33 protein-coding genes and 2 tRNA genes are annotated in these 50,193 nt (G+C 60.9%); 14 read left to right on the top strand and 21 right to left on the bottom strand.

The annotated features are described in order from the left end of the window. Positions 1-154 precede the first annotated feature (154 nt). The gene (locus AACT07_RS18200; protein WP_139735088.1) at positions 155-1,078 is read left to right on the top strand and encodes an autotransporter outer membrane beta-barrel domain-containing protein; all 924 of its coding nucleotides are present in this window, start codon (positions 155-157) and stop codon (positions 1,076-1,078) included. A gap of 151 nt (positions 1,079-1,229) precedes the next feature. Here the strand turns inward: AACT07_RS18200 and AACT07_RS18195 are convergent, their stop codons facing one another. From AACT07_RS18195 to phnR, 5 genes are all read right to left on the bottom strand, one after another. Beyond that, a complete protein-coding gene (locus AACT07_RS18195; RefSeq protein ID WP_069529345.1) occupies positions 1,230-2,636 on the bottom strand; it encodes an FAD-dependent oxidoreductase in 1,407 nt (468 codons plus the stop codon). Between the two features lie 18 nt (positions 2,637-2,654). Continuing rightward, on the bottom strand, positions 2,655-4,391 hold the full coding sequence (locus AACT07_RS18190; RefSeq protein ID WP_069529344.1) for a putative 2-aminoethylphosphonate ABC transporter permease subunit: 1,737 nt from the start codon (positions 4,389-4,391) through the stop codon (positions 2,655-2,657). Then, on the bottom strand, positions 4,388-5,482 hold the full coding sequence (locus AACT07_RS18185; RefSeq protein WP_069529342.1) for a putative 2-aminoethylphosphonate ABC transporter ATP-binding protein: 1,095 nt from the start codon (positions 5,480-5,482) through the stop codon (positions 4,388-4,390). Before AACT07_RS18185 ends, AACT07_RS18190 begins: the two co-directional genes overlap by 4 nt. A gap of 272 nt (positions 5,483-5,754) precedes the next feature. After that, positions 5,755-6,774 carry a putative 2-aminoethylphosphonate ABC transporter substrate-binding protein gene (locus AACT07_RS18180; RefSeq protein ID WP_043824248.1) on the bottom strand — a complete coding sequence of 340 codons (1,020 nt, stop codon included), beginning with the start codon at positions 6,772-6,774 and terminating at the stop codon, positions 5,755-5,757. A gap of 120 nt (positions 6,775-6,894) precedes the next feature. Continuing rightward, complete coding sequence (phnR, locus tag AACT07_RS18175; protein ID WP_005300236.1) at positions 6,895-7,602, bottom strand: phosphonate utilization transcriptional regulator PhnR; 708 nt, start codon at positions 7,600-7,602, stop codon at positions 6,895-6,897. Between the two features lie 265 nt (positions 7,603-7,867). Between phnR and phnW the strand changes: the two genes are divergently transcribed. The 3 genes from phnW to phnX are packed head-to-tail and all read left to right on the top strand — an operon-like array spanning position 7,868 to position 11,278. Then, positions 7,868-9,010, top strand: coding sequence for a 2-aminoethylphosphonate--pyruvate transaminase (gene phnW, locus AACT07_RS18170; protein WP_069529340.1), 1,143 nt, complete (start codon positions 7,868-7,870; stop codon positions 9,008-9,010). Next, positions 9,007-10,446: an aspartate aminotransferase family protein gene (locus tag AACT07_RS18165; protein WP_069529338.1), complete on the top strand. Its 1,440-nt coding sequence runs from the start codon at positions 9,007-9,009 to the stop codon at positions 10,444-10,446. Before phnW ends, AACT07_RS18165 begins: the two co-directional genes overlap by 4 nt. Further along, complete coding sequence (gene phnX / locus AACT07_RS18160; protein WP_069529336.1) at positions 10,439-11,278, top strand: phosphonoacetaldehyde hydrolase; 840 nt, start codon at positions 10,439-10,441, stop codon at positions 11,276-11,278. The genes AACT07_RS18165 and phnX overlap by 8 nt, the downstream gene beginning before the upstream one ends. A 98-nt stretch (positions 11,279-11,376) precedes the next feature. On the opposite strand, the gene AACT07_RS18155 is transcribed toward phnX, so the two are convergent. From AACT07_RS18155 to nrfA, 9 genes are all read right to left on the bottom strand, one after another. After that, on the bottom strand, positions 11,377-11,829 hold the full coding sequence (locus tag AACT07_RS18155) for an NUDIX hydrolase (RefSeq protein ID WP_069529334.1): 453 nt from the start codon (positions 11,827-11,829) through the stop codon (positions 11,377-11,379). A gap of 54 nt (positions 11,830-11,883) precedes the next feature. Then, a complete protein-coding gene (locus AACT07_RS18150; RefSeq protein WP_069529333.1) occupies positions 11,884-12,513 on the bottom strand; it encodes a DUF2268 domain-containing putative Zn-dependent protease in 630 nt (209 codons plus the stop codon). Between the two features lie 91 nt (positions 12,514-12,604). Beyond that, the gene (gene nrfF, locus AACT07_RS18145; RefSeq protein WP_069529331.1) at positions 12,605-13,807 is read right to left on the bottom strand and encodes a heme lyase NrfEFG subunit NrfF; all 1,203 of its coding nucleotides are present in this window, start codon (positions 13,805-13,807) and stop codon (positions 12,605-12,607) included. Then, complete coding sequence (locus AACT07_RS18140) at positions 13,804-14,391, bottom strand: DsbE family thiol:disulfide interchange protein (RefSeq protein ID WP_069529329.1); 588 nt, start codon at positions 14,389-14,391, stop codon at positions 13,804-13,806. Before AACT07_RS18140 ends, nrfF begins: the two co-directional genes overlap by 4 nt. Next, the gene (nrfE, locus tag AACT07_RS18135) at positions 14,388-16,355 is read right to left on the bottom strand and encodes a heme lyase NrfEFG subunit NrfE (RefSeq protein WP_069529327.1); all 1,968 of its coding nucleotides are present in this window, start codon (positions 16,353-16,355) and stop codon (positions 14,388-14,390) included. The genes AACT07_RS18140 and nrfE overlap by 4 nt, the downstream gene beginning before the upstream one ends. A gap of 149 nt (positions 16,356-16,504) precedes the next feature. Then, a complete protein-coding gene (gene nrfD, locus AACT07_RS18130) occupies positions 16,505-17,458 on the bottom strand; it encodes a cytochrome c nitrite reductase subunit NrfD (RefSeq protein WP_069529325.1) in 954 nt (317 codons plus the stop codon). 87 nt (positions 17,459-17,545) lie between these two features. Continuing rightward, positions 17,546-18,226: a cytochrome c nitrite reductase Fe-S protein gene (nrfC, locus tag AACT07_RS18125; RefSeq protein ID WP_069529323.1), complete on the bottom strand. Its 681-nt coding sequence runs from the start codon at positions 18,224-18,226 to the stop codon at positions 17,546-17,548. Continuing rightward, positions 18,223-18,822, bottom strand: a complete 600-nt coding sequence (gene nrfB, locus AACT07_RS18120) for a cytochrome c nitrite reductase pentaheme subunit (RefSeq protein ID WP_069529321.1) — start codon at positions 18,820-18,822, stop codon at positions 18,223-18,225. The genes nrfC and nrfB overlap by 4 nt, the downstream gene beginning before the upstream one ends. Positions 18,823-18,873: 51 nt before the next feature. Beyond that, positions 18,874-20,313 (bottom strand): ammonia-forming nitrite reductase cytochrome c552 subunit, encoded by a 1,440-nt coding sequence (gene nrfA, locus AACT07_RS18115; protein WP_445206775.1) that lies wholly within the window; start codon positions 20,311-20,313, stop codon positions 18,874-18,876. Positions 20,314-21,040: 727 nt separating this feature from the next. Here nrfA and AACT07_RS18110 point away from each other — a divergent pair. Next, positions 21,041-31,729 (top strand): retention module-containing protein, encoded by a 10,689-nt coding sequence (locus AACT07_RS18110; RefSeq protein ID WP_069529319.1) that lies wholly within the window; start codon positions 21,041-21,043, stop codon positions 31,727-31,729. Between the two features lie 97 nt (positions 31,730-31,826). Here the strand turns inward: AACT07_RS18110 and glpC are convergent, their stop codons facing one another. The 4 genes from glpC to AACT07_RS18090 form a co-directional block, all read right to left on the bottom strand. Further along, positions 31,827-33,029: an anaerobic glycerol-3-phosphate dehydrogenase subunit GlpC gene (gene glpC / locus AACT07_RS18105; RefSeq protein ID WP_069529317.1), complete on the bottom strand. Its 1,203-nt coding sequence runs from the start codon at positions 33,027-33,029 to the stop codon at positions 31,827-31,829. 51 nt (positions 33,030-33,080) lie between these two features. Next, on the bottom strand, positions 33,081-34,346 hold the full coding sequence (gene glpB, locus AACT07_RS18100; RefSeq protein ID WP_069529316.1) for a glycerol-3-phosphate dehydrogenase subunit GlpB: 1,266 nt from the start codon (positions 34,344-34,346) through the stop codon (positions 33,081-33,083). Continuing rightward, entirely contained in the window at positions 34,336-36,009 is a 1,674-nt protein-coding gene (gene glpA, locus AACT07_RS18095) for an anaerobic glycerol-3-phosphate dehydrogenase subunit A (RefSeq protein WP_069529314.1), read from the bottom strand. The genes glpB and glpA overlap by 11 nt, the downstream gene beginning before the upstream one ends. A 242-nt stretch (positions 36,010-36,251) precedes the next feature. Then, complete coding sequence (locus tag AACT07_RS18090) at positions 36,252-36,707, bottom strand: YchJ family protein (RefSeq protein ID WP_083250005.1); 456 nt, start codon at positions 36,705-36,707, stop codon at positions 36,252-36,254. Between the two features lie 123 nt (positions 36,708-36,830). On the opposite strand from AACT07_RS18090, the gene AACT07_RS18085 reads away from it, so the two are divergent. The 4 genes from AACT07_RS18085 (at position 36,831) to AACT07_RS18070 (ending at position 41,751) form a co-directional block, all read left to right on the top strand. Then, a complete protein-coding gene (locus AACT07_RS18085; RefSeq protein ID WP_069529311.1) occupies positions 36,831-38,498 on the top strand; it encodes a methyl-accepting chemotaxis protein in 1,668 nt (555 codons plus the stop codon). A gap of 132 nt (positions 38,499-38,630) precedes the next feature. After that, positions 38,631-39,842, top strand: a complete 1,212-nt coding sequence (locus AACT07_RS18080) for an ROK family protein (protein ID WP_069529348.1) — start codon at positions 38,631-38,633, stop codon at positions 39,840-39,842. A 177-nt stretch (positions 39,843-40,019) separates the two neighbouring features. After that, on the top strand, positions 40,020-40,775 hold the full coding sequence (locus tag AACT07_RS18075) for a tRNA-uridine aminocarboxypropyltransferase (RefSeq protein WP_069529309.1): 756 nt from the start codon (positions 40,020-40,022) through the stop codon (positions 40,773-40,775). Positions 40,776-40,974: 199 nt separating this feature from the next. Further along, positions 40,975-41,751 carry a TSUP family transporter gene (locus tag AACT07_RS18070; RefSeq protein ID WP_005333472.1) on the top strand — a complete coding sequence of 259 codons (777 nt, stop codon included), beginning with the start codon at positions 40,975-40,977 and terminating at the stop codon, positions 41,749-41,751. 76 nt (positions 41,752-41,827) lie between these two features. On the opposite strand, the gene AACT07_RS18065 is transcribed toward AACT07_RS18070, so the two are convergent. Both AACT07_RS18065 and AACT07_RS18060 read right to left on the bottom strand, forming a co-directional pair. Next, complete coding sequence (locus tag AACT07_RS18065) at positions 41,828-42,694, bottom strand: LysR family transcriptional regulator (RefSeq protein ID WP_069529308.1); 867 nt, start codon at positions 42,692-42,694, stop codon at positions 41,828-41,830. A 60-nt stretch (positions 42,695-42,754) separates the two neighbouring features. After that, complete coding sequence (locus AACT07_RS18060; RefSeq protein WP_069529306.1) at positions 42,755-43,672, bottom strand: DMT family transporter; 918 nt, start codon at positions 43,670-43,672, stop codon at positions 42,755-42,757. A gap of 175 nt (positions 43,673-43,847) precedes the next feature. Here AACT07_RS18060 and AACT07_RS18055 point away from each other — a divergent pair, with 175 nt between their 5' ends. From AACT07_RS18055 to AACT07_RS18045, 3 genes are all read left to right on the top strand, one after another. Further along, positions 43,848-44,735, top strand: coding sequence for a helix-turn-helix domain-containing protein (locus tag AACT07_RS18055; protein ID WP_069529304.1), 888 nt, complete (start codon positions 43,848-43,850; stop codon positions 44,733-44,735). Between the two features lie 262 nt (positions 44,736-44,997). After that, positions 44,998-46,635 carry an ATP-dependent endonuclease gene (locus AACT07_RS18050; protein WP_005333463.1) on the top strand — a complete coding sequence of 546 codons (1,638 nt, stop codon included), beginning with the start codon at positions 44,998-45,000 and terminating at the stop codon, positions 46,633-46,635. A 184-nt stretch (positions 46,636-46,819) separates the two neighbouring features. Continuing rightward, positions 46,820-47,539 (top strand): hypothetical protein, encoded by a 720-nt coding sequence (locus tag AACT07_RS18045; protein WP_069529302.1) that lies wholly within the window; start codon positions 46,820-46,822, stop codon positions 47,537-47,539. 108 nt (positions 47,540-47,647) lie between these two features. On the opposite strand, the gene glgX is transcribed toward AACT07_RS18045, so the two are convergent. Further along, positions 47,648-49,711, bottom strand: coding sequence for a glycogen debranching protein GlgX (gene glgX, locus AACT07_RS18040; protein WP_069529300.1), 2,064 nt, complete (start codon positions 49,709-49,711; stop codon positions 47,648-47,650). A 196-nt stretch (positions 49,712-49,907) separates the two neighbouring features. On the opposite strand from glgX, the gene AACT07_RS18035 reads away from it, so the two are divergent. Continuing rightward, positions 49,908-49,984: transfer RNA gene (locus AACT07_RS18035), tRNA-Met, on the top strand. 94 nt (positions 49,985-50,078) lie between these two features. Beyond that, positions 50,079-50,155: transfer RNA gene (locus tag AACT07_RS18030), tRNA-Met, on the top strand. Positions 50,156-50,193 lie beyond the last annotated feature (38 nt).

The raw sequence follows: 50,193 nt of genomic DNA, 5'->3' as shown, positions 1-50,193 counted from the left end.
CGGTGGGGATGGCGGCAATGGTGGAACTGGTGGCGGAACTGGCGGTGGGGATGGCGGCAATGGTGGAACTGGTGGCGGAACCGGCGGTGGGGATGGCAGCAATGGTGGTAGTGGTGGTGGCACCGGTGGTGGGAGTGACCCGATCCGCAATATTGTGACCAGTATCAGTGCAGATGCCTTGATGGGCTATTTGAGCGGCTCTCTCAGTATTTCAGATCGTGTCGTTGTCGGGCTTGACCAATTTGAAGATATTGCCAGTCAAAAGGGGTTGTGGCAGGTATGGACTGATGTACGCCATACCGGAGTCTCCGATGATCGTAACGAGATAGACACATCCGGACATGCCAACAGCTTTTTGATCGGTATACACAGATCCCTTGGTAAAGACGGGTTGGGCGGTATTGCATTTGCCAATAGCAAAACCTCTCTTGGCACGTTTGGCAGTTCGGTACGAAATGAGGGGGACAGCTTCTTTGTTGGGCCATATGGCGGCTATAGGCTAGATACGCACTGGCTGCTGGATGGCTGGGCTGCATGGGGACGAACTGATAACGATACCGAACTCGATGTCCTTAAAGGGAGTTTCAAGACAACGACCGGGTTGATCTCAGCCAACCTGACCGGTGGCTACGACGTTGGTGAATATCTGCTGCGGCCCAAGCTTGCCCTCTTTTACAGTCACAATAAATCCGATGCGTTTGATTACACAGGCTCATTGCCTTATGCAAACCAGATTTATAACGTGACATTGCGGGTTAATGAAAACTCTTTTGAATATGCCACCAGTGAAGCATCAGGGGATATCAGTCGTATTTTCACCACAACCGATGGGGTTCAAATTATACCGGCCCTGCGTCTTGGGGTTCGTTATGATATTGAGCGTCCCAATGATGGTCAGATCCTGAATGAAAATCTGACAATGGAAAGTACGACTCCGTGGAGTGGATCTGCACGGATTGCACTGGCGGTAGCCCCTCAGCGTCATCAGCGTTTTGAAGTTATCACCGGTTATTACAGTATCGGGCGTCAGGACCTTGACCTCTGGGATATTAGATTTAACGCCGCAGTGAATTTTTAATTAGTGTTGTAACTATATATGTGCTGACCTGCGGGTCAGCACATTGTTATGGATGATTGCCGATGAAGATGTGGATAGCTCATCCACGATGAGGTCGTCTGAGAGGCCAAGCGTTAGAGCCTGGCGCAATATCAAGGCTAAGAGAAATAATTTATTTATCCGCCTTGCCCGCTGCATCGGCAAGTTTGGCAAGCTGTTTGTCATACCAGGCCACCGGGCGGTTCTCATCTTCCGCCCGCTCTTTGCGCCGGATGGCGTTGCGCACCGTCATGGCCCCCAGCCAGCGGAATGGCTCGGGCGGAAAATAGCCGCGCGGGCCGCTGACTAGGGCGCATTCGCGCCACGGTTTGTCCTCCTCCCGCACTTCATCGCGCACCAAAGCCGCTAGGATCTGGCCGCCGATCCAGCTCTGGGCCACTCCGTTGCCAGAGTAGCCGAGGCCATAGACGATATTGGGCTGCCCTCGCCAGTGGCCGAAGAAGGGAAGGCCATCTACCGAGCGGTCGGAGGCGCCGCACCAGCTGGCGGCGATGGGCACCTCTTTGAGCGCCGGAAAGAAGCGGCGCAGGGTGCGGGTAAGGGGGGCAAGATAACGGCTAGGGGCATCGAACTCGGCCAGATGGCGGTTGGCAAAGGCGAAGGTGTTGCCCCCCTTGCCCAGCATCAGTCGTCCTTGCGGGGTCGAGCGGTAGTAGTGGACAAAGGTGCGGCCATCCACCACGCTGCGGCCGTGCGCAAGCTGCTGGGCGGCCAGTGCATCCGGCGCGGGGTCGGTTATCACCATATCGGAGGAGACCAGCACGATACTGCGGCGAAACTCGCGAAAGTGCTGCACCATGGCGCTGTTGAGGGACAGCACCACCTTGCGGGCACGCACCTCGCCCTGTGGCGTTTGCACCCGCGCAGGCTGGCCCGCCTCAAGGCGCCGCATGGGGGAGTGTTCATAGACCTCGACCCCCAGTTCCCGCGCCACCCGCAGCAGGCCGCGCACCAGCAGTGCCGGTTGCACCGAACCCGCGTGGGGGCTGTAGAGCCCCTCCAGATGAACGTGGGAGCCGCTCTGGCTCGCCAGTTTATCCTCTTCAATCGCCTGCCACTGGTTAAGGTCTGCGCGTTTGAGTTCCTGCAATACCGGCTCCATCAGGCCGCGCTGGGCCTCGCTGGTGGCGGTGTAGCAAGTGCCCTCGACTCTCAGCTGTGCCTCAATATTGTGCTGTTCGCAGAAGCGGGCGATCTCGTGCACCGCCTGCTCGGATCTTTGTACCAGCCAAGCGGCCTGCTGCTCGCCAAACAGGCGCTTTAACGTCAGGTATTTGGCCGACCAGGTGAGCAAACAGCCGCCGTTGCGCCCGGAGGCGCCGCTGCCGCAGCGATCTTTTTCCAGCACTATGACGTGCAGGTGGGGCTCGGCCTGTTTAAGGGCGATGGCGCTCCACAGCCCGGTAAAGCCGCCACCGACGATGCAGACATCGGTCTCGTGGTGGCCGACTAGGGGCGTGGGCGGTGTGGGCTGTTCGGCGGCGAGCGCCTCGGCCAGCCAGAAGGGGAGAGTGGACATGATGACTCCTCGAAAAGGTTATGGGTGGCGCCAGCGCTGGGTGCGATCCAGCAGGGCGCGGCTCAAAAAGAGCTGGAGCAGCTTGACGGTGGCGGCGGCCAGCAGGATCAGGGTGGCCATGGCGGCGGCCGCGGCGGTATCGCCGGAATCCTCCATGTTGAGCACGGCGATGGAGGCGAGCACGCTGTCGCTCGAATAGAGGAAGATCACTGCCGAGGTGGTGGTCATGGCGTTGACGAACAGATAGATGAAGATCTCCAGCAGCGCGGGCAGGGAGGCGGGCAGGGTGACTCGCCAGAACGCCTTCCAGAGCGGAATGCGCAATGAGATGGCCACCAGCTCCAGCTCCTTGGGCAGTTGTTTCAGGCTGGTCAGCGCTGTCATATGACCCACGGTGTAGTAGTGGATGACACAGGAGAGCACCATCAGCGGCAGGGTGCCGTATAGGCCGCCAAAGAGCGGATTGCCGTTGAAAAAGAAGATATAACCTAGCCCCAGCACCATGCCGGGCACCGCCAGCGACAGCATGGCAAGCAGATGTAGCAATTGGCGCAGCGGCGCAAAGTGGCGCCCCTTCTCCTGCGCCCAGGCCAGCACCATCACCAGCACGGTGCCGATAAGCGCGGTATAGAGGCCCAGCTGCAAGGTGTTGGTAAAGGGCTGCCAGCCGTAGACACTGTTGCTGTCAAAGGCGTAGTGATCCAGCGTCAGCCCGAGATTGTAGGGCCAGAACTGTACCAGGGAGCCGTAAACGGCCATCCCCACCAGCGCCAGAAACAGCAGGGCCCAGAGCGTGCACCAACCGAGTGCCAGCAGATCCCGCAGCCGATGGGGCTTGGGCTGATAGGGCACCGCCTTGGTGCTGCTCTGCTCCTGCATTTTGCTGCGCACTCTGTGCTCCAGCGCAAAGCTCAACAGTGCCGGCAGCAGCAGGGTGACGCTGGCAACGGCGCCCAGCGAGAAGTTCTGCATCCCGATCACCTGCCGGTAGATATCGGTAGCCAGCACGCTGTACTGGCCGCCAATCACCTTGGCAACCCCGAAGTCGCAGATGGTGAGGGTGAAGACCGCGATGGCGGCGCTGAGCAGGCCATAACGGGCGGTGGGCAGGGTGACGGTGACAAAGGTGCGCCAGCCGCTGCTGCCCAGCACCCGGGAGGCTTCATAGAGGCGGGCATCGCTCTGACCGAGCGCCGTGATAAGGATCATCAGGGCGTGGGGGAAGCACCAGAAGCCAAGGCCAATGACGATGCCGATGGGGCCGTAGATGCTCTCGCCGCCAAGTAGCCCCTTGGCGATCCCCTGATTGCCAAACCAGTAGACCAGACTGATGGCGGGCAACAGGGAGGGCATCAACAGCGGGATCAAACCGATGAGGCGAAACAGGCTCTTGCCCGGCATGCAGGTGCGGGTGAGGGCATAGGCGTAGCCAAAGGCGATGGTCACCACCAGCGCGGTGATCAGCACCCCGAGCCAGAGGGTGTTGCCTATGGTGCGCCCCAGATGAGGGGAGTCAAAGTAGGCGCTGAAGTTGGCAAGGCCCACCCAGATGCCGTTCTCATCTTGCAGGCTCTTTTGCAGCATGGTGAGCAACGGCAGCAGCAGACCGCCGGTGAGCAGGGCAATGCCGAGCACCAGCAGGATCAGTTGCAGCAGCTGATCCCGGCTCCAACCGCGACAAAGCCGCTGCCAGCGGGCGTCTTGGCGGGCTGTCGCTGGTGGCAGCAGGGAAGAGGTCGCAAAGGGGGCAGTCATGGGCGCTCTCCTTCAAACAGCTGCATCGCCCCGGCAGGCCAGTGCAGCGAGCAGCGCATGCCGCTGCGCCAGCCACCCTGTTCGTGGCGGGGCAGCTCGTGGGTCGGGCGCTCCACCAGGATCTGCTGCGGGCCCAGATAGGTGTCGGCGGTGCAGATAAGACGCTGGGCAGCGCCGAGAAACTCCACCTGATCGATGGTTGCTTCAACGCCATGTTGGCCAAGATACGGCTCGCTCGGCGCACTCAGGGTGATTGCCTCGGGGCGGATCGCCACCTGCAATTTGCTACCGGCCGCGGCCTGATTGGCGAGTTGCAGCGGTTGTTCGTTGAGGCGCACCTGATTGGGGCTCAGCACCAGGGTCTCGAGGAAGTTCATGGTACCGACAAAGCTTGCCACGAAACGGCTGGCAGGCTGGTGGTAGATCTCCTGCGGGGTGCCCACCTGTACGATGCGGCCGCCCTCCATCACCACGATGCGGTCGGCCATGGTCAGCGCCTCTTCCTGATCGTGGGTCACCATGATGGTGGTGATGCCAAGGCGCTGCTGCAGGGCGCGGATCTCGCTACGAAGATGGGTGCGTACCAGTGCATCCAGCGCGCTGAGCGGCTCGTCCAGCAGCAGCAGGCCGGGGGAGAGGGCCAAGGCCCGGGCCAGCGCCACCCGCTGCTGCTGGCCGCCGGAGATCTGGCTCGGGTATTTGTGGGACTGGGCAGTGAGATCCACCAGCCCCAGCCAGTGATCGACCCGCTCCTTGATGAGATCCCGCGCCAGCCCCTGATTCTCAAGGCCGAAGGCGATGTTCTGGGCCACCGTCAGGTTGGGGAAGAGAGCATAGGACTGAAACACGATGCCAAAATCGCGCTCCTGGGGCGGCAGGCGGGAGATATTGCGCCCTCCTTGCCAGATCTCGCCGCTGTCTGGCAGATCCAGCCCGGCGATGGCTCTGAGCAGGGTAGTTTTGCCGCAGCCGGAGGGGCCGAGAAAGCAGATAAACTCCCCCGGCTCAATGGTCAGAGAGATCCCCTTGAGGGCCTGAAAAGCACCGAACTGCTTGTTGAGATGTTGAATGTCCAGATAGGGCTGGGTCATGGTTCGACTCGCTACTGATTTGGTATATACCAGTTTGTGGGTGAAGTGTGACGGTCAGGTGATCGGGGGATGACAGCTTGATGACAGTCAAATGACATCGGGTCGCCAGCAAGTGGCTGGGCACTGTGCGAATGGACTAAGCATCGCTACTTGAAGGCAATGTAAACTCGGGAAGTTAAAACCAAAAAGCGAAGGCCAACAGCTGTTGGCCTTCGACTGGCAGTTTATTGGTGGCTGTGTGTCTGGCGTGAACAAACCGCCGACCCTCACGCTTACTGCTTGGCTTCGGTCTTGCCGTCGAAGCTGGCGCTCCACTGGGCCAGGATGGCGTTGCGCTCGCGGGCTGCCCAGCTAAAGTCGTTGTCGATCATCTGGCCTTTGATATCCGCCGGATAGCCCGCTCTCGGTTGGGCTACATCGGGGATGGCGACCACGGCAAACGACTTGTTGTAGAGGGCGTTGGCCTGTTCGGTGGCGGCAAAGTCGAGCAGCTGTTTGGCGGCTTCCAGCTTGGGGGTGCCCTTGATGATGGCGGCTGCTTCCATATCCCAGCCCGACCCCTCTTTCGGGAACACCACCTCGATGGGGGCACCCTTGGCCTTGAGGCTGGTAGCCGGGAAGTCGAAGGAGATACCGATCACCGTTTCACCGCTGGCGGCCAGCTTGCAGGGGGCGGAGCCCGAGTGGGTGTAACGGTCGATGTTCTGGTGAAGGCCGTTCATGAATTGCCAGCCCTGCTGCTCGCCCATGGTCTGCAGCCAGCCCGCAACGCTCAGGTAACCGGTGCCGGAGGAGCTGGGGTTGGGCATGATCACCTTGCCCTTGTAGATGGGCTTGGTGAGGTCGGCCCAGCTGGTGGGGGCCGGGATCCCCTGTTTTTCCGCCTCTACCTTGTTGAAGCAGATGGCGCTGAAGAAGGCGTCCAGACCGATCCAGTGCGGCTCGGCCTTGCTGTCGCGAAAGCGGCTGTCGAGCTTCTCCAGTCCTTTCGGTGCATAGGCATTGAGCATCTGCTGCTGATCGAGCTGCATCAGGCTGGTGGCGGCCAGTCCCCATACCACATCCGCTTTGGGCTGCGCTTTTTCTGCCAGCAAGCGGGCGGTGACCACGCCGGTGGAGTCACGCACCCACTTGATGTTGATGTCCGGATGCTGGCGTTCGAACGCGGTTTTCAGCTCATTGAGCTGCTCCGGTTCGAAGGCGGTGTAGACGGTGAGATCGGTCGCGGCCAGTGCCGGGGCGGTCATGGCAGCCAGCACGGCGGCGGCCAGCAGATGGGTTCCCTGTTTCATCCTCTTCTCCAGTTAAATTGGTTTGGTATAAACCAGATTGGTCGAGAGAGAGGCTAGGGGATCTTTATGACGTGACCGTGACAGCCCCGTGACGTTTTGCCGTTCCTGATTTATCCGTGACTAATCCTGGGTATCTACCTCGATCTCCAGACTGTCGTGGCGCCAGTACTCCAGATCGAAGTCGAGCACCCGGCCGTGCTGATCGAAGTTGAGCCGCTCGAGGCGCAGGGCGGGTAGGCCAGCGGTGGCCCCCAGCGCCTTGGCTACCTCGTCCGGCAGGGCGGTGGGGAAGAAACGCACCTGCATGCGGGCGTAGTGAAGATCGTAATGGGCCTGATAGATCTCGGTCAGGCTGCCGTTGAGATCCAGCTCGAGCAGGCCCGGGACCCGCTCTGGCAGGCAGTGGTTCTCGCAGTAGCAGATGGCGCGCCCGTTGGCGTAGCGCAGTCGCTTGAGCAAAAAGAGGCTGTCGAACGGCTTGAGCTGCAGTTGCGCCATCAACGCGGGCGGTACCGCCTGACGGCTTTTCTCCAGTAGTTCGGTGCGCGGCTCACCCCCTTGCTCCCGCACTATCTGGTGAAAGTTGGAGGTGCGTCTGGGGTTCAAGCGAAAGCGTGGCGGGGTGACGAACCAGCCGCGGCGATCCTCCCGATAGATAAGGCCGTTCGCCTCCAGCTGAACCAGTGCCTCGCGAATGGTAACCCGGGTGGTGCCATAGAGTTCCCCCAGCAGCCGCTCGGAGGGAAGCTTGTCGTTGGGAGCCAGACCTCCCGCCAGGATCTGGTTGGCGAGGGCATCCTTGATCTGCAGATATTGCGGTTTGCTCATGAAAATCCCTGGTTTTGCAATAAGTTGTGCAATGAGTTGGGCAATGGGCTGGGCACAGGGCAGGACATCTGCCCGGTCGTTAAACGGCAACATCAACATGCGTTGGTAGATACCAGCATCGCCCCTGCTGTTCAGGCCTCCTAGATTATCGCGATCCCGGCGCTGAAAATGAATTTTTTGTTGCACGTAGCGCCACCCCTTTGACCTTGGCGGGGCAGTTACCCACAATGCGCTCATTCTGGTATATACCAAAAGGAGCGAAGTCATGACCCATATTCCTGCGGCCCCCGCCGCCGTCGATTACCTGCTGCTGACCCCGGGCCCCCTCTCGACCACCGCCACGGTGCGCGCCGCCATGCTGCAAGACAGTTGTACCTGGGATGCGGACTACAACCAGGGGGTGGTGGAGCCCATCCGCCGCGAGCTGGTGCGGCTTGCAACTGGCCCTGAATATCAAAGTGACTACAGCGTCGTCTTGCTGCAAGGGAGCGGCAGCTATGTAGTGGAGAGCGTGCTGGGCTCGGCGATAGGCGTCGATGAGTGTCTGCTGATCATCAACAACGGCGCCTACGGTGCCCGCATGGGGGAGATGGCCCGCTGCCTTGGCCTGCGCCACTATGAGCTCGACTGCGGCGAGACCACCCGCCCGGAGCCCGCCGCCATCGAGGCGATGCTGGCGCGCCACCCCGAGATCACCCATCTGGCCATGGTGCACTGCGAGACCACCACCGGCATGCTCAATCCGCTCGATGAGGTGGCTGAGCTCTGCCAGCGCCGCGGCATTCGCCTGATCGTCGATGCCATGAGCAGCTTTGGCGGTATCCCCATCGACATGGGTCGCCTTGGCATCGAGTTTCTTATCAGCTCGGCCAACAAGTGCATTCAGGGGGTGCCGGGTTTTGGCTTCGTTATCGCCCGCCGCGTGGCGCTCACGGCCTGCGCTGGGCGCGCCCGCTCGGTCTCCCTCGACCTGCATGCCCAGTGGCAGACCATGGAGCTGCAGGGGGGCAAGTGGCGCTTTACCTCGCCCACCCATACCGTGCTTGCCTTTGCCCAGGCCCTGCGCGAGCTGGACGAGGAGGGGGGCATTGAAGCCCGTCATCAGCGCTACAGCGAGAATCAGCGCACGCTGGTGGCGGGGATGGCTGCCCTCGGCTTTGCGCCGCTGCTGCCAGAACAGTGGCAATCACCCATCATCACCGCCTTCTACTCTCCGGCCCACCCTGACTACCGCTTCGCCGATTTCTACCAGCGGCTCAAGGCGCAGGGCTTTGTCATCTATCCGGGCAAGGTCTCCCAGGCCGACTGCTTCCGTATCGGCAATATCGGTGACGTGACCCCGGAGCGGGTGCGCGATCTGCTCGCCGCCATGGCCAGCGCCTGCTACTGGCAAGGGGACGCGCGATGACCAGCATGCTGGCTCAGGGTCGTGATCTGCGTGGCCGCGATTTGCATGACCATAAGCTGCACGGCAGCGGCCGCGCCGACAGCGAAGGGGATATCAACCTTGGCGAGGGGCGGGCGCGCTGGTGGGCGGGCCAGAGCGAAGATGTACAGGCCGGATTGGCGGAGGATAGCCGCTATTTCCTCCATCAGGCCCTCTCCACCCCCTGTCTGGATCTGCTTGAGCGCGCGCAGGGGAGCTGGTTGACCAGTGTATCGGGCAAGCGTTACCTCGATTTTCACGGCAACAGCGTTCATCAGCTGGGTCACGGTCACCCCAGGGTGGTGGCCGCGGTGCAGCAGCAACTCGCCGATCTGCCGTTTGCACCCCGCCGCTACACCCATCAGGTTACCATCGACTGCGCCCGCACCCTGGCTGAACTGGCTCCCGGCGATCTCAACCGGGTGCTGTTCGCCCCCGGCGGCAGCGAGGTGGTGGGGATTGCCCTGAAGCTCGCCCGTTTCATCACCGGCAACAGCAAGGTGGTATCCCTGTGGGATGCCTTTCACGGCGCCTCCCTCGATGCCATCTCGGTTGGCGGCGAGGCCTGTTTTCGCGCCGGTATGGGCCCGCTGATGGCCGGAGTGGATCGCATCCCGCCACCCACCCGTTATCGCGGTGTCTGGTATCGCGGGGAGGGGGATGACCTGCACTACGCCGATTATCTGGAGTACGTCATCGAGAAGGAGGGAGGGATCGGCGCCTTTATCGCCGAGCCCATCCGCAACACCGATGTGCAGGTGCCCTCGAAGGCCTACTGGCAGCGGGTGCGGGAGATCTGTGATCGCCACAAGGTGCTGCTGATCGTCGACGAGATCCCCAATGCCCTGGGTCGCACCGGCCACTGGTTCAGCTTCGAGGAGTTCGGCATCGAGCCCGACATCATCTGTCTGGGCAAGGGGTTGGGGGGCGGGGTGGTGCCGTTTGCCGCGCTCATCACCCGCGACCGGTTCAATCAGGCGGCAGCTATTTCACTCGGTCACTACACCCACGAGAAGAGCCCTATCGGCTGCGCGGCGGCCCTCGCGAGCATCGCTACCATCCGTGAAGAGGGATTGCTGGCAAAAGCGCAGGAGGATGGCCGCTTTATGGCGGCCGAGCTCGGCAAGTTGGCCGAGCGTCACCCGCTGATAGGACAAGTACGCGGTATCGGCCTCCTGTGGGCGCTCGATCTGGTGGTCGATCATCAGAGTCGCACCCGCAATAGCCTGGCCGCCGAGCGGCTGCTCTACCGCTGTCTGGAACTGGGGCTCAGCTTCAAGGTCTCTCAGGGCAATGTCATCCAGCTCTCGCCGCCGCTCAATATCGCCCGCGCCGATCTGGTGCGCGCCATCACCATTCTCGATCGCGCCCTTGGCGAGATCGCACTTTCACCGAAACAGGAACACCACCATGACTGACTTGCAGATTGCTGTAGACCCGACCACCGACGTGGAGGCGCTGATCCTCGATTGGGCTGGTACCGTCGTCGATTTTGGCTCCTTCGCCCCTACCTCCATCTTCGTCGAGGCCTTCGCCCGCGCCTATGACTTTCCCGTGACCCTGGATGAGGCGCGCCAGCCCATGGGCCTTGGCAAGTGGGATCATATCGCCGCGCTGGGCCGTCTGCCCTCGGTGGATGCGCGCTGGCAGGCCCGCTTCGGCCATCCTATGAGCCACGCCGAGGTGGACCACATTTATCACACCTTTATGCCGCTGCAGATTGCCGCCGTGACCCGCTTTGCCGCCCCCATCCCCGGTGTGCTGCCTGTGTTGGACGCTCTGCGGGTGCAGGGGATGAAAATCGGCTCCTGCTCCGGTTATCCCCGTCCGGTGATGGAGGCGCTGGTGCCAGCGGCGGCCGATCACGGCTATCGCCCGGATCACTGGGTCGCTACCGATGACCTCAAAGCCGGTGGTCGCCCCGGCCCCTGGATGGCGCTGGCCAACGTAATTGAGCTGGGAGTGAGCGCGGTGCATCGCTGCATCAAGGTGGATGACGCCGTACCCGGCATCAGCGAAGGGCTGAAAGCGGGCATGTGGACGGTGGGATTGTCGGTTTCCGGCAACGAATTTGGTGCCACCTGGGAAGAGTTTGCCGCCATGAGCGAGGCGGAGATCGCTGCCCGGCGCGCACCGGCCGAGGCCAAACTGCGGGCGGCGGGGGCGCACTATGTGATTGATACCCTTGCCGACATCGCCCCGGTTATCGCCGATATCAACCGCCGTCTGGCCGCTGGCGAGCGGCCGTAGGCCATCTGCTTGGTCTAACAAAAGCGCTTGGCTGGCTTGAGATACAACACGCCCCCATCCGGGGGCGTGTTGCATTTACAGGGGGAAGCCGTGCGCGGTCAGCGGATATCGATCCGCATCAGGGGAGAGGGGGCGTTGTCGACAAAATGGTGCCAGATATGGTCGTAGAGTGCCTTCTGGCCGGGGAAACTCACCAGCGCCTTGGCCTCGGCCAGGGAACACCAGCGATAGTCTGTGTGCTCGTCGTTGAGGGTCACCGCCTGATTGGGCGGGCAATAGACCACAAAGACCGGCACCACCTCCACCGTATTCAAGCTCGCCTCGTAGAACTGCTCCAGATACTGGCCGTTGTAGAGTTCGGTGACCCTGATCCCCGTCTCTTCGCCAAACTCCCGAATAATGGTCTGCCAGCCGGTTTCACCCGCCTCCACCGTGCCCGCCACATGACACCAGAAGCCCCCCTTGACCCGTTTCATCACCAGCAATTTGGTTTCGCCATCGACAGTGGTAAGGGCAACACCAGAGACGGCCTTGCAGCGAATGGGGATCATGATCTTCTCTCCGGGTTTGGGCTCTGTGATAGCCATGAACAGTGTGAAGGCGTGTTAATTGAAATATGCCTCGGCGGGCAGGCCCATGACCTCTATTTCATTCAGGCCATTTTGGGCCAGATAGTTGGCCACCAGATTGAACCCCACCCAGTAACCGGCATATTTGGGAAATGGCCGGTTATCACGGCAGTAGAAAAAGTCTAAATAGTTGAACTGCTTGCTGGATAGATGGGGCGTCATCTCTGCCAGGAGCGATTGCCAGTCATGGTGATGAGACTCCTTGAACAGCGAGGGGAGTGTGCCACCATTGAACCTCTGCTCAAAGTAGCAGGCCAGCCCTTCAAAAATCAGGTTTTCGGCCAGTGTTTCTGCTTCCACCTTGTTCTTCTTTTGCACGATATGGTGGACTTCGTGGGCCAGCACGGCAGGCAATTCGGTGATGATCACCTCTTTGATATCAGGCCGTTCCAGATCAAGCTGGAGTTCTATTCGATACATGTTGATGGCCCAGCCACCGATACCCGAATCGGGAGCATCCCCCTCGGCAAAAGGGCTGAAGGTGACATCCAGTTGGGAGAGATCGAACAAGGCATTCAATTTGTGCGCCGTCTCGGCAAAAACGTGCCTAATGGTGTCATCGAGCCCATCGAATTTGCCCGAGTCGTTTAACAGGGTGAGTTGCATCCAGACATCCTTGTCTATTGAAAGAGAGTGCTGAGCCACTTGCGTGGTCGCGGCGCCATATCACCACGATTACCCTCATTCAATCAAGGGGTTACCCGCCCATTATGCTTGCCGTCTGGATCGCCTCGATCAGCGCGGCCCGATTGATGCGAGGGCGTTCGCCATCGAGCAGTTGTTGCCACAGGGCAATGGCCTGGCTGTAGCGGCCATGCAGGAAGTGATCGGAGGCGAGCAGCATCAGGGCGCTCACTTCCCCCGCATCCTGCTTGAGGGCGCTCTCCAGCAGGCGGGTTGCCTCGGGAGTCAGCTGCTGGCCCGCCTGATAGTAGAGTACGGTGGCTTGGGCGGCCTGGGTCGCCGCGCTGGCGCCCCCCTCCAGCAGAGCGAGACGTTGGTAGGCGAGCAGGGCGTTGTCATATTTACCCCGATAGAGATAGAGCTGGCCGAGCGCCGCCCAGCTGTCGAGATCGGCGGGGCTGCGCTGAAGCTTCTGATGCAGACTCCCCAGCTCCTTGTCCTGCAGATCCCGCGGGCTCAACCCCGCCAGCGGATTGGGACGGGATGCATAATCCTGCCATGCCTGATAGCGGCCGGTGCTGAGATACACAGCGGCAACGGCCGCGATGGCCAGGAGGCTAAGCAGCAACAAGGCCCGCCCGTGCCGGTTATTGCGACCGCGATTGTCATGCTGGTTGGCCAGTTGCGCGCGCAGGGCCAGCTCAGCAGCCGGGATGGCGTTGGCCAGGCGGGCGGCGCTCAGCTCCCTGTAGAGTGGTTGGTCGGGGGAGAGACCTGTCTGCTCCCCATGCATGATCAGCCAATTCAATTCGCTGCGGGGATCGGCCGCAGGTTGATGAATGGGTTCAATCATTGCTCTAACGACAGGGATGGCTTGTACCTTTGTGCGCGTGAGGCGGCGAAACAGGGTCAACAGCGCCAGCCCCAACAGCAGCAGGGGACCGCCCCACAGCAGCGCCGTGCTGGCCTTGAAGGGGGGATCGTAGCGGACGAAATCGCCGAAGCGCTCCGTCATCCGGGCGATCACCTGCTCGTCGCTCTGTCCCTCGTCCACCCAGCGGTAGACCTCTAGCCGCAGATCCCGTGCGATGGGGGAGTTGGACTCCACCAGGTTCTGGTTCTGGCACTGGGGGCAGCGCAGGGCGCGGGCCAGCTCCTGAGCGCGGGTCTGTCTCTCTGGGTGGCGAAACTCATAGGTGTCGACTCCACTGGCAAGGGCCCCGAGGCTCAATGCCAGCAAGAGTGGCGCGATCAGGGCGTGGCCGAGACGGCTCATTGCTTGCTCTCCTGCACTTGTCTCTCCACTTTTCTTTCCACTTCGGGCTGGCTGGCGGTGTTGCTGCGGGCCTTTGCAAGCAGGGGGGCAAACTGGCGTTGCCAGATCTCCCGGGTGAGCAGGCCGGTATGACGGGTCAGCAGGGTGCCGTCGCCGGCGAAGAGATAGGTTTCCGGCGTACCGTAGACGCCGAGCTCAAGGGCCAGTTTGCCGTCAGGGTCGGCCAGCACAGCGCGATAGGGGTTGCCCGCCTGGATAAGCCAGGCGCGGGCCGCATCCCCCTTGTCCCGGTAGTTGAGACCGTAGAGGGGCACTGTGCCCGCGAGCTCGCTGAGCAGCGGATGCTCGGCGCGGCAGTTGGTGCACCAGCTGGCCCAGACGTTAAGTACAAAGGGCTCACCTTTGAGGCTGGCGGTCTGGATCCGACTCCCATCCAGCAGATTGTCGCTTTGCCACGCAGGCAGGGTACGGCCGAGCGTCGCCTCATCCTGGCTGTAGGGATTGTTGCCAAGGCCGAGCCAGAGCAGGATGCCGAGGCTCAGGGTCAGAAGCAGTGGAAGAAAGAGGCGCAGGCGGGATCTCATAACGCCTCCTGTTCGAGCTGGTGATGGGAGGTGCCAACCGCAACGGGGTGGGAGGCAAGCAAGGGGCGACGGGCGAGCAGGCGCAGGGTGCCGCCTGCCATCATCAACAGGCCGCCGAGCCAGATCCAGCGCACCAGCGGCTTGTAGTGCAGCCGCATGGCATAGGCATCTGGTCCCATCTTCTCACCCAGCACCACGTAAAGATCGCCGAGCATTCCCCACGCGATGCCGGGTTCGTTCATGTTCATGGTGCGCACGCTGTAGTGGCGCCGCTCCGGCGTCAGCCGCGCCACCTCTTTACCGTTTTTATGCACGCTAAGCGTGATGCGCTCGGCGGTGTAGTTGGGGCCAATTACCGGCTCGCGCCCCTCATAACGAAACTCGAAGGCGCCGAGCTGGTAGGGCTTGTTGGCACTTAGCACAGTGCCTCCCTCCTGACTGTGGTGACTCACCTGCGCGATGCCGAGGGCACACACCGCCACCCCGAGGTGGGCCAGCAGACTGCCGAGCCGATTGAGGGTGAACTCGCGCAGCGACGTCGGTTGCAAGAGCGGGAGCAGCAGGCTGGCCATCAGCCAGAGGCTCACCATATTGGCGAGGATGCCGTTCCAGTTACCGGAAAACGATCCCTGTTCCAGATAGGCAAGGCTAATGAGCCCGCCGCCAAGCAGGCCAAACAGCGGCGGCAACAGAGCGTTTAGTCTGGAATATGCCGCAAGCTGCTGCCAGCGCAGGCGTGGCAGCTGGGTCATCAGCGCCATCAGGCAGAGGGCAAGCGGTACGAAGATGGCATTGAAATAGGGGGCGCCCACCGAGAGCGAGCCCAGATGAAGTGACTGGAACACCATGGGGTAGAAGGTGCCGAGCAGCACGCTGGCGCAGGCCACGCAGAGCAGCAGGATGGCGGCGCCGAGCAGCCCCTCTTTTGACAGCAAGCCAAAGCGGGCATAGGGGGCGCGAATGTCTGCGCGCAGGGCAAACAGGGTGAGGGCGCAGGTTAACAGCAGCCCGAGCAGCAGCAAGAGGGTGAGCCCCCGGTTGGGATCCACTGCAAAGGCGTGCACCGAGGTGAGCACCCCGGAGCGCACCACAAAGGTGCCGAGCAGGCTCAAGGCGAAGGTGAAGATGGAGAGCAACAGCACGGCGTGGCCGTAAGCGCCGCGCTTCTCGCAGACAATCAGAGCGTGCAGCAGGGCAGTGCCCAGCAGCCAGGGCAAGAGGGACGCATTTTCTACCGGATCCCAGAACCACCAGCCGCCCCAGCCGAGCTCGTAGTAGGCCCACCAGGAGCCCAGCACGATGCCGGCGGTGAGAAACACCCAGGAGCCGAGCGCCCAGGGGCGGCTCCAGTGGGCCACGGCGCCATCGAGCCGACTCGAGTGCAGCGCCGCCATGGCGAAGGCAAAGTTGACCGCAAAGCCGACATAACCGAGATAGAGCAGGGGCGGATGGATGATAAGGCCGATATCCTGCAGCATGGGGTTGAGGTCGCGCCCCTCCAGCGGCCCCGGGAACTGGCGGTCAAACGGGCTGGAGAAGATCAAGGTATAGAGGCCGAAGAGCCCGACGATCAGCCCCATGATGGCCAATACCCGGGTTGTAATAAGCGGATCGACCCGCTTGGAGCAAAGGGCCACCAGAGCGCCCCACAGCCCCAACGCAAAGACGAAAAAGAGCATGGAGCCTTCATGGCCGCCCCACACCGCCGCCAGCTTGAAGCCAAGCGGCAGGGCGCTGTTGGCGTGTTGGGACACATAGCTGACGGTGAAATCATCCTGGGCAAAACAGCTGGCGAGCAGCAGCAGGGAGGTCAACAGCAGGATGGCATTGATCAGCGCCAGCGGCTTGGCGCAGCGCAGCAGGGTCGGGGAGGCGAGCCGTAATCCCAGCCAGGGCAGTGTGCCCTGCAGCAAGGAGAGTGCCGCCGCCAGCAACAGTGAGAGATAGCCGAGCTCCGCCAGCACACAACCTCCAGTCAAGCATTCGTCTATGTTATGCCGCAGCGTCTGCACCGTACCGGCGCTGGGGGATAACATCCACATTTCTGGCAACAATTCATCGCAACAAATAAGCGCCAGTCACCCGAGGGCGGCTGGCGCTGGTGATCATATCTTTAAACGACCGTCATCTGGCCGGCATAGAGCACGAAGTAGCGCAGCAGCAGGATCCCCACAAGTGTCAGGCTGCAGACCAGCACCAGATGGCCGTTTCGCTCCCGCAGGGGCGCCGGGGTCAGCAGGGCCAGCAGCTGGGGCACCAGCATGCCGACCCCCACCACGCCGAGCCAGAACACCTGAGCCCAGAAGCCGCTGCCGATGGCCGCCCACATCGCCACCTCTTTCTGGCCGCCACCGAAGTAGAGGCCGGTAAAGAAGCAGACCAGCAGCAACACCTCTACCACCAGCACCGGCCGCTCGAAGCGATGCACGAAGCTCACCCCCTGGCTGTGATGGTTCTCCTTGAAGAGCGTCACCGCCAGCAAGATGGTGGAGGCGATGCCGGAGCTGATACCGGATACCAGAAACAGCACCGGCAACACCGGGTTGTTCAAGAGCGGATAGGTCTTGAGCGCCGAGAGCAGAAAGCCTGTGTAGGCCCCCAGCAGTACGGCGAGCAGCAACAACAGCGGCGCCAGCAGCCGCTCGATGCGGGCGAGCCAGCCAATCAGCCCATCCACAAAAGCGAACTTCTCTTTCAGCAACCGGTGGCGCATGGTCTCGATCTCGGTGCGAAACACCACCGCCAGCCAGGCGAACAGCACCGCCATATAGAGCTGAAACAGCATGACCCCCATCGACATCACTGAGTCGAACTGGTAGTGGAACATCAGCTTCCAGAAGGTCCAGGGGCGGGCCAGATGGAAGATAAGGATCAGCAGTCCCAATATCACGCTTGCCGGCGCCAGAATGGCAGTCGCCTTGATGATGCCGCTCTCGCTGCCTGCTCCCTTGCGGCGCAGCAGCACCGAGAGGGTGGTGGCCCCGGCGGAGATGCCGAGCAGAAAGAGATAGATAGCGATCGGCCAGTCCCAGACAAGTGAAGGGAAGTGAAATGCGTCATGCAACATGATCCATTCCTCCTTCTGTTGCTTCGGTAGATGGCGATCGGACAAATCCCCAGACAAGAGAGGGGAAGTGAAATGCCGCTTGCATGGTCATGACGTTATCTCCCCTTTGGGCACGCGGTACATCTTGGGGGAGGTGCCGAGCGCCTGCTTGTAGCGATAGGTGGTCTCCTTCACCAGCCGTTGGGAGATGGGGCTGTCCGGATCATCCAGATTACCGAACACCAGCGCCTTGGTGGGGCAGGACTCCACGCACGCTGGCTCCTTACCCGCCGCCAGGTTGGTCTTGCGGCAAAAGTCGCACTTGTCGGCAACCCGGGTCACCGGGTTGATAAAGCGCACCTGATAGGGGCAGGCGGCGAGGCAATACATGCAACCGACGCAGAGATCCGCGTTGACATCGACGATGCCATCCTCCTTGCGGATATGGGAGGCGCCGGTCGGGCAGACATGCACGCAGGGGGCGTTGTCGCAGTGCTGGCAGGACTTGCGAAAGAAGCGGTACTTGGCGTCGGGAAATTCACCGACCGGGCCTGAGCGGATGATCTCGAGGCGCGAGACCCCTTCCGGCACCTTGTTGACCTCCCGGCAGGCGTCCATGCAAGCGGTGCAGCCGATGCAGGCCGTCTCGTCGTGGATCATGCCATAGCGTATCCCGTCGATGGTCTGGCTGTGGGCGAGGGGGGTGGCAAGGGAGCGAGTCGGCCCCGTCATCATGATGAGGGCCCCCGCGCCCATGCCCGCCATAAAGTCACGGCGAGAGCAGCTCATGATGCCTCCTTGCCGGTAGCCGATTTGGACTGCTCCTGCCGGGCCTTGCTGGCCTCATGTTGCTTGCTGTGGCAGTCGATGCAGAGCTTGATGCGGGATTTTTCCGGGATCCCCACCATGGGCTCCTTGGCCGGATGCAACTGGTGGCAGCTGGTGCAGGTGAGCTTGGTGGCGTGCACGTCGTGGGCCCAGAGCGCCTCGCGCAGTGGTTTGGGCTCGTGGCAGCTCATGCAGACTCCATTCTGCTCGCTGATGGGATAGCTCTCGGTGCTTTGCTTGTTATTGAAGCTGTCGCTAAAGCGCATCACATCCTTGACCCCTTCCCTGTGCTGTGGGGAGGGCTGGCCGTGGCAGTTGGTGCAGGTCACCGGTTTAAGGTTGTTGGGATTGGTCGCCTGACCATGCTTGCCGTGCATTCCCTCGCTCTGCTCCTTGTGACAGTCGGTGCAGGCCTTGTCGGGATTGCGTAAAAATTCCACCTCATGTGTAGCTGGAACAGGGGCTGCAACCGGCTCGGCCGCCTGACCCTGCAGGCTGGTGAGCAGCATGGCTGCCATCAGCATCAGTCGTAAAAAATCCATCGTTAAATCACCCATAGGAAGCCTCCATCCGCTGCGGGCCTGGTCTGGCCGGACCCGCAGGCGCCGTTACTGTGCCAGCCGTCCGGCCGCTTTAGCCTCGGCATCCCAAGCGGGGACCGTGGTCTTGAGGAACTGGGCCTTGTCGCTGTTGAACTGCTTCATATCCATGCCAAGGGCCGCTTGCGCTTTCTCCTTGGTGGAGATGTCGGGGATGGCGATTTCGTGGCTGATCCCCTTGCTGGCCAACAGGCGCGCCAGCTTGGTGCGGGCGTCAGCGGCTTTATCCAGCGCGCTGCCAAGTACCTTGAGGGCCACTTCGGGGGCGTGCATCTGCACCCCGTGGGAGGCGATGGCGTAGTCCCAGCGCCACTGGGCGTGACGGATGTCCTGCAGAATATCCTTCATCTCTGCCTCGGTGGCGCCGGCATCCCAGGCCGCCTTGGCTTCATAGTGGGCGTGTACCAGCTGCTTCTCGACCTTCAGCTTGGTCTCGATCACCGCCTCTTTGCGCTGTTTGACAATCCCTTGCAGCATCTCCTTGCTCTGGGTGTGGCAGTTGCGGCAGGTCTGCTCGAAGCGATCGAAGGGGTTACCCACCTTGTGATCGGTGTAGACCTTGCCCTGCTCGTTCTGCACCTTAGGCATGTGGCAGTCGACACAGGCGACGTTGTTCTGGCCGTGAATGCCAGCGCGCCAGGTTTCGTACTCGGGGTGCTGGGCTTTCAGCATGGGGGTTTTGGAGAGGGCATGAGTCCAGTCGGCAAAGCCGATTTCATCGTAATAGGCCTCCATCTGCTCCACAGTGGTGCCCTTGTCCCAGGGGAATTTGACCGCCTTGGTGGGGCCGCTGAAGTAGTACTCCACGTGGCACTGGCCGCACACCTGGGACTGCTGATCAAAGCGCCCCTGATCCTTGAACGGCTTGCCGATGGCGGTCATGGCCCGATCGGCATAGGGACGGGAGAGGTGCAGGGCCGGTTTGCCCTCCTTGAACTCCTTCGAGGCGGTGTCGTGGCAGTCGGCGCAGCCGATGGTGTTGACTACTTCCGGCCCGCCTTTGGCCCACATCCCCTTGAAGTAGCCATCCTCACCCTTCTCGTTGATAACGCGGGCCACATCCGGGCCTTTGCAGCTCCAGCAAGCCATGGGCAGGGGGCCATCTTCGGCTGTTTTCGGGGCGCCGGTACGCAGGGTTTCCCGTACATCGGTCAGCGCATAGAAGTGACCGCGCGGCTTGTTGTAATCCTTGGCGAAGGGGTAACCGCCCCACAGCACCACCATATTGGGATCTTCCGCCAGCGCATCGGTGCGCTCCTTGCTCTCGCTGGTGGCTTGCCAGCTGGTGAACTGATCGGCGTGCTCCTTGGCGAACAGCTCGCTGCGCGCCTCGATCTTGCCTTTGGGTTGCGTGTCATCGGCTGCCTGCGCCCAGCCGCTGGTGCCGAGGCTGGTAGTCAGCAGCAGGGCGGTGAGGCCCAGTTTGATATGCCTGTGTTGTGAACCCACGTTTATCACTCCCAGATAAATGTTTTGGTCTCGTCTGACCCGTTCCATCTTGGTGTGGATCTTCCCCCCGTCGGGCGGGGTGGGCAGACATTCGCTTGCGGGTGAATAAAACCGCGCAATATATGATTGCTCGAGGGTTACCCTAACAAATAGGTAAATTTAATGATGATTTATCGGAGGGAGAGTTGTGCCAGATCAATTGGTGCACAGGATTGATCGCTGAAATGAGATCTGGATTAAATTTTATGGAAACTCAACTTCTTGTTAACTGCCGAGCATTCGATGGCAGGAGTTTGAACGGTACAGTTGCGTACTGGCACTTTTTGCTGCTGATCCTGATTGCTGCCGTATTGTTCACAGATTTTGGCAATGACTTATGCTAATAACTGACTCAATATGCAAATTTTTCGGTGTTGTTGTATGAACTGTTGACCTTCGGATTATGATCCATTTATTGAAGCTGCAGTGGATTTATCGTCAAACGACAGAAATAGTCACATGGAGTCTGATAGACCTGTTAATAAAGGTGATGGGATTAGGGTCATCCAAATCTCATTTCATTTAAAAAGGCCTGTTAGATGCATAATCTTGTAAGTTATGGCCATTTTATGGCAATCATTGTCGAAAATAGCGAAAAGACCCACTTAGTCTGGTGCGGTATGATTATTGAACAGACAAGTACCCTCTAGGTACTGATGTTGGTGGTTAAGGTTTTGCTGGAGGTTGTATGGCTGAGTTGCAAATTGAAAAGTACACGGTGATCTCCCAACTCGAGGGCTCCGTGTTTGTCATCAGTGCAGATGGATCTGTCATACGAGCAAAGGTGGGGATGGCATTGCAGCCGGGGGACCGCCTGCAAACTGCCCAAGGGGGCCACTTTCAACTAGCCGAGCCGGGCAGTGATCCTGCTGGTGAGCAAGATATGGCCGCCAAACCTGAGCCCGTGACGCCTGCTGCTGATGGACAACCGACCGATCCGGAACTGGCCTCGTTGCAAGAGGCGATCCGTCAGGGTATTGACCCGACCGAATTGTTCCAGGAGACCGCCGCCGGTAACGCAGCCGCTGCGGGTAATATCGGTGGTGTAGCCGGTTCCAGCTCGGGTGGATTTGTGGTGGTCGATCGTACCAACGATGCCACCCTGGCCGAGGCCGGTTTTGATACCGACCATGCGGTGCAACCTGTCGGCGATGAGCTGCTGTTTTCAGAAGAGCGCGATTTCTTTGCCGCCATCACCATCACCGAACCCCAAACCAGCGACAACATTATCAACGCCGATGAAGCGGCTGGCGTCATCATTCGTGGTGTGGTGGATGATGTGGAGGTAGGCCAGCCAGTCACCGTCACCCTTATCGATCAGGAGGGCAATTCACTGACGGTGACGACTGTGGTACTGCCCGGCTTGGTGTGGGAAGCCAATTTTGGCGATGTGACCGGCAAGCTGGTGGATGGCCCGTTGCAGATTGTGGCCAATACCCAGGATCAGGCGGGCAACAACGCCAGCGATACCGGACAGACTCTGCTCGATACCATCACCACCATTACCCTCGATCTCGCCGATGAGAGCGACACCGGCGCCAGCCAGATCGATGATCTGACCCGCGACAATACCCCGCTGCTGCAAGGGAAGGGGGAGCCCGGCGCCACCGTAACCCTGAGCCTTGGCGGCAGCGTGCTCACCGTCCTGACGGTGGATGCCGCCGGTAACTGGCAATATCAGCTGCCGCAAACCCTGGCCGATGGCCAGTACCAGTTTCAGGTCAATTCCGTGGATATTGCCGGCAACCGCGCCAGCGATACCCTTGTTATCAATGTCGATACCCGGGCCTTCATCGATATCGATGATCTCGATACCACTGCCCTGTTTGGCAACAGCAGCGCCACCCTGAGCGGTTCCACCAGTAATGTGGAAGCGGGTCAGAGTGTCATCATCACTCTGGTCGACAGCAATGGCCAGCCGCTGCTGACCACCTCGGCACAGGTGGGGGCCGATGGTCGCTGGCAGGTATCAGGTCTTGATCTCTCCGGTATCAATCAATCCTTTGAAGTGCGTGCCAGTGTCACCGATCTGGCGGGCAACAGCGCCAGCGATGGGGCGCCGCTGATCGGTCAGAGCGAAACCCTGACGCTCTCCGAAGCCGGATTGGCCGATGGCCCGATCACCGCGACCGGCAGTCTAAATACCGGTGCTGGCCAGGATGGCAATCTGCAAGTCCAGTTTGCCGCTGATCAGAGTGCCTTGGAAGGGCTGGGGCTCGTCAGCCATGGTGCGCCTCTTGGCTACACCATCAACGGTCAGACCCTGACCGCCAGTGCTGGTGGGGCGACTGTCTTCACCCTGACCCTCAACAATGACGGCAGTTACCGCATCGTCTGGAGTCAAAGCCTGGATCACGGTCAGGACGCGTTGCGCCTGCCATTCAACCTCGAATATCGAGACAGCGACGGCGATCTGGTGAAGGCGCCGCTGGTGATCAATCTGGTGGACAGCAATCCGCCCAGTTTCGAGATCCCGGCCATTCCCCTGACCGAAGATGCCTTTACCAACGGCGCCGCCGTGGTGGGCGAGAGCAGCTTTGTGGTCAAACACACCGCCGATCCTCTGCTGGTGGATTCGTTGGTGTTCAGCAATCAGAGCAACACCCTGACTACCCTCAACGGATCGGGTCTTGCCAGCGATGGTCATCCGCTGACCTTTGAATTTGCCGATGATCGCACCTTGGTGGGTTACTACCTGGATGGCAGTGGCCAACGGGTGGAGGTGCTGCGTGCCGAATTGAATGCGCAGCAGCAGGGCAGCGATCTGGTTGGTCGGGTGGAGGTCACCCTCACCGGCCCGCTGGATCACAAGGGCAGTGACAGCCTCTCCCTCGGCTTGCAGGTGAGCGCCAACGAGATCGATGGCGACAGCACCAGCGCCAACCTGACCCTGAGCGTCAATGATGGCAGTGATCCCGTATTGGGCGTCGACAAGGGGGTCGCCCTGCAAGAGGGGGGCAACCAGAGCATCGATGGTCAGCTGCCGGTGACGGTGGGCAGCGATCGTCTGGTCTCCCTCAACTTTGAGGCGAGCCAGCCGGCTTTGGCGGGGCTCACCAGCCAGGGCAAGGCGACGACTTACGAGGTTCAGGACAACCAGCTGATCGTCAAGGATTGGCAGGGCAAGGCAATCCTCACCGTTACCATCGGACTGGATGGCAAATACAACGTCTCCCTGACCGGCGTGTTTGACGAGCCGGAAGCGACCAACAGCCTCAATCTTGGCCTGAAGGTACAGGGTTCAGATTTTGACGGCGACAAGAGCAATCTCGGCACCCTCAATATCACCATTACCGATGGCGCCTTGCCGCAGGTAGACCCTGTCTCTCTCACGCTCACCGAAGATAGCAACTGGCAGCAAGGCCAGACCCTTGACGGTGATCTGACTATCACAGCGGGCAGCGATCCGCTGGCCAGCATCACCTTCGATGCCAATCAGCCGGGGCTGCAAGGGTTCACCTCGGGCAAGCAGGCCGTGATCATCACGGTGGCCGACCATCGTATCGAGGGGCGTACCCCAGATGGCAAGCTGGTGTTTGAGCTGACCCTCGGTGACGATGGCAAATACAGCTTCACCCTCCATCAAGCGCTGGATCAGGGCAGTGCCGACAGTCTGCTCAAGGCGGGCTTTACCCTGCTCGACAGCGATGGTGACAGGGTCTCCTCCACTATTACCGTGGCGGTGGGTGATGGTGCCAATCCGACCATCTCCGCCGTGACCGGCACCACCATCACCGAGATGGCGCAAGGGGAGACGGCTGCCGTCAGCACCATGAGTTTCGCGGTCGCGCACGGCAGTGATGCCCTTGACCCTAACTCCCTCGGCTTTGATATCGCCACCATTCAGAGAACCCTGACCGGACTCACCAGCCACGGCAACCCGGTCACTTTCACCGTCGATCCCGCAACCGGCCAGCTGGTCGGAACTGCCGGTGGCCAGGTGGTGCTGCGCGCCGAGCTGAGCCTGGTCGATAACAACGGCAACTGGAGCGTTACCGCCAAGGTCACCCTGAGCGGCGAGCTGGATCATAAGGGGAGTGAATCCCTCAACCTGCCGCTGGCCGTCACCCTGGCTGACAAGGATGGCGATCGCATCGGTACCACGCTGCCGCTCACCATTGCGGACGGCAAGGCGCCGAGCTTTATTCCGGGCACCGGTGTGACCCTGGATGAGGGGGACCTCACCGGCAGCAACAGCCTGAGCCAAACCGGTCACTTCGATGTGCAAGCCGGGTCGGATCGGGTGGTCGAGGTGGCCTTTGCCGATGGCAGCCAGCAACCGGCGCTCACTGCACTTGGCCAGCCCGTCAAATACGAGCTGGTTGATGGGGACCCCGCCATCCCCGGTAGCCAGCTGATCAAGGGCTATGTGATGGTGGATGGCCAGCGGGTCGAGGTGTTCGAGGTCAAGCTGATTGGCAGCCTCGATCAGGCGGGCAAGAACGGGTTTGACTATCAGGTCACCCTCTATCAGGGGCTTCATCAGGGCGGCAACGCCGTGACCGAGCTCCCCATCAAGGTGATCATCAACGACTACGACAAGGCGGGCGGCAACAACGACAGCACCAGCGGCACCCTCAATATCCAGATTGGGGAAGGGGAGAAACCAACCCTCACCCTGACTGGCGTCACCTTAAGCGAAGGGCGCTTCGATGGCGCCAACTCGGCCGTGGATGACCAGCAGGCGAGCGGCAAGATCACCATCAAGGCTGACTCGGATCCGGTGACTGATGTGCGACTGACCTTCTCCGGTCAGGTCATGGATGCCAGCGGCAAGCCCATCACCCATAACGGCGAAACCCTGACCTGGAAAGCGGTTGGCACCGATGGTCACACCTTCCAAGCGGTGACCAGTGGCGGTCTGGTAGTGATGACGGTCTCCATCCCCACTGTCCCTGCCACCATCGCTGCTCACACCAGCGCAGAGATCGGTTATCAGGTAACGGTGCATACCAACCTGGATCACGGGGCGGATAACAAACTCAACCTGACCTTGCCGGTAGAAGTCACCGACAGCGACGGCAGCAAAAATCAGGGCACCGCCACTGTCACGGTGACTGATGGCATCAACCCGATCATATCCGCCATTGAACCGGTTCGGGTCGAGGAGTCTGATCTCGATGCAGTGAACGGTCAGCATCCGGGGACCACACCAGCAGAGAGTGGAGAAACCGATAGTGGCAAGGTGACCATCACAGCCGGTTCGGATCGGGTTGCCTCCCTTGAGCTGGATGTGGCTGCATTCAATCAGGCCAATCACCTCATGTCGGGTGGCAAAGCGGTTACGCTGGCTCCACACAGCACCGGCTGGTATCTGGCTACGGCCGAGGGGGGCAAGCCCGTTTTCTGGGTCCACCTCGATGTTAACGGCAGTTACAGCGTCCATCTGGTAGGCCAGCTTGATCACGGTGCACAAGGCAAGGATGAGTTGACCATCGAAGTGCCGCTGTTTGTCACCGATCACGATGGCGACCGCAGTCCGAACGTCAGTGTGACCGTGACGGTACAAGATGACATGCCTATCGGCACTGTGCTGGCTCATACCCTGAGCGAGGGGAGCAGTATCGTGACCGGCGATCTGCTGCCTACTGCCAATGAAGGTGCGGATGGTGCCCGTGTCGAGTCGATTACCATCAATGGCCAGACGTACGCCATCAATGGCTCTTTGATACAAGATGTGATGAGCCCCGATGGCAAGCAGGTGATGGGAACCCTGACCATCTCTGCCGATGGATCCTACTCCTTCAAGCCTGCGGCCGGTTTCAATCACGATGCAAGTCAGCTCAGTCAGGTGGTGACTACCCATCTGGTCGATGGCGATGGCGATCGTGCAGACAGCACACTGACCCTCAATCTGCAGGATGAAGCGGTGCGCTTTACCGTTAGCGCAGCCATTGGTAGCGAAGATCAGGGGGCGCAAGACCCGAGGCTGGGTATCCTTATCAACATGCAGCTCGATATTGGCGATTTCGATCGCGGTGAGCATGTGGATCAGTTGCTTATCCAGGCGCCTGCCAATGCCCATGGCACCTTCTATTACAACGGCGTAGCGCTGACCACTACGGCTGATGGCAAGTGGTTTATCGTGCCGCCCGCGGCCATGGTGACCAGTGATAATGTTCATTACACCACTCAGGGGGTGACATTTGTGCCTTCAAGCAACTGGTCGAGCTGGAGCAATGGCGGTCAGCCGCTGCACTTCCAGGTGCAACTGCAGGTCGGTGTCACCGAAGGGGCGGCACCTGCGGCTGTAACGGGGGATCTGGCTGTGACGGTACGCGGTGTTGCCGACAAGCCGATGTGGGACACAGCCAACACCACTCGCCACTATGACACCAATGAAGACAGCACGGGTATCAAGCTGGACGTCAAGGCGAGCCTGACTGATACCGACAGCTCCGAGACGTTGACCTATCAGATCAAGCTGGAAGCGGGCAAGGGAACCCTGATGCTCGACGGAGTCGAGCTCAAGCCAAATAGCAGTGGCATCTACACCGTTTCGGCAGGCAACATCAACAAGGTAACTGTGGTTCCGGGCAAGGATTTCAGTGGTGACATCAAGCTGTCGGTGACGCCGATCAGCACCGAGAAGAACCCGATCGCTCCGGGCCAGGGTACGGCGCAGGGAGACAAAATTGATCTGGTGATCAATGTCAATCCGGTGGCCGATGACGCCAAGCTCACCGTGCGTGACATTCAGGGCAAGGAAGACACCCTGCTCGATCTGGGCAGCAAGATCGCCCTTGCTCATCTGGGTGACAAACTCGATGGCTCCGAGCAGATGTTTGTCCGCATCAGTGGCCTGCCTGACGGTGCAACCTTGTTGCTGGGTGGTTCCGCCGTTGCACAGAACATAGCCGGTTACTATGAGGTTCCTTTTGATCGGATTGGCGAACTCAAGCTGCAACCGCCGAAAAACAGCAACGTCGATTTCGACCTGACCATCAAGGGGGTGGTGAAAGACACGGCGACCTTGACCGATGCCAACGGCCAGACCCATACCGTGGTGAACGAAAAGGAGACCGGCTCCCAGACCCTTCATGTGGATCTGGTGGGGGTGGTGGATCAGCCCCATTTCGAGCTTGGCAATACCGGCTGGGAGGTCGAGGGGACAGGCTATGCCACCACAGTAGGTGAGGATGGACGGGCACCGCTCAACTTTACCCTCACCTCGGGCGAGTGGGTCGATACCCCGCATGACACTTCCGAGAGCCTCAACGTGGTGCTGCAAGGGCTGCCGGAAGGTGCCCGGGTCTTTGATGCCAATGGCAAAGAGCTGACTCTTACCTTTGCCGGACTCGACGCCCATGGCAAGCCGACCTATCAGGTCGATGTCTCCGATTTTGGCAACCTGCTTATTCAGCCGCCCCATAACAGCACGGCGGATTTGAACCTGATCGCCAAGGTGGTGGTGACCGAGAACGATGGCGACCACAAGAGCTTCGAGGTGCCGCTGCATATCAAGGTGGAACCCGAGATTGACGCCACCGACTACAGCAAGACCAGCCATGGCCTGGAAGATCAGTTCACCGTGCTGGACTGGCATCCGACCCTTACTGACGGCGCCGAGAAAGTCACGGCGCTGAGTCTCTCCGGGGTGGAGGATGGCTACCAGATCTGGCTGCGAGTCGGCGGTGTCGAGAGCCAGCTGACCGTGGTCAGTGGCAAGGTCACCCTGACTGCCGCCCAGCTCGACAGCCTGCTCAACGGGGGACAACTGCTGGTGAAGGCGCCGGAGGATAGCGATCGGGATACCAATATCCAGAGCCATGTCACCGTGACCCAGCATGATGTGGATTCGGGCGCGGTGGCCGAGAAGGTGATCGATGGCAATCTGCATGTCGATATCCAGGCCGTGGTGGAGCCCGATGGCGTGCTTACCCAGAGCGGTGGACCTCTCGTGGGGCAGAGCGGTGCTGATATAGACCTGACTGGACGCTTCGTCTTTACCGACCTCGATCCCTCGAGCGTGGAGGAGATCGACTATCTGGTGATCAACCTGCCGGTGTTGAACGGTGGTGCAGGCGATCAGTTCGTGGTGGTTGGCGGTATCAACAACGGTAACGGCAGCTGGATCGTGCCGGCGGGCAATCTCGGTAGCTTCAAGCTGCATGCGCCGGACGGGTTTGTCGGCAAGGTCGAACCGATCCGCATCGATGCCATGGTGATCGACCGGGGCGATGATGGCGATGCCAGTGCCCATGTCAAAGTGAGCCTGGAAACCAGTGCCGAATTTGAGAACCAGCCAGTGACGCCCAAGACACCGGCGGCGACTGTCGATATCGACGACAGCGCCGTGCTGGTGGGCAAGGAGGATATCCGGGTTGATTTTGGTCAGCAGCTCAAAGGCGTGATCCATATCGGCGCCGCCGACCAGGCGAGCGACGAGGTGACCATTGTCCTCAAGGGATTGCCGGCGGGCGTCACCATCAGCGGGGCCGAGTACAACATCTCGACCGGTGAATACGTCATCAAGGTGCCGCCGTCACTGGCGGGCCTGGAAGGGTTGACCCTCGGCTTGCCGCAAGACTTTGCCGGTTCGCTGAATATCGAGGTGAAGGTGGTCAACACGGATACCGCCAGTGGCGACATCAAGGTCGACAGCAGTACGGTACGGGTCGATGTGGCCCCCGTGGTCGATGTGAATGGTGGTCGTGGCGAGCATCCGGAACTGACACTGACCGTGCAGGACACCAACCAGGACGGACAGCCGGACAATCTGGAAGATACCCACATTCACCTCGACTTGTCGGTCAAACTGGCCGATATCAGCCCCTCCATCGCGGGCGGCGGTCTCGAAACCGTTGAGCGGGTCACCATCACGGTGGATGCGAAATATGGTTACTTCCTCGATGGCAGCGGCAAGCCGGTCAACATTCTGGTTGTGAGTGATATGGCGGCACTTAAGGATTTGGTGTTTGTGCCCAAAGAGCATTTCAGCGGTCAGGTACCGCTCGACATCAAGGTCGATATCGTCGATACCGCGCTGGTCGGCGGCCAGCAGGTGACTGACAGCGGCAGCTGGAGCGGGCAGGTCGGCTTTGAGGTGAGACCGGTCAACGATCCGGCCCAGCTCTCGGTGCATAGCGTCACCGGGAGCGAGGATGGCACGGTCAACCTTGCCGGATTTGGCGCAACCCTAATCGATAACGATGGCTCGGAGCAGATCGTCGCGCTGCAGATCAAGGGGGTACCGGATGGCTTCACCCTGTCGGCTCCGGCGGTCAACAATGGTGGCGGCGTCTGGCAGGTACCCGTGGGGACCGATTTCTCCAAGCTGACCCTGATCCCGCCAGCTGACTTCAGCGGCACCGTGGAGCTGTCACTCAGCGCCTTTACCCTGGACAAGGGGCTCACCATTCCCCTCGAAACCAGTGGCAGCTTTACCGTCACCGTGACGCCGGTAGGGGATGCCCTTATCGCCGATATTCAGGATCAGGCGAGCGGTACCGAGGGGGATGTGATCACGCTGGAGCTGGGGCTGGAGACCCGGGATTCCCAGCCAACCGGCGGCAGTGCGGGTAATGTGCATGAGAACAAGCACGAGCAGGTGCGGGTCACCATCGAAGGGGTGCCTGATGGTGCCGAGATCCGCTTGCCAAATGGCGTGGCGGGGACGGTTGTTGATCTGGGTGGCGGTCGCTGGCAGGTCACTACCGAGGGCGGCAAGCTGGGGGCTGTCGAGCTGGTGACCAATGATGCCAACGGTGCACTGGATCTCAAGATCACCGCCCAGAGCCTCGACAACGGCGCCCTCGGCCCCGAGGTCAATGGCACCATCCATGTGGAGGTGAGTCCGGTCAACGATGCGCCAATCAACGTATTGCCAACGGCTCCTCAGGTCGCGCAGGAAGATCAGCCTTTCGTCATCCACGGTTTGCAGGTGAAAGATGTGGACGCGGGCAGCAGCCCCATCAAGATCACCCTGTCGGTGGAGCATGGCACCCTGACGTTGCCTGCTGGCAGCGGCGTGACGGTGGTCGGCAACGGCACCGGTTCGCTGGTGCTGACCGGCACGCTGGCCGATCTCAATGCCTTGCTCTCTGGTGGGGTGACCTATCAGGGCAACAGTGATTTCTACGGCAATGACGCCCTGACCATGGTCACCAACGATCAGGGGAACACGGGTAGTGGCGGGGCACTCAGCGATACCGATGTGCTGCCCATCGAGGTGCAGCCGGTCAATGATGCCCCGGTCAATCAGCTGCCTGGCAGCATGACGGTGAAGGAAGATGGCTCCCTGTCGCTCTCCGGCGTCAGCGTGAAGGATGTGGATGCAGGCAGTGCGCCTGTCTCCATGGTGCTGCGGGTCGAGCATGGTGTGCTGACCTTGCTGGGTGCAACCGGTGCCGTGATGGTGCAGGGGGCGGGTACCAGCGAGATCACTCTGGTGGGGTCGCTGGCCGATCTCAACCAGTTGCTGGCAAGCAACCTGCACTATGAACCGGCCACAGATTTCTGGGGAGAGGATACCCTTACCGTCACTACCTCCGATCAGGGCAACAGCGGTGCGGGCGGTTCTCTGAGCGACACCGATCAGGTGACCATCACTGTCACTCCCGAGCCGGATATGCCGGGTCTGACGGTGGATCAGCATGCGTTCCATGCCTTGCAGGGGGCCGTTATCCCCCTTGGCATCAACGCCAGCGTGGTCAATCCGGCCACCGGTGAGCTCTCCATCCGCATCAGCGGCCTGAATGGGGCGCAGGTGCAGGATGAGCATGGTCAGAGCATCGGTCATGCCGATAGCAATGGCGACTGGCTGATCCCGGCCGATCACTCGGTTCCGCTCTACTTCAGCGGTTTTGGCGATGGTGACCATGTGCTGGGGATCAGTGCCGAGTCGAATGTCGGCGGTTCAACCGTCAGTACGCCCCTTGAGACCATTACGGTGCACGGCCAGAGTGGTCATGAGCTGGTCGGTTCCGATCAGGGGGATTGGCTGTTTGGCTCCTCTGGCGATGACCGTCTATTGGGGGGGCATGGCAACGACATTCTCACCGGCGGGGCTGGCAGCGATCTCTTCGTTTGGCAGCACGGGGACGAAGGGAGTCAGGGGCAGCCCGCCATCGATACCATCACTGACTTCCATCCGGAACAGGGGGACAAGATCGATCTGGCTGACATGCTGCAAGGGGTCACTGGCAATGGTGTCGATGATCTGCTCAAGCATCTCTCCGCCTCGGTGACCACGGGGAGCAATGGCCTGAGTGATGTGAATCTCTCGGTTTCCCCCGCGGGTGATGGCCAGATAACTCAGCAGATCACCTTGAAGGATGTGGACCTGACCAGCTGGAATCTCACCAGCACCTCGTCCCACGATATCCTGCAGAGCATGCTGGAAGATCAACATAGCCTGATCATCCAGCACCCCTGATAGCGTGCGTGAAGCGTAAAAAAGAAGAGCCGGCAATTGCCGGCTCTTTGTTTATCTCTGCGTGGATTGTTTTTATGCGGCCGTAAGGGCCGGGGATTCAGGCGAGCGCCTGGGCCAGCAGGTGGATCGGATGTTCACAGCGGAAGCTGGTGCTCATCTCGATCTGCCATTTGCAGGTCTCGCAGTCGGTGATCACCAGGTCGGGGGAGAGGCGGTTGATTTGATCAAACAGCCCCTCGCCGATGGTCTGGCTGGTCTGGTAGTTCTCCGACTTGAAGCCGTAGGTGCCGGCGATACCACAGCACTGGGACTCCAGCACCGTCACCTTGACTCCGGGAATGGCGCGCAGCAATTCGAGGGTGTAGATGACGCCCCCCATTTTTTCCATGTGGCAGGGGGTGTGGTAGGCGATGTGCAGATTGAGCGGCTTCATCGCCGGTTTGTTGCCCTTGTAGAACTCGTTCCACAGGAAGCGGGTCACCAGCGAGATGCGATCCCGTACCTTGTGGTTGTCCTGCTCCAGCAGGTGGGGGTATTCATCGCGCAGGGTAAAGCCGCAGGTGGAGGAGGTGGCCAGCAGCGGCATCTCGTTACCCAGCAGGGAGTTCTCCATCTGCTTGATATTAAAGGCCGCCTGCTGCTTGGCCTTGTCCATGAAGCCGTTGGCAATGAGCGGTACGCCACAGCACTTCTCCCGCTCCAGCAGCTGGACACCGATGTTCATGGCGTTGAGCACCTGCACCAGCTCCTTGCCAAGCTGCGGGTGGTTGTAGTTGACATAGCAGCCGTGGAAGTAGGCGATCTGGCGCTTATAACTGGCCTGGGTCGCCTTCTGCTTTTTGTACCAGCCGCGGAAAGTGCCCTGGGAGTATTTGGGCAGGTCGCGGTGGGAGGAGACCCCCAGCGCCTTGTCCAGCACCAGCTTCATCGGCTTGAGGCCGGTGGTGAAGTTGACCACCGGGGCCATCAGGGTAGACATGCTGCCCATCAGATCGGTGTGGGAGAGCACGAACTCGCGGATCCCCGGCTTAAAGCCGCTGTACTGGTGTTTGGCCTTGGCGATGATGTCGCCGATGCGCACCCCGCTCGGACAGGCTACTTCGCAGCGCTTGCAGTTGGTGCAGTGCTTGAGGGCGCTGTCAAAGAGCTCCGGGCTCTTGATCCGCAGCCGCTCCCCATCCGGGCCCGCCTGTTTCGGGCCGGGGTAGGCGGGGTTGGCCTTGGCCACCGGGCAGTATGCGGTACAGACGGTGCATTTGATGCACTGATCGAAAGTTTGATTGGCATGATCCAGTAGCATGTCAGTTCTCCTCCCGTAGGGTGTGAAGGCACGGGATATGGGACAAAATCATCATTGGGCGGCGCCCAGAATATGGCCGGCAGCCTGCCAGCCGGTGGCAACGGCAACGCCGGAGCCGGAACCTTCACGAATTGGGTCGTAATGGGCCAAGACACTGCCCGCGCCATAGAGGTTGGTGAGCGGCTTGCCGCCACGCAGCACTCTGAGTTTGTCGTCGGTCTTGACCCCGAAGCCCATGAAGGGGTGATGGTCAAACAGGCGACGACCGGCCCAGGCATCACGCTCCTCCAGACTCAACACATCGGCATCGAAGATGGGTTCGCGAATGCCACGCAGACGGGATTCCAGCCCACGGCTGAAGAAGCTGCCGGAGGCAAGCACGAAGTTGTCCGCCTCGAACAGCTGATCATCGCCATTCTGGGTATGTACGCCGACTACCCGGTCACCTTCGTAACGGGCGCCCAGCACCCGCTCACTGGTGAGGAAGGTGCCACCAAGGGCCATAAAGCGGCGCTTGAGCGCCTCCTGCATTCTCATTCCGATCAGAGACGGCGGCATGGTGGCCACCTCCTTGATGGTGCAGCCGGTGCGCTGCTCCAGCTCCGCCAGACGCGGGCCTACCAGCCCCAGCGAAAGACAGGCGGGCAGCACGATATGGCGGCAGCCGGGTACGCCGCTCTCCTGCACCATGCGGCTGATCTCGTGGGCCAGGTCCGCTACCAGATGGTGTTTGTCACACAGGCGCGCGATGTCGGCTGAGCGAAACTCGTGGGGGTTGCGGCTGAATTCGGCCAGCTGGGGCAGGCGGATTTCGCCGGTCAGAATGCGGCAGTGGGCAAAGCGCGGATGGGTCGCCAGATTGGCGGCCGCCAGTGCCGGATGAAAGTCGCGAAAGCCCTCGAGGGTGGCCAGCAGCAGCACGTCCGGGATCGGCGCATCGGTGACGCAGGCACAGGTATCGGGGGAGAGCCAGGTGCGCTTGAGGGTACCGATGGGAGTCAGGCGCTGGTGATTGGTGTCGTGGCGAATCAGCGGCAATCCCTGCTCGGCGCAGTGGCGCTGCAGATCGGCCAGACTCGCTTCGATACTTTGCATCCCCACCTTGCTGTAGGGGTGATCCGGATGGGCTGCCATAAAGGCAGGCAGGGCTGCGCGGGGATCCCCCTCGCTTTCGAGTAGGTCGACCGAGCCGGAGGAGAAGTGCAGGGCACTCTGGCCGGAGGCCATCAGCAGGGTCTTCTGGCCTGCCTCCACCAGCCGCAGGGCAGCCGAGAGTCCCGCCATGCCACCGCCGATAACGATATTGTCAAACTTCATGACGGCTCTCCTTGTGAGTGGTCTCGCTGGTTGGGTCGCGTGGGGTATCGGCGACCAGCTGTGGCGCCGTCCATTCCCCCAGGCCAAACAGCCCTTCGTAGATCCAGTAGGTGAACTCGGCCTCGCGCAGGGCATCGCCCCACAGCACCGGGCGGGTCCCCTTGTAGCGCTCTTCCAGGAACTGGCGCAGCATGACACAGGCCTGACGACCGTCAGCCTTGCCATACTCCTGCATCAGGCCAGCGGCGCGATAGGCGCACAGCTCGCCTTGGCAGGGGCCCATGCCGAGGCGGGTGCGGCGGCGCAGGTCGATGAGGTTGTCCACATCCAGCTCGCGCAGGGCGTATTCGATTTCACCCGCGGTGACCATTTCGCACTCGCAGATGAGGGCATTGGCCTTGGGATTGTCACGGAAGAAGGCGATGACCCGTTCGCCGTGGCGGTATTGGGCTGAGCCTTCGACCGGCACCGAGAGGCCGGGGGCGGAGACCTTTTCCGGATCCCGCGAGCCGGGCAGGCTCAGTTCGGCGGTCTGGCAGGGTTTGCTGTTGCCGAGTTTCTTGGCCAGCAGATCGGTGGCCCACTCCGCCATCAGGCGGTAGGTCATCAGCTTGCCGCCGGTGATGGTGTTGAAGCCCTTGAGGCCGTCGCGCTCGGCGTGATCGAGCAGCACGATGCCGCGACTGATGTTGCGGCCGGTGTCGTCACCGTCCACCGCTACCAGCGGGCGCACCCCGGCGTAGGCGCGCAGCAGACGGGTGCGCGCCATGATGGGGGCAAGCTTGATCCCCTCGCGCAGCAGCACCTCAACCTCTTCGGGCTCGACGGTGAGCTGGTCAATCTTGTTGTAATCGATGCGACTGGAGGTGGTGCCGATGAGGGAGATGGTATCGCCCGGCACCAGAATGTCCGCATCCGCCGGTTTGCGGGCGCGGTTGAGCACCAGCTGGTTGATGCGGTAATCCATGATGAGCAGGGAGCCCTTGGCCGGGAACATGCGGATGCCGAGATCGGCATATTCGCAAATTTGCTGGCCCCAGATGCCGGCGGCGTTGATCACTTCCTGACACTCCACCTCGAACGCTTCGCCGGTGCGGGTGTTGATGGCCTTGACCCCGTGCACCCGATCTTGTGTGCGCAAGAGTCCCAGTACCTTGCAGTGGGTGAAAATGCGGGCGCCATGCTCTTTGGCGTCCAGCACATTGGCTGCGGCGAGGCGGAACGGGTCGACCGTACCATCCGGTACATGGATGGCGCCGATCATCGCCGGGTTGGCGTTGGGCTCGAGCCGCAAGGCTTCACCGGGATCGAGCTGGCGGGTTTCGATACCGGCCAGGGCGCAGGCATCCATAAAGGTGGTTTGGAAATTGATGTCATCTTCCGGCAGGGTGAGGAAGAGGCCGCCCGTGTCCTCGACACAGTGGCTGGCGATCCGCTTGAGGATGCGGTTTTCCTGGATGCATTCGCGGGCGGACTCCTGATCCGTCACCGCGTAGCGGGCACCGGAGTGGAGCAGGCCGTGGTTGCGGCCGGTGGTGCCGGCGGCGATATCATCGCGCTCGAGCAGGATGCAGTCGATGCCGCGCAGTGCGCAATCGCGCATGATGCCGGCCCCTGTGGCACCGCCGCCTATGATGACGACTTGTGTAGTTATTCTTTTCATTGTTGCCCGTCTCATCTCTTCCAGATGAGGCCAGTGTGGCCTACTTCTGAGTGAAAATGTTTGATATGGGCCAAATTTGCGCTCGCAAACGCTCATTTGCTCGCGCATTAATGAGCATTATGTGACATTTGTCACGCTTGTCATCGCATCGGTTAATGGGCTGGTGGCGAATGGCAGACACAAAAAAGGGGCATCGGATGCCCCTTGTCACTGTTTGACGAGTCTGGTGGGTGTGTTATGGGTCAGCCGCAGCACTTCTTGTGCTTTTTGCCGCTGCCACAGGGACAGGGATCGTTGCGGCCGGTTTTGAGGGGGGCCGGATCCTGCTCTCCCTCGGTGTAGACCCAGCGTCCCTGATAACGCACGAAGCGGGAACGCTCATGGAGGCAGTGACGCTCATCCCCCTCCAGAAACCAGGCTTTGAACTCCACCATCCCGGTTTCATCCTCCGGGCCGCCCTGGCTGGCGATGATCTCGAGACCATCCCAACGGGTGTCGATGCGTGAAAGCTCTTCGGCGGTGAGGCCGCCAAGGTGGGCCGGGTGCCAGCTATGGACCAGATACTCCCCCAGACTGAGCACAAAAGCGCTGTAGCGAGAGCGCATCAGCTGTTCCGGGGTGTCAGCCACAGCGCCACTGTGATGTGAGCCACAGCACAATTCGAGAGAAAGGGTTGAGCCGCAAGGACAAAGATTCATGATTTTCACGTTCTGGCCGATTTGTTTAAGGGAATTGTAACGAAAGCTGGGCTCGCCCTGCCAGCACCTATACTGATGAGTAAGCAAGGAATTCCAATAAAAACAGCTGCAAGGATGTGAAAGATGACGCTAAAGCAGAAAATCCTGTTACTGGGTGCAGTACCCGTGCTGCTGATGGCCCTGGTGGTCAATCTCAGTAACTACATGGTCTCCAAGCGCGATCTGGAGTCTGATCTGGTGGTGGCGAGGGAAAATGCCATCAAAGAGCGTAAAGCGCTGCTCAGCAGTTACATCATGATGGCCAAAACCGCCGTCGATGCCGTGTATTCTCTGCCGGATTCTCCGGAAAATCGTCAAAAGGTCAAAGAGTTGCTCAGACCGCTGCGTTACAGCAGTGATGGCTACTTCTTTGTCTATGACTTCGAGGGCAACACCATACTGTTGCCGGTGCGTACCGAGCTGGAGGGGAAAAACCGCTGGAACGACAAGGATGCCAAGGGCAAGTTGCTGATCCAGGAGATCCTCAAGTCGGCCCGTCAGGGGGATGGATTTACCGAATACTGGACGGCCAAGCCCTCCATCGGTCGCGATGCACCTAAACTGGCCTTTACTCTGGTGCTGGACAAATACCAGTGGGCCATTGGCACCGGTTTTTATATCGATGATATCGACAACGAACTTGCAGCCTTGCGGGCAGAGCGCGAGAGCAACATGCATGCCTCGTTGCAGAGCAGTGTGCTGGTGATCCTGCTGATCCTCGGTATCACCCTGGCGGCGACCGTTATTGTGGGCAACCGGGTCACCAAGCCGCTGGCGGATGCGGTACTGGCATTGAACGATATCGCCAACGGCGACGGGGATCTGACCCAGCGCCTCAAGGTGCAGAGCCAGGATGAGATTGGCCAGCTGGCCAGCGCTTTCAACCGCTTTGTCGAGCGGATCCAGTCGGTGGTAAGTCAGGTGGGCGAGACCAGCAACCACCTCTTTAGCGCGGTCGACAAGTTGCACCATCTGAGCGAGCACTATGACCATCAGATGCAGGGTCACAGTCGCGAGACCGATCAGGTGGTCACAGCGGTGACCGAAATGAGCTCCACCGCGCAGGAGGTGGCGGCCAGTGCCTCCAATGCCGCGACGGCAACCAGCGATGCGGCCCGTGAATCGGACGCCGCCCGGGGTGTGGTGAGCGGGGCCATCAACAGTATCAACCGGCTGGTGGGGGAGGTGCATACTGCCTCCGGCGTTATCGAACAATTGGCGCAAGAGACCGCCAAGATCGGCTCGGTGGTGGAGGTCATTCGCGGCATTGCCGAACAGACCAACCTGCTGGCGCTGAACGCTGCCATCGAGGCGGCCCGTGCCGGTGAGCAGGGACGCGGCTTTGCGGTGGTGGCGGACGAGGTGCGTTCGCTGGCCGGTCGTACCCAACAAAGCACCAAGGAGATCAACGAGATGCTGCAACGTCTGCAGGGCGGGGTGAAGCAGGCGGTGGAGGTGATGCAGGCGAGCGAGGATCGCAGCCAGGAGACGGTGCAGGAGGCGAGCCATATCGCCAGCTCCCTCGACAGCATGGTGATGGCGGTCAGTACCATCAACGACATGAACATCCAGATCGCCACCGCCGCCGAGGAGCAACACGCGGTATCGGAGGAGATCAACAAGAACCTGGTGGCCATTCAGCAGATTGTCAGCGAGCTGACCAGCGCGGCGGTGGAATCCAACAGCACCACCCGCGATCTGGCCAATACCGGTGACAAATTGCGCAAACTGGTCTCGCAATTCCGTTATTGATCTTGCAATGGTCCGTGACGGCAACCACAAGATGCGGCCTGACCCCCGGTTCAGGCCGCACTTTATTTGGGGATTGACCAATAATGTGTGAAAATTGCCAGCCTCTTTTTTTCAGCCTTTGCCCCATACCCTATGAATGAGATCGTGAAAGGTAGTATCGATTTGATCCGGCAGCTCAACTACGGCCTGGTCTATGCCAGCCTGGAAGAGCACAAGGAGCTGTCGCGCACCGATCTCTCCCGCCTGACCGGTCTCTCGCCAGCCAGTATCACCAAGATCACCCGGGAACTGCTCGATGGGGGGCTGGTGGTTACCTGTGGTGAAAGTTCGGTGGGGCGCGGCCGTCGTCAGACCTTGCTGCGCATTAACGAGCGCCGCTTCCAGTTTCTCTCCATGCGTCTTGGCCGTGGTTACGTGGATATGGCGCTGTTTGACTTCTCCGGTCGCTCGCTGGCTCGCCAGCGCCACCTCTTTACCGAGGAGGAGCGCGCCGATCTGCTGGGCAGTCTGGTGCATGCCATCAAGGTGTTTTTGCCGAGAAAGTCCCTCAGTCTGGCCTGTATAGCCCTCTGTCTGCCAGGTCAGGTAGAGCGCCACTCCGGCATGGTCAAGCACTTCCCCTTTTACGATCTGCGCAACTGGCCCCTTGGCCCGACTCTGCAACAGGCGTTCTCGGTACCTGTGCTGGTGAGCGGAGACGTGCGCACCTGGATCCAGGCCGAGCGAGAGTGGGGGGCTGCCAAGAATTGCGCCGATGCGGTGCTGGTGTTTGTCCACAACGACATCGGGGTTGGCATGGTGGTCAATGGCCAGCTCATCGAGAGCGAGAATGCGCTGCTCGGCGATCTCAGCCACCTGCAGCTCGAGCCCTATGGCCAGCGCTGCTACTGCGGCGGTTTTGGCTGCGCCTGCACCCTGGTGACCAATCAGGCGCTGGAGGCGCAATACCGGGATCTGCGCGAGCGGATGCAGGAGCACGACTTGCCCGAGATCGTCACCATCCGCGAGCTGTGCGAGCTGGCGCTGGCAGGCAACGGCCTCTGTCAGGATATTCTCCATCAAGCGGCGGGTCGCCTCTCCAAGGTGCTCTCCAACCTCATCTGCCTGCTCAATCCGGGCAAGCTGCTGCTCGGGGGTGAGATCACCCGTGCCGATCGGCTGCTGTTCCCCATGCTGCACCAGTCGCTGGCCAGCCAGTTGCCCGCCGAATATCTGGTGCGGCTGCAGATTGAATCCACCCACTTCTACGAAGATCCCACCAAGCCCACTTCGGTGCAGGTGCACAAGGCACTGCGCGATGGCAGCCTGTTGCTGGAGCTGCTGCGCAGCTGTCAGGAGTCGTAAGGCAAGAGGAGTTGGCACTGCATCTGGCGAAAGGGGCAGGGATTGCTGTTCCGCCAGCGCGTAACTGGGTACAATCTTGCGCTTTTCCGGCAGCCCCCTGTTATCGTGCCCTGTGGCACCATGACATGTTGGTATGTATTGCTGCCGTTCCTGTTTTGACTCCAGTTGTGAACCTAGATGAAGCCTGTTCCTGATCACGCCGTCAACCGCCTGCGGGCCTGGCGCAAGAGTATATCTACCCGACCGTTTCTTGCCCGTGGCGGCACCCTGGCCCGCTGTCCGGCCTGTCAGCTGCGCGAGGATTGGTGTGCCTGCGAGTGGCGCCCCGAGCTCAAAGCGGAGGCCGGTTTCTGCCTGCTGATGTATGATAGCGAGCCGATGAAGCCCTCCAACACCGGTCGCCTCATCGCCGATGTGTTGCCGGATACCACCTGGGCCTTTCTCTGGTCTCGCACCCAGCCCCATCCCGAGCTGCTGGCCCTGCTGGCCGATCCCGCCTGGCAGCCCTATGTAGTCTTTCCCGCTTGCGAGAAGGCGCCTGCCCGCCTGACCGGTGAGGTGACGCTGGCACCGGGGAAAAAACCGCTCTTTATCCTGCTCGACGGCACCTGGCCTGAGGCGCGCAAGATGTTCAACAAGAGCCCCTATCTGGACGGTTTTCCGGTGCTCGCCATCAAACCCGATACGCTCTCCACCTACGGTATGCGGGTCGCTAACTGCGACGAGCACCTCTGTACCGCCGAAGTGGCGGCCTGCGTGCTGGAAGTGGCGGGAGAGCTCAAGGCGGGGCAGGCACTGCAGCACTGGTTCAACTTGTTCAGCAGCCGCTACATGGCCGGTCGGGTCAGCCGTTTCCCCGGTGCCGATGAGGATCATCTCTGTGAGGCGCTGGCAGCCATCAAGGAAGCGAACGTCGCTTCACCGGCTGGCTAACTGGCCCTCTGAGGGGGCAGGGGCCTGACAGCTCAAATTAATGAAAATCAGGAATCAATTGGCTGCCACTGTTTCGTTAGATTCATGGTCAGTGGCCCGTTAGGATAGCGGACAGCCTGTGCAGCCCCCCGCACAACGTCGTTTTGGTGTTCTCTGGTTGCTCGACCCTTCGGGCAACCCACTCTCGTGAGGTCTATGGATGGAATTGGAACTGGTTACCCTGTTTGCCCTGTTCGGTGTGGCGCTTGTCGCCGGCTTTATCGATGCCATCGCTGGTGGCGGCGGCCTGTTGACGGTGCCTGCTCTGCTGGCCACCGGCATGCCCCCCGCGCTGGTGCTTGGCACCAACAAGCTGCAGAGCAGTTTTGGCTCCTTCTCTGCCACCTGGTTCTATGCCCGCAAGGGGCTGCTGGAGTGGGCCATGATCTGGCCTGCGGTGATCTGCACCTTTATCGGTGCGGCTATCGGCACGCTGGCGGTGCAGACCATAGACGCCGCCATTCTCGAGCGCCTGCTCCCTTTCCTGCTGATGGCCTTTGCCTGCTACTTCTACTTCTCGCCGCGGGTAAGCGATGCCGAGAGCTCCCGCCGTCTGACTCCCATGCTGTTTGCGCTGCTGGTGGGGGGCGGTGTCGGCTTTTATGACGGGTTTTTCGGGCCGGGCACAGGTTCGTTTTTTGCCATCGGTTTCGTGGCGCTGGCGGGTTTTGGCATGGCGCGCGCCACCGCCCATACCAAGCTGCTCAACTTCACCTCGAATATCGCTTCTCTGCTGTTCTTTGCTCTCGGTGGCAAGGTGGTGTGGAGTGTCGGTTTTTGCATGGCGCTGGGGCAGTTTATCGGCGCCCGCTTTGGCTCCAAAATGGTGCTGAAAAAAGGGGTGAAACTGATCAAGCCGCTGCTGGTGACAGTCTCCTTGCTGATGTCTGCCAAGCTGGTGTGGAGCCAGTATCCCGAGCTGTTTGCCTGGATCTGAGCCGCGGCGAGTGTGTGACAATTTGATGTTTACGGGGCCCTTGGGCCCCGTTGTCACATCTGGCGGGTTTACACGGCTAGCGCGGCGTGTCGCTGCAGTGGCGAAAGTGTTGGTGCAAGGCGCTCACCAGCCTGGCGATCCGCTCTCGCTTTAGGCTGTTTGGCCGGTAGACTAGATGAAGGGGGCGGCCCAGTCCGGGCAGTGGGCGCGCCATCTTCCCCTGTTCTCCCACCAGCCCCAGCAGGCCAGCGGGGAGCAGCACAGGGCCAATGCCTGCCTTGGCGAGTTCGATGAGCGCAAGATAGGAGTCGAGCTCCATGGCGGGCTCCAATCCCATATCTGCCAGCGGTTCGCGCAGGTAGCGGTTGGAGGGGTTCTCCAGATCCATGGTGAGGATCTTGCGCCTGCTTTCTGCGCTGGCTGGTGGCAGGCTCTGCTGCGTTTCACCCACCAGATAGAAGGGCTCCTCAAGCAGCAGATCGGCGCCGAGGCCATGGCCGGGTGGTAGCCGACCGGCGCAGATGCCGAGCAGGGCATCACCGCTGCGCACCCGCGCCAGAATGACCGGCGTGTGGTGGGTGGAGAGGGCAAGGTGGGGATCGCGCTCCAGATAGTCGCGCATGAAGTGGGCGAGATAACCGGCCAGCAGGGTTTCGGAGCAGGCGATGGGGAGGGGGCTCTGATCCGCCAGATCCTGACTATCGGCCAGCACCCCCTTCATTTCGGCCAAGCTCGGGGCCACTCGTTCCAGCAGCTCCTGCGCCTGCGGGGTGAGGCGGATCTGGCGCCCCTCCGGCTCGATCAGCTTCTTGCCAAGGCGCAGCTCCAGCTGGGCAATCCGCTTGCTTACCGCCGACTGGCTGATATAGAGGCGACTGGCCACCTTGGCCATGGTCCCTTCACTCGCCAGCAGGCTCAGCGTCTCCAGCCCTTCCAGTAACATCTCGCCCTCTCGTGTCGCCATCATACCTATCGAATGGCGCTACCTTAGGGGCTGACTGGCTCAGGAGCAAGGGTCGTTTGCTGCCTTGGCTGGTGGAATGCGCCACTCGCTTAAGGGCGGCGCGAAGATCACCAGATTGCCGATGAGGCTCACCACCACTCCGGCCACCGAGACAGGCTGCCAGACAAAACCTTCGTAGAAGGTGGAGAGGGTAAGCGCCACCAGCGGAAAGAGCACGGTCGCGTAGGAGGCCTTGCTGGCACCGATGCGCCCCACCAGGGTCAGGTAGGCGGTAAAAGCGATTACCGAGCCAAACAGGGCGAGATAGACCATGGCCGCCAGATAGTGGCCATCGGTCGGCACCACCAGTTGCTGCCCGAGCAATATGACCCAGCCCAGCAACAGCACCACGCCGTAAACCATGCCCCAGGGCACCAGTTGCAGTACGTGGTAGCCGTGGCGTTGGCCTCGTGCCGAGACCAGATTGCCCAGCGAAAAGCAGAGGGTGCCGCCGCAGGCGAGCAGCAGCCCCTTCCAGCCGTTTGCACCCAGTTGCGCATCTGCCAGCACCGGCCAGAACAGTAACAGGGTGCCAAAGAGTCCCAGCAAGGAGCCTTGCAACCAGCGCAGGGTGGGGCGCTTGTTCTCGAACAGCCAGAGGTTGAGGCCGTTGAAGATGCTGGCACTGGCGAAGATCACCGCCGACATGCCGCTCGGGATATAGCGTGTGGCGTGGTAGAAGCAGAGAAAGTTGGTGGAAAAGAGCAGGGCACCGAGCAGCGCCGCATAGCGCTGGCCATGCCACGGCAGGCGCGGAAAGCGGCCGCTGGCGGTGAGCAGGGCAAACAGCGCAACCGCTGCCAGCAGGAAGCGGTAGAGCACCGACACCTCGATGGGGATGGGGCCAAGTTGCCAGGCGATAGCAATCCAGGTGCTGCCCCAGATAAGCACGGTGGCAAGATAGAGCATCAGGTTCATCACAGTTCCGGTGAGTCAGGGAGAGAGATGACCCACTATGGGGCGAGCCCTGATTGCTGGATTGCACCATCTTGCGGTTTTTCATCGTCCTGCGCTGTCATCTGCGGGCGCGGTCGGTAAGATGGATGGCAGGCGGGAGAGCCGCGCAAATAACCGGAACAGGTGGCAGGGGCGAATGAAAACAGCAGGGGTATTTGATGCACTGGTCAGCACCGGTGCCAGGCTGGAGGACGCCTGCTGGCTCGAACCCGGGCTCGGGGTAGCCAGTTGGCGCAACTGCTATGACCAGACCCGCTATCACAAGCCGGGCCACCACACCCTGAGCGTCTATCTGCAAGGGGGCGAGCAGACCGAGCGACTCGATGGGCCGGGTGGCCACGGTGGCACCGGCAAGGTGTGTATCATGCCGGATCACCACAGATCCGAGTGGCTGGTGCGTGAAGAGTTTCGCTTCTTTCATCTCTACTTCACCCCGGCTCACCTCACCCGTATCGCCGAGGAGGTGTGTGACAAGGAGGGGCGTCACCTGCAACTGGTGGACAAGACCTTTATCGACGATCCGCAGGCGGCCGGACTGGTGCAGCGACAGTTGATGCAACTGCAGTGGCAGCACGGGGTCGATCGGCTGGCACTTTCCCACGGCGCCTGGATGTTGATCCTCCACGCCTACCGCCACCACACCGAGGAGGCTCCCGGTCTGCCCGGTCTGCCGCCTCTACGCGGCGGGCTGGCGCCCGTGGTGATCAAACGGGTGCAGGAGTATCTGCAGGCCCATCTGGCCGATTCGGTCACGCTGGCAGAGCTGGCCCAGCAGGCGGGGCTGAGCGAGTATCACTTTGCCCGCATGTTCGGCCAGAGTCTCGGCTGCCCGCCCCATCGTTATCTGCTTGGGCTGCGGCTCAAACGGGCCAAACAGCTGTTGGCTGGCCCCGAGCCGCTGGCCAGCATCGCCAGTCAGTGTGGCTTCTCTTCCCAGGCCCATTTTGGCAATCGTTTTCGCGAGGCGTTTGGTTTGACGCCGGGGCAGTGGCGGGCGCAATTGTCATCTTCTCGTCACAGATAACCCTGAGACTTTGGGCAAAAGAGGTGTACTCTCTACCACTTATCCATTGAAAGGAATGCCCATTGAATTATCGCAAACGTCAAATCCGTACCCGTCATCTCTGGTTCAGCCACTGGAATGCCCCGCAAGATCGCACCGCTGTTGTTACCCCTCCCGAACCTGCAGTGCCTCACAGTTCACGTTGAAAAAGCCCCGCCTGCGATAGGATTTTTCCGGTAACTTTGCCACTATTGCCCCATCACAATGATGTGGACATGGCTGGATGTTTCTGGAACGTATTGAAGTCAAAGGTTTTCGCGGTATAAATCGCCTGTCGCTCGGGCTCGATCAGACAACGGTGCTGATTGGTGAAAATACCTGGGGCAAATCAAGCCTGCTGCGCGCCCTCTGGTGTCTGCTGGGGCAGGATGCCGAGCCCTATCAGTTCACCGCCGAGGATTTTCACCAACCGGAAGATCCCGAATTGGCCCCGGCGCGCCACCTGCAACTGGTGCTCACCTTCAGTGAGCACAGACCCCAGATGTGTCAGCACTCCCGTCGGCTGGCCCGTCTTTGCCCCTCCTGGGTGCTGCACAAGGACAAATTCCACCGCATTCACTATCGCGCCAGCGCCGAGCTGCAGGCGGATGGCTCTGTGCTCACCATTCACGACTTTCTCGACGGGGTAGGCAAGAGCCTGCCCATCGCCAACACCCACGAGCTGGTCTGCATGCTGATCACCATGAACCCGGTGTTCCGGCTGCGGGACGCCCGTACCGCTCGCAACGGGGTGGAAACATTGCAGTGGGGAGATCTCTCCGAGCATCGCCTGAGCGAGCTGGCAGACAAGCTGATCGACGAACCCCAGCGGATCGGCGAACCAGAGCTCAAAGAGGCGTTGCAGGCGGTGCGCCAGCTGATGGATCACTACTTCAACGCCCTGGCCCCTATCAAGAACAAGCCACGCAGTCAGCGCGATATCATCAATCGCCCCATGACCCTGCGCAATCCGGGCAACCTGCATACCCTGCTGCGCCGCGCCGACAACCGCGCGCTGCAACTGGCGATGGCGGGGATGGCGGCGACCCTGCTGCAGGCGCGCGGCAACCGGGAGCTGGAGGAGGGGGCCCGTCCCATCATGATCCTGGAGGACCCGGAGAGCCGGCTGCACCCGACCATGCTGGCGCTGGCGTGGGGGCTGCTGGAACAACTGCCGGGCCAGAAGCTGCTCACCACCAACTCGGGAGATCTGCTCTCTTCCCTGCCGCTCAATCAGGTGCGGCGGCTGGTGCGTCGGCAGCAGGATATCCTCTGTCACCAACTGGGAGGCGAGCGCTACAGCAGCGACGATCTGCGCAAGATCGCCTTCCATGTGCGGATCAACCGCCCCATGTCGCTGTTTGCCCGTTGCTGGCTGCTGGTGGAGGGGGAGACCGAGATCTGGCTGCTCTCCGAGCTGGCCCAGATCTGCGGTTACAGTCTGCGGGCCGAGGGGGTGCGGATCATCGAGTTTGCCCAGTGCGGCCAGTCGCCGCTGATCAAGGTGGCGCGGGATTTTGGCATCGAGTGGCACCTGCTGACCGATGGCGACGAGGCGGGGCTCAAGTATGCCACCTCGGCCCGGGGCCAGCTCAAGGGAGAGCGGGAGCGGGACCGACTGACCCAGCTCCCTGCCGCAGACATTGAGCACTACCTCTATCACAACGGTTTTGAAGCTGTGTTTCGCCGTGAGGCCGGGGTGGGCGGGCGCGCCATGTGGAGTGCCAGTCACATCATCAACAAGGCGATCCATCACCGTAGCAAGCCGGGAATGGCGCTGGCGGTGGTGGAAGAGGCGGAGCGGCTCGGCGCCGAACATATTCCGCCGGTGATCCGCCAGATGTTTGCCCGGGTGGTGGCGCTGGCCCGCGGTCAGGGCTAAAGCCAGCGCTGCATCCCGTCACTATGGATATGGTTGCCAGCAGGGCGCCCCTCAAGGTGGGCTCTGCTGGCAGCAAATTGCCCACGATTGTTTGTCGCGATTGGGGATAGCCGCCGGTTTGGGTATACTCGCCCCTCTCTGGCGCCCCGGTGGCGCACCTCGAATCTTTACTGCTGGAGGCGTCGTGTTCGTCCAACTCCCTTTTTGGCTCTTTCCTCTCACCGGATTGATGGCGCTTGGCGCCCTGATCGCCCTCGGCATCGTGCTGTGGCGCGGTGATATCTGCCCTGGCCAGCGCTCGCGCATCAGTCAGCAGCTCTTCTCCATCTGGGTCATTACTGCCCTCTCTCTGATGCTGGCGGTGGAAGCCAAGGCGGCCAGTTGGCTCATCTGGAGTGGTGGGGCCGCACTGGTGCTCGGGGTTGGCTTGTCGTTGGCCCAGTCACGGCTGGAGGGCAAGCGCTCAGTCCCCTCGACGCTGCTCTGGCTACCGGCGTTGCCGCTCGCTGTCTATGGCTTAGGGCTGTTGCAACTGCAGGGCTGGGTGAGTGGTCTGCTGCAGATGGCGATGTTGGGGGCGGCCTTTGCTCACCTGATGCTGCTGCGGGCCCGTCATCGTCTCAAGGCATTCAACACCCTGTTGCCACTGGCAGGTCTGGTGGGGGCGATGGCCAGCCTTGTCTGGCTGGCAGTGCTGGTGGGCTGGCAAGGGGGCGAGGCCAATCTCGATGCCTTGATCCCGGCGGTGGTGACCCAGGCTGCGCTGCTGGTGGCCTCTCTGCTGCTCTGGTTCAGCCCGCTCTATCTACAGCGTGATACCGCGCCTGTGGTGGTCTCCACTTCGCTTTGTGGCCTGCTGATCGCCCAGATCGCCGCAACCAGCGTGTTGCACCAGCTGATCTGACACTGGCGCTGAAAAGAGAAAGCCCCGAGCCAACACTCGGGGCTTTTGCATATCTGGCTTGCAGGAATCGCAGCAATCCATTAGCAGCAATCAAGCAGCTGCTATCGATCAATAGAAGTCGTCGGCCCCGCAGATAAAGAGGCAACTGCTGCGCGGCTGGGCCAGATATTCGCGGGTCAATCCCTCCAGCGGCATGCCGAAGGTGCAGATATCTTGCGGCGCGGGGAGGGCGGTATCGAGGATCCGCCGCCAGTAGCCGCCGACCCCCTTGGGCGGGCTCGGCAGGTTGAAGGTGAGGGGCTCCCAGTAGGCGTTGAACAGCACATAGAGCGCCAGCTTGGTTTCGCTCGACAGCGCCGACATGGCGATGGCGTGGGAGTGGGGGCTGAAATCCGGTTGCCCGGCGTTGACCCCGTGCCAGCAGATCTCGCTGTGGCGCAGGATCTCGGTGAGCGACAGCGGCATGCTCTCCTGCTCCGGGCGCTGGAACAGGTGTTTGCGGTATTGGATCAGCTCCTTCATAAAGCGGAACATCTCCTGACTGCGGGCATTGGGCAGCCAGTTCATCCAGCAGGTGGCGTTGTCCTGACAGTAGCCGTTGTTGTTACCCCGCTGGGTGCGCAGCAGCTCGTCTCCCATCAGCAGCATGGGGGATCCCACCGAGAGCAGGGTCGCTACCATCATGTTTTTGGCCTGGCGCATCCGCAGGGCGTTGATCTGGGGATCTTCCGTTACCCCTTCATGGCCGTGGTTCCAGCTGAAGTTGTGATCGCAACCGTCACGGTTCTCCTCCCCGTTGGCCTCGTTGTGCTTGCTGTTGTAACTGGCCCAGTCCCACAGGGTAAAACCGTCGTGGCAGGTAACGAAGTTGATGCTCTTCTCGGGATCGGCGTGGTGATAGTGGTAGATGTCGGGACTGCCGCACAGCCGCTCGACAAAGGCGGTGACGCTGTTGTCATCCCCGCGCAGGAAGCGGCGCACATCATCCCGAAACTGGCCGTTCCACTCACGCCAGCGGGCGCCGGCCAGTGACCCCACCTGATAGAGCCCCCCCGCGTCCCAGGCTTCGGCGATCAGCTTGATGTCGGCGATGTTGGGGTCGGTATCTATAGTGCGCAGGGTAGGCGCATTGGCCTGCGGCTGACCCGATTCATCCCGCGACAGAATGGCGGCCAGATCAAACCGAAAGCCATCGACGTGCATCTCCTGACGCCAGAAGTGGAGGCTGTCCATGATCATCCGCAGCACCACCGGATGAGCGCCGTTGAAGGTGTTGCCGCAGCCCGAATAGTTGGTGTCCTTCTGGTTGTTGTCGAGGATGTAGTAGGCCTCGTTGTCGATGCCGCGAAACGAGAAGGTGGGGCCATCATCACCCCCTTCGGCAGTGTGGTTGTAAACCACGTCCAGGATCACCTCGATATTGGCCTTGTGCAGCGCCTTGACCATGTCGCGAAATTCGGTCAATGGATCATCGCCGCGGGCGTATTGGGCGTGGGGGGCGAAAAAGGACATGGGGCTGTAACCCCAGTAGTTGGAGAGTCCTTTGGGCGCATCCTGAGGATCGAACTGGAACACCGGCAGCAGCTCGACGGCGGTGACGCCGAGAGATTGCAGGTAGGGGATCTTCTCAATCAATCCGAGATAGGTGCCACGCAGCGCCGGATCGACTCCGGAGCTCGGGGACTTGGTAAAGCCCCCCAGATGCAGCTCGTAGATCACCGAGCGGGAGAGGGAGTGAGCGGGCAGTTTGTCTCCTTCCCAGTCGTAGTGGCGAGTATCGACCACCTTGTTCTTGGCGCAACAAGCCAGATTGCTGCCCGGACGGGCCGCCGCCCATCGATCGTAATTGGCGCCAAGCTCGATGCTGCGGCCGTAAGGGTCGAGCAACACCTTCTCGGCATCGAAGCGGGTGCCGCCATATGGGCGCCACGGGCCCTGAATGCGATAGGCGTAACGTTGCCCGACCGAGATCCCCTCCACATGGATATGCCAGTAGTAGGCTGTGCGGTTGAGGCGCGGGGAGAGGGGGATTACCTCGGGGGTCGCATCGTCTGCGCTTGCGAAGAGCAGCAGTTCGACCCGGCTGGCGAGGCGTGCCCAGATCGCGAAGTTGACGCCGTTACTGTCGGGTGTGGCCCCCAACTGACGGCAGTGACCGGCGGAGATGCGCATATTCTACCTACCCAAAATGAGGAGTGTTCACCTTATTGAGTGTAGTGCCGGATGCCTGGCAAGGACTCGATTGCCTGAAAAAACAGCATGATGCTGCTAATGACCGCACTATTTGTCCGATTAATCTACGAATAAACTTTTTTTGAGATATTTACTTGCAATCTGTGCGCTGGCGCCTATTATTGGCGACCTCAGACGCGGGGTGGAGCAGCCCGGTAGCTCGTCGGGCTCATAACCCGAAGGTCGTCAGTTCAAATCTGGCCCCCGCAACCATCTGAGATCCTGACCAGTCAAGCCGGTGTAACCGGTTGGTGGAAAAGGAGAAATCGAACTGGCTACTGCTCGGCCACTTCGAGAAAAATTCGGACGCGGGGTGGAGCAGCTCGGTAGCTCGTCGGGCTCATAACCCGAAGGTCGTCGGTTCAAATCCGGCCCCCGCAACCAACTTTTTCGTCAGCCTGCGATTGCGTAAACAATCGAAG

Origin of the sequence: Aeromonas sp. ANP5 (assembly GCF_963870295.1) — a bacterium.
GTDB lineage: Bacteria > Pseudomonadota > Gammaproteobacteria > Enterobacterales > Aeromonadaceae > Aeromonas > Aeromonas veronii.
The sequence above is the reverse complement of the archived record's forward strand: the minus strand, read 5'-3'. Positions and strand labels throughout refer to the sequence as shown.

Excerpts from the sequence above, each read along its gene's own strand:
- AACT07_RS18070 (WP_005333472.1), top strand. The coding sequence starts at position 40,975 with ATGGAATTGGAACTGGTTACCCTGTTTGCCCTGTTCGGTGTGGCGCTT.
- phnR (WP_005300236.1), bottom strand. The coding sequence starts at position 7,602 with ATGAGCAAACCGCAATATCTGCAGATCAAGGATGCCCTCGCCAACCAG.
- nrfC (WP_069529323.1), bottom strand. The coding sequence starts at position 18,226 with ATGAGCTGCTCTCGCCGTGACTTTATGGCGGGCATGGGCGCGGGGGCC.
- AACT07_RS18055 (WP_069529304.1), top strand. The coding sequence starts at position 43,848 with ATGAAAACAGCAGGGGTATTTGATGCACTGGTCAGCACCGGTGCCAGG.
- AACT07_RS18075 (WP_069529309.1), top strand. The coding sequence starts at position 40,020 with ATGAAGCCTGTTCCTGATCACGCCGTCAACCGCCTGCGGGCCTGGCGC.
- AACT07_RS18060 (WP_069529306.1), bottom strand. The coding sequence starts at position 43,672 with ATGAACCTGATGCTCTATCTTGCCACCGTGCTTATCTGGGGCAGCACC.
- AACT07_RS18085 (WP_069529311.1), top strand. The coding sequence starts at position 36,831 with ATGACGCTAAAGCAGAAAATCCTGTTACTGGGTGCAGTACCCGTGCTG.
- glpB (WP_069529316.1), bottom strand. The coding sequence starts at position 34,346 with ATGAAGTTTGACAATATCGTTATCGGCGGTGGCATGGCGGGACTCTCG.
- AACT07_RS18140 (WP_069529329.1), bottom strand. The coding sequence starts at position 14,391 with ATGAGATCCCGCCTGCGCCTCTTTCTTCCACTGCTTCTGACCCTGAGC.
- AACT07_RS18190 (WP_069529344.1), bottom strand. The coding sequence starts at position 4,391 with ATGACTGCCCCCTTTGCGACCTCTTCCCTGCTGCCACCAGCGACAGCC.
- AACT07_RS18155 (WP_069529334.1), bottom strand. The coding sequence starts at position 11,829 with ATGATCCCCATTCGCTGCAAGGCCGTCTCTGGTGTTGCCCTTACCACT.
- AACT07_RS18080 (WP_069529348.1), top strand. The coding sequence starts at position 38,631 with ATGAATGAGATCGTGAAAGGTAGTATCGATTTGATCCGGCAGCTCAAC.
- AACT07_RS18180 (WP_043824248.1), bottom strand. The coding sequence starts at position 6,774 with ATGAAACAGGGAACCCATCTGCTGGCCGCCGCCGTGCTGGCTGCCATG.
- AACT07_RS18065 (WP_069529308.1), bottom strand. The coding sequence starts at position 42,694 with ATGTTACTGGAAGGGCTGGAGACGCTGAGCCTGCTGGCGAGTGAAGGG.
- AACT07_RS18110 (WP_069529319.1), top strand. The coding sequence starts at position 21,041 with ATGGCTGAGTTGCAAATTGAAAAGTACACGGTGATCTCCCAACTCGAG.
- nrfD (WP_069529325.1), bottom strand. The coding sequence starts at position 17,458 with ATGTTGCATGACGCATTTCACTTCCCTTCACTTGTCTGGGACTGGCCG.
- AACT07_RS18185 (WP_069529342.1), bottom strand. The coding sequence starts at position 5,482 with ATGACCCAGCCCTATCTGGACATTCAACATCTCAACAAGCAGTTCGGT.
- AACT07_RS18150 (WP_069529333.1), bottom strand. The coding sequence starts at position 12,513 with ATGCAACTCACCCTGTTAAACGACTCGGGCAAATTCGATGGGCTCGAT.
- AACT07_RS18195 (WP_069529345.1), bottom strand. The coding sequence starts at position 2,636 with ATGTCCACTCTCCCCTTCTGGCTGGCCGAGGCGCTCGCCGCCGAACAG.
- phnW (WP_069529340.1), top strand. The coding sequence starts at position 7,868 with ATGACCCATATTCCTGCGGCCCCCGCCGCCGTCGATTACCTGCTGCTG.
- glgX (WP_069529300.1), bottom strand. The coding sequence starts at position 49,711 with ATGCGCATCTCCGCCGGTCACTGCCGTCAGTTGGGGGCCACACCCGAC.
- AACT07_RS18165 (WP_069529338.1), top strand. The coding sequence starts at position 9,007 with ATGACCAGCATGCTGGCTCAGGGTCGTGATCTGCGTGGCCGCGATTTG.
- AACT07_RS18050 (WP_005333463.1), top strand. The coding sequence starts at position 44,998 with ATGTTTCTGGAACGTATTGAAGTCAAAGGTTTTCGCGGTATAAATCGC.
- glpA (WP_069529314.1), bottom strand. The coding sequence starts at position 36,009 with ATGAAAAGAATAACTACACAAGTCGTCATCATAGGCGGCGGTGCCACA.
- AACT07_RS18090 (WP_083250005.1), bottom strand. The coding sequence starts at position 36,707 with ATGAATCTTTGTCCTTGCGGCTCAACCCTTTCTCTCGAATTGTGCTGT.
- nrfF (WP_069529331.1), bottom strand. The coding sequence starts at position 13,807 with ATGAGCCGTCTCGGCCACGCCCTGATCGCGCCACTCTTGCTGGCATTG.
- phnX (WP_069529336.1), top strand. The coding sequence starts at position 10,439 with ATGACTGACTTGCAGATTGCTGTAGACCCGACCACCGACGTGGAGGCG.
- nrfB (WP_069529321.1), bottom strand. The coding sequence starts at position 18,822 with ATGGGTGATTTAACGATGGATTTTTTACGACTGATGCTGATGGCAGCC.
- glpC (WP_069529317.1), bottom strand. The coding sequence starts at position 33,029 with ATGCTACTGGATCATGCCAATCAAACTTTCGATCAGTGCATCAAATGC.